Here is a 55,703-nt window from a genome sequence, read left to right as displayed (position 1 = left end):
ATCCGGGCGGCCAGATCGTCCAATGTGGCCAGCAGGGTCCGGCTCTCGGCGAGTGCCTCGGTGATGACGTCGTCCACCGTCGCGTACGCGTCGAACGGCAGCTCCTGGTGCAGCAGTCCCAGGTCGGCCGGGCGGTCGACCTCGCCACCGTCCGGGGTGTCGCCGCCGTTCTCGGGCCCGGCGAGCAGCCGCAGCAGGGTGGACTTGCCGGCACCGTTCTCGCCGACGAGGCCGATGCGCTGGCCCGGCGCGGCGGTGAGGTGTACGCCGTCGAGGACGACCCGGTCCGCGTACAGCTTGATCAGGTCACGGGCGACGAGCGGGGAGAAACTGGACATGCAGACACCACCGAAGAATTTCCGGATCGATGCCCGCCGGGTGTCGTCACCTCGGGCGCGGGCAGGGGCGGTGGTGTCACAGCTTCATAGTGTGATCATCGTAGCGGGGCCGGCCGCGCACGTGCAACAGGGATGAGACGGGCGTCGCACCGGTCCCGGGTGCGACGCCCGTCGGATGTCAGCCCTTGCCGCCGGGGTGCGGCTTGCAGCTGAGGGTGATCGGCGTGTCGGCGGCGACCTTCTTGCCCGCCGCCGGATCCTGCTTCGTCACCACGTACGCCTCCAGCGCGGTGACGACGTTGCCGGACGGGTCCTTGCAGGTGATCGTGGAGAAGCCCGCGTCGGACAGGATCTGCGTGGCCGACGAGCCGGTCCTGCCGACGACGTCCGGCACGGTGATGAGCGGTGCGGCCGGGCTCGCCGCCGGCGTGGGTGACGGGCTCGGCTCGGCGGACGCCGCGGCGCTCGGCGAGGCCGACGCTCCGGTGCCGGGTTCCGACGCGCCGGCGCTCGGCGAGGCGGTGGTCTGCCCCGCTCCGGTCGGACTCGCCGCCGCCGAGGTGGCCGGGGCGGCGGAGGCCGTCGCGGACGCGCCCGGGGTGGCCTGGTCCGAAGTGTCCTTCCGCCACCACACGAAGTACGCCCCGCAGCAGCACAGCAGTAGGAGGAGCAGCAGCAGGAGGAGCCAGAGCAGCCAGCGCCGGCGGCGCTTGTCCTTCGGATCGGCGTGGGCGCCGCCCTGGCCGGGACGGGCGTCGCCGGCTCCGGCGGCCGCGCCACCGGCCGCCGCTCCGCTACCTGTCGCGCCGCCGGTAGTTGCCGGGCTGCCGGATTGCGCGCTGTCGGCTGAGGCTCCGGCCGCCGCGGCACCGGCGGTGGCGGCCGCGCCCGCGGCGACGCCGACGCTCTCGCCGGTCGCGGCTTCGTCGTCAGTGGACGGTTCTGCGCTGTCGGCCTCGGCCGAGGAGGCAGCCACGTCAGCCGAAGAGTCGCCAGCAGCATCGGCGGGGGTTTCGGTCGGCGTTTCCGTCGCGGAAGCATCCGCAGCGGAGCCGTCGGCATCGGCGGTGGCGGCGTCCGCCGGGGAGGTGCCGGCGGCCGCCTCCGGAGCACTGCCGGCCGCGTCAGGTCCGGCTGTTTCACCAGGTGCGTCGGCACCTGCGTCGTTCGCGCCCGGACCGCCGGCCGCGTCGGCGAGGGCCGCACCCGCGACCGCCCCCGCTCCGACCGCTGCCCCACCTCGCCGCTGGGTCGGGATGTAGCGGCCCCGTTCGTCGCGCAGCGGGTCCGCGGCGGGGTCTTCCGGCGGCTGCGGCGGGTCTTCCGGTGATTGAGGAGTATCGTTCGATGACACGGGACGTGCCTCTCAGGTCATCTGTGCCGAGGGGAATGCCATCCGACATGCTGTCGTTTCCCGGTCTTCGAGACACTCACCCGCAAGGTGAATGATTTCCGCCGATCGGACGGGTCATGTCGCCGTCACCCCAGCTCACGCCGCGCGCCTGTTGTCATCCCTGCGTCGCGCCCGCCCGTGATCCCGTGTGGATCAGGGAAACCCACGTAATCTTGGCCCAAGATTCGGGTGATTTCCCTGATCCAAACCGGATCAGGCCACCGGATCAGGCGGTCCAGCCGCGGATCAGGCGGTCCAGGCGGGGAGGGCGGCCAGGACTTCGGCCGGCGTACCGGCGGCGGCGATGTAGCCGTCGGGGCGTACCAGGACGGCCGGTGCGGGTGCCTCGAATCCAGGTGCCCAGGCGGCGCAGGTCACGCCGGGGGCCGTCGCTCCGATGAGGACGAACGCGCCCGTCCGGAGCGCCTCGTACAGCCGCCCGTCGTCGAGCGGGTAGTCCGCCGCCCGCTTGCCCGCCAGCGGATGCGATCCGGCCGGAGCCGCGTACGCGATGCCGACGCCGGAGACCGCGCCGGAGAATTTGCCCCGCAGCGGTGCGATCCGGCCGATGACGGTGGCGAGGACGGCTCGGGCCGCCCGGCGGGGCGCGCTGCTGGCCATGGCGAGCCGGACGAGGTTCCCGCTCGACTTGAGCACCTGCTCCCCCACCGGATGCCGTTCCGCCTGGTACGAGTCGAGCAGTTCCTCGGTACGCGCAGCGGGCAGCCGGCCGTGGACGGCGGTGGCGAGTTTCCAGCCGAGGTTGGCCGCGTCCTGCAGGCCGGTGTTCATGCCCTGGCCGCCCGCCGGCGAGTGCACGTGCGCGGCGTCGCCCGCGAGGAACACGCGGCCCACCCGGTACTGCGGCACCTGCCGTTCGTCCGAGTGGAACCGCGACAGCCAGCGGGGATCGTGCAGGCCGAAGTCGGTGCCGTGCACGGCGCGTACGGTGGCGCGCAGTTCGTCGAGGTCGACGGGGACGTCGTCGGCCCGCTGCCCGTCGCGGCTCCAGCACATGACGCGGAACCAGCCGTCGCCGAACGACACCACCATCGCGAAGCCCGCGTCGGTCGCGTTGACCGCGAGCACGCCGTCGGGCAGCGGTTCGGCGAGGCGTACGTCGGCGAGCATGATGGACGCCACCACCGATTCGCCCGGGAACGGCAGGCCGAGGGCTTCACGTACGGCGCTGTGCACGCCGTCGGTTCCCACGAGGTAGCGGGCCCGGAACTCGCGCCCGTCGGCGCAGCGCGCGGTGACACCGTCGGCGTCCTGCGTCAGCGCCGTCACCGCCGCGTCGTGTTCAAACTGCACACCATTCTTCTCCGCGTACGCCTGGAGCAGTTTCTCGGTCTGGTACTGCGGGGTCATCAGGACGTACGGGAAGCGGGTGGGCAGGTGTTCGAGGCTGACCTGCGCGTGGCCGAACAGCCGCAGGGCGCCGATCGGTGAGCCGGTGGCGACGAGGGCATCGGCCATCCCGCGGGCGTCCAGCTCTTCCAGCGTCCGCGCGTGTACGCCGAACGCCCGCGTCAGGTTGGAGATGCCGGGTGCGCGGCGTTCGAGAACCGTCACGTCGATCCCGGCGCGGGCGAGGTCGCCGGCGAGCAGCAGCCCGGTGGGGCCGGCCCCGACGACGAGGACATCGGTGGACATGGCTTCTCTCCTGCTCCTAGAATGCCGACAGCCGTTGGTCAACAACTGTTGGTCAACACTTGATGACAACACTATGGACAGCCGTACGCCCCGTCAACCGCGAGGAGAGTCACGTGACCGACAGGATCCGGGCCGCGCTCGGCAGCCTCCTCTTCCTCCTCGTCGCCCCCGGTGTCGTCGTGGGTCTGCTGCCGTGGTGGCTGACCGGCGGCTGGACCGCCGGGCACACGTGGTGGCCGCTGCGGGTCCTCGGCGGCCTGCTGCTCGCGGCGGGGCTGGCCGCGCTGCTCTGGGCGTTCGGCCAGTTCGTCGTCGAGGGCCTCGGTACGCCGGCCCCGGTCGCCCCGACGAGACACCTGGTGATCGGCGGCCTCTACCGGTACGTCCGCAACCCGATGTACGTGGCGATCGTCGTGGCGCTGCTCGGCCAGGCGCTGCTGCTCGGCCGGCCGGTGCTCCTCGCGTACGCGCTGTGCGCCTGGGCCCTGCCCGCCGCGTTCGTCCGGTTCTACGAGGAACCCACGCTGCTGCGTACCTATGGCGACGAGTACCGGGAGTATCAGCGCAACGTCCGGGCCTGGATCCCCCGCCGGACGCCCTGGGACAGGTCGGTAAGGTCAGGTGATGACCGATCCTGACGGATATGGCAGTCATGTCGACGCCGAGACCGCCGCGGCGACCGGCTGGTTCGAGCCCCTGTACGCCGACGCCGGGCACGGCCGCGCCGTGGTCCCCTGGGATGCCGGGGGCCCGTCGCCCTATCTGACCGAGTGGGCGCGGGCCGCCGGGCTCGACGGCAAGGGCGCCCCCGCGCTCGTGGTCGGCTGCGGGCTCGGCGACGACGCCGCGTACGTGGCCGGGCTCGGCTTCTCGGTGACCGCGTTCGACATCTCGCCGACCGCCGTCGAGCAGGCCCGCGAACGGTTTCCCGACAGCGCCGTGCGGTTCGAGGTGGCCGACCTGTTCGACCTGCCGGCCGCGTGGCGGCAGGCGTACGACCTGGTGATCGAGATCTTCACGGTGCAGGCGCTGCCGATCGCGCTGCGGCCCCGGGTCACGGGCGCGATCGCGTCGACCGTCGCACCCGGCGGCACCCTGCTGGTCGTGCAGCGTACGCGACCCGAAGGCGCCACTGTGGACGGTGGACCGCCGTACCCGGTGAGCCGGTCCGAGCTGGACCTGTTCCTCGCCGACGGGCTGCGTCTGGAGCAGCTCGAACAGCTCCCCGACGATCGCGGCGGCCGCTGGCGCGCGGAGTTCCGCCGATGATCGACATCGTCCCGATGACCGCCGAGCACGCCGACGGGGTCCTGCGCATCTACCAGCAGGGCCTCGACGGCGGCCACGCCAGCTTCGAGACCGCCGCCCCGACCTGGGCCGCCTTCGACGAGAGCCGCCTGCCCGCGCACCGCTTCGTCGCGCTCGACCCGGACGGCACGCTGCTCGGCTGGGTCGCCGTCACCCGCGTGTCGCCGCGCCCGGCCTATGCCGGCGTCGTCGAGCACAGCGTCTACGTCGACCCGGCCGCACAGGGTCGCGGCGCCGGCCGGGCGCTCCTGCGGGCCCTGATCGCCTCGACCGAGGCCGCCGGCATCTGGACCATCCAGTCCGGCGTCTTCCCCGAGAACGAGGCGAGCCTCGCGCTGCACGCCGCCGCCGGGTTCCGCACGATCGGCGTACGGGAACGGGTCGGGCGGCATCACGGCGCGTGGCGCGACGTGTTGCTGCTGGAAAGGCGCAGCCCGGTCGTCGTCTGACCGTAGGCTGCGAAGATGCAGCTCAGCCGCAGGGACGCCCTCACCGCCGCGCTCGCCGCGGGCGGCGTCCTGCTCGCCGGGTGCGGCCCCGAGGCCCCGGTCTCCGCACCCGCGCCGTCCGGCTCGCCCGCGCCGAGCCCGTCGCCGCCGGCCGCACCGTCCGCGCCGCCGCTGCCCGCCGAGGTCGTCCACGGCCCGCGCGACCGTCGCCAGGTCGCCCTCACCTTCCACGGCCAAGGCGAAGATTCCCTGGTACGCGCGGCGCTGAGCACGCTCGCCGATCTGCACGCGCCGGTGACGGTGTTCGCGGTCGGGGCGTGGCTCGACGGCAGTCCACAGTGGGCGAAGAAGATCCTCGACGGCGGCCACGAGCTCGGCAACCACACGTACAGCCATCTCGACCTGGCGAGCATGGCCGGCACCGGGCAGTACGCGGAGATCCACCGCTGCGCCGAGACGCTGCGCCGCCTCACCGGTACGCGGGGCCGCTGGTTCCGCCCGTCGCAGACACCCCGGTCGACGGCGTCGATCGAGGCGCAGGCCAGGAAGGCCGGCTACCCGACGTGCCTCGCGTACGACGTGGACACCCTCGACTACACCGACCCCGGTGCGGCCGCGATCGTGGCGAACGCGCTGGCCGGCGTACAGCCGGGGTCGATCCTGAGCCTGCATTTCGGGCACGCCGGGACGGTGGAGGCACTGCCGGAGCTGGTGCGCGGCCTGCGCGACCGCGGCCTGGAGCCGGTCACGGCGTCGGCGTTGCTCGCGTGAACGTCCGGCGCAGCAGCAGGTACGCCTCGCAGCCCAGGCACAGCCCGAAGGCGGCGTTGAGGAACGCGGCGATCAGCGCGCACGCGGTGGCGACGAGGCCGACGGCGGTGGAGCCGGCGAGGAAGCCGATCGCGGCGACGGCGGCGAACACGAAGCCGACGCCCTGCGCGAAGCGGACCGGTTCGGCGGGCTCGAACTCGGCGGCCGGCCGCAGGCGCGGCGCGACGAGTGTGCGGAACAGCGCGCCGTAGGGCGCGTGCTTGGCCGACAGGGCGCCGATCGCGAAGACGACCGCCTGCGCGGCGGCCAGCCAGCCGCTGCGCGTGAGCGCGATGACGATCAGCACGACCGTGGTGATCGCGGCGGCGAAACGCGGGCCGCGCACATCGAGTTGCATGGCTCTACGCTACGGCGCGGTTGTGAACTGATTGTTGACTAGGCTGATCGCTCCCACCAGCTGGGCTTTCGTCGGCTGGCCGGAGGCGCGGCGGACGATCGAGCCGCGCGCATCGACGAGCAGCACGGTCGGCGTACGCATGATGTCGAGGCTCCGCACGGCGTCCAGGTGCGACTCCGCGTCGACCTCGACGTGGCGGACCCCGTCGATCGTGCTCGACGCCTGCTCGCACAGCACCCGGGTCGCCCGGCACGGTGCGCAGAACGCCGAGGAGAACTGGAGCAGGGTGACCGGCGTCCCGGGGGTCCAGCCGAGCCGCCGCAGGGTCTCCGTCTCGGTGCCGGTCACGGCCGCCTCCCGGAAGTCGCCGTTGCGCCGCTTCCAGGCCAGGCCGAGCCCGGTCGCGGCACTGAGCGCGACCGCGACGGTGAGCAGACTGACGAGCGGCACGCGTCCACGGTAACGTCCGTTTGTGAACACCGCCGAGGCCGATCTCGCCCCGTGGACGTTCCCCTCCTCACACCCGCCCACCCCCCAGATTTCGACGATCTTGCGCGAATGTTCGGGCCTTCGCGACAAATGCGACGGATTTTGAGGCATTCGCGCAAGATCGTCGGGGGTCTTGGGGGCGGCGGGCGCGTCAGGAGAGGCGGGTGGCGGCGCGGACGTCGCCGCCGGCGGCGCGCAGGGCCTGGCGGGCCTCGTCCGCTCCGGTGCCGGTCAGCAGGCTCACCAGCGCGACCGACGGGTCGTCGCCGGACTGGGCGAGCGCGTCGGCGGCCTGTCCCGGTTCGACCCGGGCGGCGGTCGACAGCGTCCACACCGCGCGGCGGCGCAGCTTGATGTTGCTGGGCACCGCGCACACCATCAGGTTGCCGAAGGTACGCCCGTAGCGGACCATCAGCGCGGTGGAGAAGGTGTTCAGCGCCAGCTTCGCCGCCGTGGCCGCCTTCATCCGGGTCGAACCCGTGATGATCTCCGGTCCGGTGTTCATCCCGATCATGATGTCGGCGTGCCCGGCGAGCACGGCCCGCGGATTCGAGGTGATCAGTCCGGTGGTCGCGCCGGCCGACCGGGCCTGCTGGAGCGCGCCGCCGACATAGGGGGTGCCGCCGCTGGCCGCGACGCCGATGACGAGATCACCGGCGGCCACGTCGGCGGCGTCCCGGCGCCCGGCCGCCTCGTCGTCCTCGGCCGACTCCGCCGCCCGCCACAGCGCGTCCACCCCGCCGGCCACGTGGGCGACGACCTGGTCGGCCGTCAGCGCGAAGGTCGGGCGCAGCTCGGCGGCGTCGGCGAACGCCACCCGCCCGGACGTTCCGGCGCCGAAGTAGTGGACCCGCCCGCCGTCGCGCAGCGTACGCACTCCGGCCTCGACGGCCTGGCCGATCTGCGGCAGTACCGCGGCCACCGCCGCCGGCACCCCCGCGTCCGCCTCGTTGATCAGGCGTAGCACCTCGTCGAGGGGCAGCTCGTCGATCCGCTCGGAGGCGGGGTTGCGTCGTTCGGTCGGCGCGTCAGGTTCGACTTCCACGTACACGGTTGCTGTTCCTGCCTGCAGAGTGTCGGGACGAGACCGCGTCGTGCACGCGGTCGAACGCCTCCCACGTCTGGTCCCCGCGGCGCTGGGCGAGCGCGACGAACAGACAGTCGGCGACGTAGAGCTGGGCGATGCGGCTGACCGTCGCGCCGGTGCGGAAGAAGATGCTCTCCCGTCCGGCGCTGCTCAGCACGATGTCGACCAGATCGGCCAGGGGCGACCGGGGGTAGTTGGTGATCGCCAGGGTGGTCGCGCCGCGTCCCCGCGCGACGCGTACCGGATCGAGGACCTCGGCGGTACGCCCGGAGTGCGATACCGCGATGACCACGTCCGACGGGGTGAGGTGGGCGGCCGACGCCATGGAGCGGTGCACGTCGGCGTACGTGACGCAGGTCAGCCCGAGGTGGGAGAGCTTGTGGTCGAGGTCGGCGACGACGACGTCGGAGGAGCCGACGCCGTAGATGTAGACCCGGCCGGCGCCGTTGAGGGCCTCGACCGCGGCGGCCAGCGCCTCGAGGTCGAACGTGTCGAGGGTGTCCTGGATGGCGCGCTGCGCGGCGTGTGCCATCTTCTGCGCGATGGCCGGCAGGGCGTCGTCGGGGGCGATGTCGGTGTCGGCGCCGATCGGCACGTGCCGGCCGGCGGACTGCTGCCGGTCGACGGCGACGGCGAGCAGCAGCCGCAGCTCGTGGTAGCCGGTCAGGCCGACGTCGCGGCAGAACCGGGTGACGGTGGTGGCCGACGTGCCCGCCCGGCGGGCCAGTTCCGAGATGCTCGCCCGGGCGATCTCCGACGGTTTGTCGATCACGAGGCGGCCGACCGCCTGCTCGGACTCGGGCAGCGAGGGCAGCAGCCCGCGCAGCCGGGCGAGCAGGGAGTCCGCGTCGATCGGCGGTGTGTCGCGGTGCGCCGCCGTGTTGTCGCTGTGGGCCGTCAGACCAGTCATGCGAACATCATCCGTCACTTCATCTGCCCGGCGGTGAGACCGGCCTGCACTTGGCGCTGGAATACCGCGTAGACGACCAGGACCGGCAACATGGCCAGGGTCAGTCCGGCGAACAGCCGGGAGTAGTCACCCCGATAGCCCTCGCTGACCGCCAGAGCGGCCAGCCCCTGCGCCAGGACGTACTTGTCGTCGTTCTTGAGCAGCACGACCGGCAGCAGGTACTGGTTCCAGTGGCCGAGGAAGTTGAAGATGCCGACGCTGATCAGGCCGGGTTTGGCCATCGGCAGCATGACCCGGAAGAACAGCCGGAACGGTCCGCATCCGTCGATCAGGGCGGCCTCGCTGACGGCCGTCGGCAGCGTCCGGAAGAACGCCGTCAGGAAGAACACCGTGAACGGCAGCGAGTACGCCGTGTACACCAGCATCAGGCCGGGCAGGCTGTCGAGCAGCCCGGCGTTGCGTACCACGAAGAACAGCGGCACGAAGGCGAGCACGACGGGGAACATCATGCCGCCGACGAACGCGAAGTAGATCAACCGGTTGCCCCGGAACTCGTAGCGGGCCAGGGCGTACGCGGCCGTCGCGCCGAGCAGCATCGTCAGCGTCAGCGACCCCAGCAGCACGATGCCGGTGTTGAGGAAGTACAGCCCGATGTGCCCGTGCGTCCAGGCCCGGCTGAAGTTCGACCAGCGCAGCTCGCTCGGCAGGCCCCACGGGTCGGACAGGATCTCGTCGTCGCTCTTGAACGCGCTGAGCGCCGCCCACAGCAGCGGCAGCGCCGTCATCAGCGCCCACAGCACGAGGAACCCGTGCGAGAAGACGTTCAGGGTTCCGTCGACGAGGGCGCCCCGGCCGACGCGCGTACGCGCCCGGGTCGCGGGTCTGGTCGAAGCGGTCGACACGGCCTCGCTCACGACAGCTCGATCCTCTCGCGCCGGGTCACCCGCAGGGCGAGGACGGTGATGCTCAGGGTCAGGAAGAACATGACGACGCCGATGGCCGAGCCGTAGCCGAACTTCGACTCCCCGAACGAGGTGTCGTACAGCCGCTCGCCGACGACGTCGGTGGAGAAGTCGGGGCCGCCGCGGGTCATGATCTGCACGATCGCGAACCCGTCCATGGCGATGATCGCCAGGTACACCCACGCCACCTGGATCGTGTCCCACAGCAGCGGGACCGTGATGCGCAGCAGCGTACGCGTGCGGCCGGCCCCGTCCAGGGCGGCGGCCTCGTAGATGTCGCGCGGGACGGCCTGCATCGCGGCGCCGAACAGCACGACGTAGAAGCCGACGTTGGACCAGACCATGACGGCCAGCAGCGCCCAGAACGCGAAGTTCGGGTCGCCGAGCCACACCTGCGCCAGCCCGTCGAGGCCGACCGCGCGCAGCAGCCCGTTGAGCAGGCCGCCGCGCGGGTCGTAGATCTGCGTCCAGAGCACTCCGATGATCGACACCGACAGCATCTGGGGGGCGAAGTAGACCACCTTGTAGATGCCGGAACCGCGGACTCCGCGTACCGTGCCGCGTCCGCCGCGTCCGCCGACGTTGAGCATCGTCGCCAGGAACAGCGACAGCGCGATCGTCAGCACGGGCAGCAGCAGCAACAGCCACACGTTGTGCAGCAGCGCGTTCCAGACGTACTCGTCGTGCCACAGGCGTTTGAAGTTGTCCAGGCCGACGAAGTTGTAGTCGGGCGACAGACCCTGCCAGTCCGTCGCCGCGACCAGGAACGTCTGCGCGTACGGGGAGACGACGAAGTACCCGTAGATCGCCAGTGGCGGTAGCAGGAACGCCAGCAGCAGCGGGTACTTGCCGTGCCTCATCTCAACTCCGCTTGTACTTCTTGATCGTGGTGTCGGACGCGATGGAGTCGGCGCCCTTCTGGCAGGCGGCGAGGAACTCGGCCGGGGTCGACCGGCCGCCGAAGAACTCGCCGCACGCCGCGTCGACCAGGTTGCGCTCGAGCTTGCGGTAGTAGATGTTGTAGATCCAGTTGAATCCGTTGCTCCCGGACGCCTTCAGCACGTCGACGCAGGAGGTCAGGCCGGGCGGCAGCTGTACGCCGTCGGCCGAGCCGCTCACGATGGTGAGGCTGGAGACCTTGCCGGTGAAGTCCTTCGCGCCCTTCATCGACAGCATCGTGCGCAGGTATTCCAGGCCGCCGAGCTCGTTCTTGGCCTTGGCAGGCACGATGAACGGCTCCCCGGCGGTGCCGCGGATCGCCTCGAACGGCAGCTTGTCGCCGCTGCCGAGGCTCGGGGTGGGCGTCACGGCCATGTTGAAGCCGGCGGGGGTGACCGCCTTGATCTCGTTCTCCAGCCACGATCCGCAGCTGACGAAGGCGACCTTGCCCTTGGCCCACTCGGTCTCGGACTGGATGTGGTCCAGGCCCGCCGAGCCGTCCAGGATGTACTTGTCCTTGACGATCTGGTACCAGGCGTCGGCGGCGGTCTTCATCGCGTCCGACGTCCAGGCGTTGGGCTCCAGGTTGTCGATCGCCATGGCGACCTCCGGCCCGGCGAGCTTGATCGCGGTCGAGATGACCGGCCAGCTCATGTAGCGCGGGTGCTTGCCCGGGTAGGTCCACGGCGCGATGCCCGCGGCCTTGATGTTCTTGCACAGGGCGATGTGGTCGTCCCAGGTCTTGGGGACGCTCCAGCCCTTGTCCGTGAACAGCTTCGTGGAGTGCCAGAGCCCGTACACCGTGTACGCGTAGTTCAGGATGTACGTCTTGCCGTCGAAGGTGCCGGTCTCGATCGCGCCCGGCAGCAGGGTCTCGCGGACCTTCTTGCCGGTGATGTCCAGGCTCGGCGCGTCGAGCAGCGGCGACAGCTCGGCCAGCGCGTTCTGCGAGACCAGGCCGCCGTTGTCGATCTGGCCGGCGCCGGAGTTGTCGATGACGTCGGGCGGCGTACCGTCGACGAAACGCGGCTGCAGCGTCTTGGAGATCTCGACGACGGCCTCGTGCTTGATCTCGGCCTTCGGGAAGTTCTCCTTGTACATCGCCTCGTGGGCCTTGGCGTAGTCCTCGCCGAAGCCGCCGTTGAAGACGACGACCTCCAGCGCCGCGTCCTCCTTGACGCCCAGCGGGTTCTTCTCGCTGACCGTGCCCTTGTTGCCGCTGTTGTCGGACGACTTGTCGTCGCCGAGCGCGCAGCCGGCGAGAAGGCCGGCCGAACCGGCGACCGCCGCCGTGCTCACACCCGCTCGCAGCAGCGAGCGGCGGGAAAGATCCTGTACAGACATCGTCTTCGCTGTCCCTCTTCGTTGATGGACTTCATCCAGGGTGGGATGGATCGGCAATGTGGGTACGGGCCGGGTGGCTCGCTGCGGTGGTGAAAGCAGGCTGCCCGGCGACCGTTGCCGCTGTCAAGGTTTAACCGTCACGTTTTTACGATTGTTAAGAAATCACCGCTCGGTTCGCGGCCGGTGTACAGTGCCGCCGTGATGTGTATCGGCCTCGATGTCGGCGGCACCGGCGCGCGTGGCGTACTCGCCGTTGACGGGCGCGTACGCGCCTGCAGCCGGGTCGACATGGCCAGCCGCGTCGGCACCGGCGGGATCGACGCCGACAACGCGGTCGCCACCCTCGTACCCCTCGTGACGGAGCTCCTTCACGAGACCGGCGTGTCCACTGTCGACTCCGTGGCCGCCGGGCTGACCGGGTTCGCGATGCTCGGCGCCGACCTGCGCGTACGCCTCCCGGCAGCCCTCGGCGAGGCCGGCGGCGCGCGTACCGTCGGATTGTGTTCCGACATGCTGACCTCCTGGGCGGGGGCGCTCGGCCTGGCCGGCGGCGCGGTGGTCGCGGCGGGGACCGGCGCCGTGGCGCTGGGCACGGACCTGGCCGGTACGTGGCGGCGGGTGGACGGCTGGGGTTACCTGATCGGCGACGTCGGCGGCGGATCGTGGCTGGGCCGCGCCGCGCTGCAGGCGGCGCTGCGCGCCGACGACGGCCGGCCGGGCGGCTCACCGGCGTTGCTGGCGGCACTGCGCGAACGCTTCGGCACCCCCGCCGACCTGGTACGCGAGCTCGCGACGCGGGCCGACCGGGCGGGTGTGATGGCGGGTTTCGTGCCCGCGGTCGCGGCGGCCGCCGCCGACGGTGACCCGGTCGCCACCGCCCTGCTCGCCGAAGCCGGTACGCAGCTCGCGCAGACCGCGCTCGCCGCGCTGCCCGACGGCGCGCCGCGGACGGTCGCGCCGACCGGCAACCTGTTCCAGGCCGGCGACGCGCTGTGGACCGCCTTCACCGCGACGGTCGACGCGGACGCGACCCGGATCTCGCCGCGAGGGACCGCGGTCGACGGGGCGGCCCTGCTCGCGGCCGCGGCCCTCGACGGCACCGTGCCGGCGGCCGCACCCCTGGAGCTCTACCCCGCCGCATGACCGCGTGCGCGTCCCCACGCAGCATGATCGCGTGCCCGTCCCGCGGCCGCATGATCGCGTGTGGATCAGGGATCGCCACGTAATCTTGGGCCAAGATTCGGGTGATTTCCGTGATCCAAGCGGGATCTTGGGATGGCCGGCGGCCCGGGGGCGGCGCCTGGGGGCGGCGAGCGGGCCGCACCGCAGCGAGCCCGCCCCGCCCCCACATCGCAAGCCGCCCGCGGTGCACCAAACCGCGGGCGGAGGCGGCGCCGGGTCGTGCGGGACCCGGCACCAGCCCATGGATCGGCAGCGTAGGCGGCCCCGGTACACAAACCCTCCAGAACCGCTACAGCCCCCATAGGCCGCGGGTCGCGAGATCGTCGGAGGCGGGGGCGGCGCAACGGTGGAGGTGGCCGTCCCGGGTAAGGAGTAGCCTGCGCCCGAACACCACATGGCATGTCGGCGTCAAGATTGTCGGCGCCCTCTGGTAGAAGTTCTAGTCAAACATGTGTTCGTAGAGAGGCGGCTCCCCTCCGGGCCGCCGTGGTGGCGAAAGCGAAGTGACGAGGATGGCCGGATTGTCCAAGACGGATCTCGATCAGATCCGCTCCGTGCTCGAGGGCGGCAAACGTCCGCGGGTGGTGTTCACCGAGTCCGCCGGGCAGATCGCCGGACAGGTCGGCCAGGTCGTCGAGCTGGGGAATCCGAAGGACGACGACGAGTGGATCGTCGTCAAGTTCGGCGGCGACGCGCTGCCGTTCTCCCCCGCCGACCTGGAGATGCCGCCGCGTGGCGGGGTGCCGAAGAAGTCGGCGGTCGTCAAGCCGGCCGAGCCGCCGGTCGAGGAGACGCTGCCCGGTGGCCGCCGTCCGCTGGCCGTCGGCGAGGATCTCATCGAACCTGCCCAACCATCCAAGCCCGCCCGTCAGGAGCCGACCGTGTCCGAGCCCGCCGCTTCCGCCGAACCCGTCGCCCCCGCCCCGCGTAAGGCGGCGGCGGCCCGTGCCCCGAAGGTCAAGCCGCCGGCGGCGCTGACCGTCACCCTCGCCTACACCGAGGGCGAGTGGACCGTCGGCGCGACGCAGGGCACGAAGGCGCTGGCCAAGCCCTACGTCATCAAGCCGGCCGAGGCGCTGCAGTTCGTCGGTCTGCTCGACGTGCCGGGCGTGCACGAGGCCGTCGAGGCGATCCTCGCCGCCGAGCGCGACGCGGCCAAGTCCCAGGCCGAGAAGCTGCGCGCGGAACTGGCCGAGGTCGAGGCGAAGCTGGCCGAGCTCGGTATGTAGGCGAGTTGTTCCCCGGCGGCCTGGCCGTGCCGCCGGGGAACGTCCGGCGGGGGAAGACGCCGGTTTCAGCGGGCCGGGCTCAGTGCGGTCCGACGAGGACGGCCAGCGGGATCGCCAGGAATTCGAAGTAGAACAGCTTCCACACGAGCATGTAGTAGCGGTGGACCGCCTTCGGGTTCGCCGCGTCGAGGCCGCGCGCCCCGAGCAGCATCACCGTGAGCGCTCCGGCGTGGGTGACGACGAGGATCCAGCCGCGCGTACCGGGGACGCCGATCAGTCCGGCGACGATCACCCCGAGGTAGCAGGCGGCGAGGATGCCCTGGCAGAGCCGGATCGTGGCGGCCGGTCCGATGCGCAGCACGAGGGTGGCGATCTGGTTGCGGCGGTCGCCGTCGGCGTCGGGGACGTCCTTCATCAGGGCGATGACGATCGCGAATCCGAACAGGAATCCCACCAGCAGCAGCACGTACGCGGGCAGCGCCGCCCGGCCCGTCAGCGACGCCGAGTACGCCAGGTACACCCCGATGTTGGCCACGACCGCCCGGGCCAGCACGATCGAGGCGGCCGCGAAGAACGGGAACCGCTTGAGGCGTACCGGGGGCAGGGAGTAGCCGGTGCCGATGAGCAGGATGACCGCGATCGCCGCGAACAGGTAGCCGCTCTGCCAGCCGGCCAGGGCGAGCGCCGCGACGCCGGCGGCGACGACGATGACGACCGCGCTCGGCCGGCGTAGGCTGCCCGCCGCGAGCGGCAGGTAGGGTTTGTTGATCCGGTCGATCTCGACGTCGGTGAGCTGGTTGAGGCCGACGACGTAGACGTTGACGGCGATGCTGGCGATGAGGACCACGAGCCACATGCCCGTGTCCTGCCGGTGGGCGGAGTGGCTGGCGAGAACGTACAGCGCGCAGACCGCGAGGATCGTGCCGATGATGGTGTGCGGGCGGGCGAACTGCCAGACGGTCCGCAGGCCTGCCGCGGTGGTTCTCATGGCACCGACTATGCCGTGATCTTGCCTCCGGCGCTACCGCTACGCTGCTCAATCAGGTCATTCACCCGCCTAAAGAGGTACCTGGCGGGTACCCAACCTCTTACTCATGTTCATCAATGAGTAGGCGACGCAGTCCCCTGCGCCGCCTACGGGAGTGAATCGGGCCGGTGGTTCAGTGACCGGAGCCCGCCGGGATGTGCTGCACTCCGATGCGCTTGCGGAACACCCAGTAGGTCCAGCCCTGGTAGAGCAGCACCAGCGGGGTGAACACCAGCGCCACCCAGGTCATGATCTTCAGCGTGTACGGTGTCGACGATGCGTTGTGGATGGTCAGGCTCCACTCGTCGCGCAGCGTCGACGGCATCACGTCCGGGTAGAGGGCCAGGAACAGCGACACCACGGTGAGCCCGATCGCCACGGCGGTGCCGAGGAACGCCCAGCCCTCGCGGGGCCGGCGGCCGCGCAGCACCAGCAGGCCGGCGACGAACGACGCCGCGGCCAGCACCCCCGTCGCGATCGACCAGGCGGTCGAGCGCTGGCTGAAGGTGAACAGCAGGAACGCCACCGCGACGACCGCCGCGGCCAGGCCCGTGCCGGTGGCGACGTTGCGGGCGCGGTCGCGTACGTCACCGGTCGTCTTGAGGGCCAGGAAGATCGCCCCGTGGGTCAGGAACAGCAGCAGCGTCGTCAGGCCGCCGAGCAGCGCGTACGGGTTGAGCAGGTCCCAGAAGCCGCCGATGTACTCCAGCGGTCCCCCGTTGAGCGGCCGGGGTGCGATCTTCAGGCCGCGCACGATGTTGGCGAACGCGACGCCCCACAGGAACGCCGGGATCGCGGAGCCGGCGACGATGCACCAGTCCCACCGCTGCCGCCAGCGGGCGCTGTCGCGGGTGCCCCGGTACTCGAACGCCACCCCGCGGACGATCAGCGCCACCAGGATCAGCAGCAGCGCCAGGTAGAACGCGCTGAACATGGTCGCGTACCACTCCGGGAACGCGGCGAAGGTGGCACCGCCGGCGGTGATCACCCACACCTCGTTGCCGTCCCAGACCGGTCCGATGGTGTTGATGAGCACGCGCCGGCGCCGCTCGCCGAGGTCGCGGTCGGCGGCCCGGCCGATGACCGGCAGCAGCATGCCGACGCCGAAGTCGAATCCTTCGAGGACGAAGTAGCCCGTCCACAGGACCGCGATGAGGATGAACCAGAGGGTGGTCAGTTCCACGGCAGGTCTCCTTTCCGGGCGCTCAGTACGCGAACGCGAGCGGGGCGTCGGAATCGGCGGGCGTCTCCGGCGGCGGGGTCACGTCGGGTACGCCGGCCTTGGCGTACTTGAGCAGCAGCCCGACCTCGACCACCGCGAGTACGCCGTACAGCAGCGTGAACACGGTCAGCGACGTCATCACCTCGCCGGTGCCGACGGTGGGCGAGACGCCCTGGGCGGTCTTCATCTGGCCGAACACGATCCACGGCTGGCGGCCCATCTCGGTGAAGATCCAGCCGACGCTGTTGGCGGCCAGCGGCAGCAGCGGCAGGGCCAGGCCGGCCCAGCGCAGCCAGCGTGTCCTCGGCGTACGCCCGCGGCGGGTGGCCCACAGCGCCCACAGCGCCACCAGCGCGGCCAGCGCCCCGAACAGGATCATGAACCGGAACGTCCAGTACGTGACGGGGATGATCGGCTTGTAGTCGCCCGGCCCGTACTTCTGCTCGTACTCGGCCTGCAGGTCGTTGATGCCCTGCACCTTGCCGTCGAAGCTGCCGGTGGCCAGGAACGACAGCAGGTGGGGGACCTCGATCGAGAACACCGGCTCGCTGCCGTCGAGCGTACCGATGGTGAGCAGGGAGAACGGGGCCGGTTGCGAGGTGTTGTAGAGGGCCTCGGCGGCGGCCATCTTCATCGGCTGCACCTCGGTCATGATCTTGCCCTGGATGTCGCCGCTGATGAACATGCCGACCATCGCCACGAGCGTGGTCCACACGCCGACCTTCAGCGCGCTGCGGTACGCCCGCCGGTCCATGTCGGCGGTCTTGGCGTTCTTGCCTTCGCGCATGATGTGCCAGAGCGCGACGCCGGCGACGAGGGCGCCCGCGGTGAGGAAGCAGCCGATGATCGTGTGCGGGAACGTGATGAGGGTGACCTTGTTGGTCAGCACCGCCCCGAAGTCCGTCAGCTCCGCGCGGTTGGTCTTCGGGTTGAAGGTGAACCCGACCGGGTGCTGCATGAACGAGTTCGCCGCCAGGATGAAGTACGCCGACAGCGCCGTACCGGCCGCCGCGATCCAGATGCAGGCCAGGTGGATGCCGCGCTTGAGCTTGTCCCAGCCGAAGATCCACAGCCCGAGGAAGGTCGACTCCAGGAAGAAGGCGAGCAGCGCCTCGATGGCCAGCGGGGCGCCGAAGATGTCCCCGACGAACCGTGAGTACGCCGACCAGTTCATGCCGAACTGGAACTCCTGCACGATGCCGGTGACGACGCCCATGGCGAAGTTGATCAGGAACAGCTTGCCGTAGAACTTCGTCAGCTTCAGCCAGCGCAGCGCGTGCGGGTCCCCGCGCCGCTCGGCCCGCACCCACGCGGTCTGGAATCCGGCGACGAGGAACGACAATCCGATGGTGATCGGGACGAAGAGGAAGTGGTAGACGGTCACGATGCCGAACTGCCACCGTGCCCAGGCCAGCGCGTCCACGGGGAACCTCCCATAGAGATCTTCTGCGCCGACCATACGGCTCCGGTGTCCGTTTCGTACGTGAAATGTGATCGGGGTCGGGAATCCCGGGGCCGGTCGCAGGGCCTGGCACGGATGTGTTTAGCATTCGCTCAAGGGTGCGTCTTCACTCTGTGACCGCGGCGCCCTGCGGGGCCCGCCCCGTGCGGCCGGCCCGTCCGCTCGGGGTCCTTGCGGGCGGACTCCTCGTGCCAGCCGGTAGCGGTCGCCGCAGCTGTGGCACTATGCCGCAGTGAGTTCCGTGCAGCCGTGGCGTACCCCGCTCACCTGGCATGTCCTGCAAACCCTGGCCCGCGGCGTCGTCGGCGCACTGGCCCGGCTGGAGGTCACCGGCGACATCCCCGCGCCGCTGCGCGACGGGCCGCTGATCCTCGCGGTCAACCACATCGGCCCGTTCGATCCGATCGCCCTGTCGGCGGCGACCGCCGCGATCGGCGTACACCCGAGGATCATGGCGACCGGCGGGCTGTTCCGGGCGCCGATCGTCGGTGCGGCGATGCGCGCCAGCGGGCACATCCGGGTCAACCGCACGCGGGTGTCGGCCGACGAGGCGCACGCGGCCGCGGCGGTCGACGACGCGACCGCGGCCCTGGCCGCCGGCAGCATCGTCGCCGGCTACCCCGAGGGCCGCATCACCCTCGACCCGGGCCTGTGGCCCGAACGCGGCCGCAGCGGCATGGCCCGCCTGGCCCTCGCGACCGGCGCGCCGGTCCTGCCGGTGACCCAGTGGGGTTCCCACGAGGTCCTGCCGTACGCGGCGCCGACCGGCATGTGGCCGGCGATCCTGCGCGACCTGCGCCACCGGCCGACGGTGCGGTTCCACTTCGGCGACCCGGTCGACCTGACCGGCCTGGACCCGGCCGTCCGCGGCGACGTCCAGCGGGCCACCGACCGCATCATCACGGCCCTGCGCACCGACCTCGCCCGGCTGCGCCCGGACGAACCAGACCGTCCACGCTGGACGGACCCCACCCGCCCGGCCGAGACCCGGCGGACCTTCCAGGCCCCCGAACCCCGCTGACGCGCCTACCGGTGCCGGGCGCGCACGTACGCGGCGACCACCTCGCGGGTGCTCGTCAGCCCGAGCAGGACCCGCAGTTCGGCGACGCGCCGGTTCGCGGTCCGCAGCGACATCCACTCGGCGGCCGCCGCGGCGGCGATGGTCTGCCCATCGGCCAGCCGCTCCAGCAGGGCAACTTGATCGGGCGACAGACGCGTCACCCAGTCAGCACCGCCGGCGCCATCGGGAGCCAACGCGAACACCTCCACCCCTCGGCATGCCGCGCACTCTCCTACCCCCGTCTGGGTTCCATCGACGATCGTCGGGTCATACGTCTGGTCATTGTCACCGAAGCTTTACCGATTGACTAGAGGTGTTCGGGATTCCGCCCTATCTCCCTGTCACCATTCCCCTACGGGGTGGATACGGATTCGGTGACGCACCCGGGCCAAGGTCCATCGGTTCGGACGACCCACACATCCCCCGTGGAGCTGGCAGAATCGGCGGCCATGACGACCGACGCAGCCGAGCCCGTGCTGCTGCCCCCGCCGGCCGCCGGCGACCCCGCTACGCGCCGCGAGCGGACCGGCTGGTACTTCTACGACTGGGCGAACTCCGCCTTCTCGACCACCGTGGTCACGGCCTTCCTCGGCCCCTACCTGACCCATGTGGCCGAACAGGCCCAGGACGCCGACCAGAACGTGAGCCTGCTCGGCCTGCACTTCGCCGCCGGGTCGCTGTTCCCCTACACGACGAGCCTGTCGGTCGTGCTGCAGGTGTTCCTGCTGCCGGTCGTCGGCGCCCTCGCCGACCGGTCCCACCGCAAGAAGCAGCTGCTGGCCCTGTTCGCGTACCTCGGGGCGGCGGCGACGATCGGACTGGTGTTCCTCACCGGCGACCGGTACGCCCTCGGCGCCGCCCTGTTCCTCATCGCCAACCTCGCGTTCGGCGGCAGCGTCGTGGTCTACAACTCGTTCCTGCCGCAGATCTCCGACGAGAACGAACGCGACGCCGTCTCCAGCCGCGGCTGGGCGTTCGGCTACCTCGGCGGCGGCCTGCTGTTCCTGCTGAACGTGGTCGCCGTCGTCGTCCTCGGCAGCAGCGACGACAAGCTGCTCGACATCGCCCGCTGGTCACTGGTGTCGGCCGGCGTGTGGTGGGCGGTGTTCACCACCTTCCCGCTGCTGTGGCTGCGCAACCGGCCGGCCACCGGCGGCGAGCACCGCGGCAACCCGCTCCTCGACGGCTTCGTCCAGCTCGGACGGACCCTGCGCAGCTTGAAGGCGTACCCGCTGACGCTGTTCTTCCTCATCGCGTTCCTCATCTACAACGACGGCATCCAGACCGTCATCGCGATGGCCGGCACCTACGCCAGCGGCGAACTCGGCTTCGACAGCAAGGTCACCATGCCGGTGATCCTCATGGTGCAGTTCATGGCCTTCGGCGGCGCGATGCTCATGGGCGCCATCGCCAAGCGGGTCGGCGCGTGGAAGACCGTCCTCGGCAGCCTCGCCATCTGGGCCGTCATCGTCATCGCCGCGTACTTCCTGCCGGCCAACAAGGTCCTGCCGTTCGTCATCCTCGGCGCGGCCATCGGCATCGTGCTCGGCGGCAGCCAGGCCCTGTCCCGGTCGCTGTTCAGCCAGCTCATCCCGAAGGGCAAGGAAGGCGAGTACTTCGGCCTCTACGAGATCTCCGACAAGGGCACCAGCTGGCTCGGGCCGCTGCTGTTCGGGTTCGTCTACGACCAGACCCACAGCTACCGGCCGGCGATCGTCTCACTGATCGTCTTCTTCGTCTTCGGCTTCGTCGCCCTGCTCGCCGTCCCGATGCGCCGGGCCATCACCGCCGCCGGCAACACCCCGCCCCGCCTGCTCTAGCCCCCCGTCGATTTAGCGCCACGGGCCGCCGCCCATTAGGCTGCGGCCCGTGGATCATTCGGGGAACCCCGCCGAGCTGGAATGCCGCGCCGCCGGCGACGGCCGGCTGCGGGGCGGTGCGACGCTCAAGTTCTTCTGGGGCCCCATGGACTGCGGCAAGTCCACATTGGCCCTGCAGATGGGCTACAACCACGCCCGCCAGGGCCGCCGCGGCATCGTGCTGACCCGCAACGACCGCTCGATGGGCCCCAAGGTCACCACCCGCATCGGGCTCAGCCACGACGCCGTCGAGGTCGACGACGCCCTCGACCTGGTCCTGCTCGTCCGTGAACGCTGGGCCGCCGGCGCCGCCGTCGACTACCTCATCTGCGACGAAGCCTGCTTCTACAGCGTCGCCCAGATCGAGCAGCTCGCCGACCTCGTCGACACCTACGACATCGACGTGTACGCCTTCGGCCTGGCCACCGACTTCCGCTCGCAGTTCTTCCCGGCCGCCCAGCGGCTGTTCGAACTCGCCGACAGCGTCCACCGCCTCCAGGTCGAGGTGCTGTGCTGGTGCGGCCGCGAAGGCCTGCTCAACGCCCGCGTCGTCGGCGGATCCGTGGCCCGCGAAGGCGAGCAGGTCGTCATCGGCGACACCGCCGCGGCGTCCACCGAAGAGGTCCGCTACCAGGTCCTCTGCCGCCGCCACTACCGGACCGGCGAACTGGGAACGCCACCCGCCGTAGCGCCCGCCGGACCGGCTGAGTAGCGTCACCCTATGGGACGAGTCGACAGCGGTACCTTCGACGAAGCGATATCGGCCTGGCGGCAGTGGCAGGACGCGCCCTGGGGACGCCTGCGCTACGCCATCGCGGCAGCCAACCTCGGCCGGCACCTCGACCACGCGCTGCCCGGCGGTGAACCCGGCCGCATCCTCGACGTCGCCGGCGGCAACGGGGTCGAGGCGATCCGCTTCGCCACCGACGGCCACCGCGTCACCCTCGTCGACTACTCCGCCCGCATGCTCGCCGCCGCCCGGGAACTCGCTTACAAGGCCGGCGTCGCCGACCGGGTCACCATCCACGAGTCCGACGTCGCCCAACTCGCCGAACTCCTCGGCGAAGGACTCGTCGACGACGGCAACGACCTCGTGCTCTGCCACAACCTGCTGCCCTACGTGACCGATGTGGAAGCCACCCTCGCCGTCTGCCTGTCGGCCCTGCGGCCCGGCGGCGTGCTGTCCATCATCTGCTCCAACGCGCACTCCGAACCGCTGCGCATCGCCGTCCGCGAGCAGGACCCCTCCGGCGCCCTCGAAGCCCTCGACGCCCCGACCCGGGTCGCGAAGACCTTCGGCACCCCGGTCGTCCCGCGTACCGCCGAGGAAGTCGGCAAGCACCTCGACAAGCTCGGCGCCCGCATCGTCGGCCACTACGGCATCCGCAACGTCTGCGACTACATGACCGACGACGAGCGCAAGTACGACGCGAGCTTCTACGCCGAACTCGAACGCCTCGAACTCGCCCTCGCCGACCGGATGCCCTACAAACTCACCGCCCGGCTCTTCCACCTGGTCGTCGTAAAATCCGCGGAATGATCCCCGGACCCGGCGAAGTCCTGCATTTCTCCGAAGACCCCACGATCACCGTCTTCCACCCGCACGTCGCGGCGACCGCCCGGCAGGCCGAAGCGTACGTGTGGGCGGTCGACGCGCACGACGCGCCCAGCTACTGGTTCCCCCGCCAGTGCCCGCGCGCCATGGCCTGGGCCGACCCCGCCACCACCGCCGAGGACGCCCTGCGCCTGCTCGGCCCCGGCACCCCCCGCGTACACACCATCGAGTACGCGTGGCTGCCCGCGCTGCAGAACACCACCCTGTACGCCTACCGGCTGCCCCAGGACCGCTTCGAGCCCCTTGAAGGAGGCGCCGCGTGGGTCGCGACGCGGACGGTGACCCCGCTCGGCCCGGCGGAGAAGGTCGGCGACCTGCTCGAAGCGCACCGCGCGGCCGGCATCCAGCTGCGCCTCGTCGACCGGCTGTGGCCCTGGTGGGACGCGGTGATCGACAGCACACTCGGCTTCAGCGGCATCCGCCTCGCCAACGCCCAGGAGTTCCCCTACTGACGGGTCATCCCTGAGACTTCCCTGAAAACTACGTTTCGTAGGGGTAGATCTTGACCCCGCGCGCCATCATGGGTCCCATGGTCTTCAAGAAACTGCTGGGCAGTCTCGGCATCGGCGGTCCCACCGTGGACACGGTGCTGTCCCAGCCCACCGTCACCCCGGGCGCACCCCTCGCGGGCCAGATCCTGCTCGCCGGCGGCGGCTCCGACACCGAGATCGAGAGCATCACCCTGATCGTCACCGCCGAAGCGGCCGGCGCCGCGTACGACGTCGCCCGCATCCCGGCGGCCGGCCGGTTCGTCCTGCCCGCCGGCGCCCACCACAGCATCCCGCTGTCGGCGCAGCTGCCCTGGGAGACCCCCGTCAGCATCATCTACGGCCAGCCCCTGCCCGGCATCGCGCTCGGCATCCGCACCCAGGTCGACGTGCGCGGCGGATCCGGCAAGACCGACCGCGACCCGATCGCCGTCCAGCCGCTGCCGGTGCACAACCACCTCCTGGACGCCCTCGGCCTCATCGGCTGCCGGTTCGTCCGCGCCGACCTGCGCCCCGGCCAGCAGGCCGGCCTCGGCGTACCGGTCGCGCAGCGGATCACCTTCTACGCGCCCGCCGACGGCCGCACCCCCGGCGCCCACCTGCCGCAGCTGAGCATCAGCTACGCCGCCAACGCCCACGCGCTCGACGTCGCCGTCGAAGCCGGCTGGGGCAGCCAGCCCGCCCGCTACACCCTCGCGCACTCCGAGGCCACCGGCGACATCAGCGCCACCGTCGCCACCTGGGTACGCGACGCGCTGGCCCGCGTACCGCAGCAGGGACAGGGGGCGGGCGCGTTCATGCAGCCGCCGCCGGTCGCGTACAACCAGCGCGGCGGGCAGCCCGGCTACGGCGGCCAGGGCTACGGCCAGCCCGGCTACGGCGCGCAGCCCGGTTACGGCCAGGGCTACGGGCAGCCCGCGTACGGCGGCGGCGGATACGGCTACGGCCGCAGCGGCCCCGGCATGGGCAGCATGATCGCGGCCGGCGCCGGCGGAGCCGCCCTCGGCTTCCTCGGCGGCATGGTCATCGGCGACATGCTCGACGGCCCCGACCACAACAACACCGAGAACGTGACGGAGAACGTCACCAACAACTACTACGAGAACGACCCCGGCGCGGGCGACCCCGGCAACACCGACGCCTCCTACGACAACAGCTCCTACGACGGCGGCGGCTACGACAACGCCTCCTACGACGGCGGCGGCGACTTCGGCGGGGGCGGCTACGACGACTTCGGCGGAGGTGACTTCGGCGGCGGGGATTTCTGATCCCGCCCGGCACCCGCTTCTGCAACACCAGGGCGCGGAGCTACGCTGGCCGCCATGTTCAAGGCCTTCGTGTGCTTCGCGCTCTTCTTCATCGCCGTCGGCGCCGCGGGCATGTACTTCAGCGAACAGCGTCGCCGAAACGGCGGGCCCCGGCGCTGACCGCGTACGCCGTCATCAGCTCCGCGTACAGGCGGCGATGCTCGTCCGGCGTGCCGATCGCCGCCCGGAACTCCGGCCGCCACCGGTAATACGCGATCGCATAGGCCAGGAAGCGGCTGTCCACCCCCGCGTACGCCAGCCGCAGCGGCCGCCGGCCCGCAACGGTGAACATCACCATCTCCCGCCGCGCGCCGCCGCGTACCACCGTCACGGGTAAATCAGGCAGATCATCCCACGCGTACACCAAAGTGCGGAAAAGGCCACGGACCGTCACACCGCGCGCGGACAGCGACACGACGGTGGCCGCCGCGAACAGCCGGGCGGCGGTGAGCGCGAAGGCGCCTTCGAGGGCCAGCCAGGCCGGCGCGAGGCCGGCCAGCCGCTCTCCCGGATGCAGCGCGTACAGGCACACGACCGCTCCCCACAGGGCGGGCATGGCCGCGAGCAGCGGGCGGACGGGCGCCCGGAACTCGCCGACCGCCGGGACGGCGGCGAACGCGGCCGGTGGCTCCGCCGCAACGACCGCCGCCAGAATGAGGGCACCCTGACCGAGCCAGGCAAACAAGTAGGCCGGCCACAGCGCCTGCGGCGGATCGGGGAACGACCACAGCAGCACCGCCGAGGTCACGACCGGGACCGCGGTCAACGCGGCGAACACGCGCACCAGCACGGTCCGGTCGGGCCGCGGCTCCCCCACCGGGTACGTCATGCGGGAATGCGGGCGGCGACGAGCGCGGCGTAGAGGCGGCGGTGCTCGGCGGGGGTGCCGATCTCGGAACGGAACTCCGGATGCGTCCGGTAGTACAAGATCGCATCCGCCAGGAACGTTGGATGCACATCCGGCCAGCGCACCAACCCCGCCGGACGGACGACCGCCGCATCCCACGGCGTGACCCGCGCGGCAAGACCGGTTCGGACGCCTTCGGGAGTCAGCACCACTCTGAACGGGCGCAGCAACGCCGCCAACGCTGGAAGCACCGCCGCACCCGCCAACACGACATAGGCCGCCCGCATCAGCACGTCCACGAGATCCGCACCATCCCAGTAGCCCGGGTGCATCAGCTGGAGGCAGGTGTACACCCCAAACGGCACCAGCATCCAGGCGGCGATCGGCCGGACCCGGACCCGGAACTGTCTGGCCTTCTCCACCGCGATGAACGCCGCGGGACCGTTCCGCCGACCCGCCAGCTGCACGAACGCCGCGAGCTGAACGAAGATCATCAGCACCGACAGGAAGGCCAGACCAGCCCAGACGGGCCGGGACACCTCGACCTCCGCCCCGACGAGGAACACGGCACCGACGATCGGAACGAGCGCCAGCAAGGCCGGCAGGCGTACCTGCCAGGTGCGGTCGGGTACGGGATCACCAGGTGCCATCAGTCGTTCTCCATGAGATGCGCGACGCTCGTCTGCCGAGTGCGGTCGGATGTCGGGTAATCGGCCGGCCCCGTCATGCGGACACCCGGGCAGATACGAGGACGGCGTAGAGGCGGCGGTGCTCGGCGGGGGTGCCGATCTCGGAACGGAACTCCGGATGCGCCCGGTAATACAAGATCGCATCCGCCAGGAACATGCGGTTCACGTCTGCCCAGCGCAGCAGGCCCATCGGCGGCACGACCGGCGCGTCCCACGGCATCACCCGCCCCCGGAACAGCCGTACACCCTCGGGCGACAGCGCCACCGCGACCGGAGCCACCAACGCCAGCAGAGCCGACACCGTACACACGCCCACGAGCGACACGACCGCCCCGCGGGTCAGGGCGTCACCCCAGTCCGGATGGAACAGCTCCAGGCAGTTCCCGACCGCCCAGGGCAGGAACGCGCAGGCGACGACCGGCCGGACCCGCAGCCGGAACTCACCCGCCGCCGACACCGCGAAAGCCGCCGGTCCACGCCCACGGCTCGTCAGGACGAGAACCGCCAGGAACTGGACCACCATCGCCACCAGCGGCAACGGCACCAGCAGCCGCCACGTCTCGACGGACACCACCTTGACATCCGCGACGACCAGCGTCATCGCGACTACGGCCGGCACGAACGCCAGCAGCGCCAGAAGGCGTACCTGCCAGGTGCGGTCCGGAACAGGATCACCAGGTGCCATCAGTCGTCCCCCATGAGATGTGCGACATCCGCCTGCCGGCCCCGCGCGTACGCGGACACGACCTCGGCGTACAGCCGGCGATGCTCCGCCGGGTCGCCGATGCGGTCCCGGAACTCCGGGAAGGTGCGGTAGTAGTCGACGGCCGCGCGGACGAAGTCCGGATACACGTCGCCGGTGCACAGCAGGCGCGTCGGCGCCGTGAGGTCCTCATCCCAGCCGTAGGTCCGTACGCGGCCGAGGCCGGGCGAAACCTTCAGCCCCGCCGGGGTCAGCGCCCCCACCGACGGACTCGATCCGAAGCCGACGACGAGCCAGACCGGGACGGCCAGGAACAGAAGCCACAGCAGACGCCAGCCGCCCGTCGGCCATGTCATCCCCGCCACGCCCGCGCCCAGGAGCAGCACGAGGATCAGCGGGAACGCGGCCCCCACGGGCCTCATCCCCACCCGGAACTCCGCCGCATCCGGTAGCACGCGAAAAGCGGACACGGTCCATGCCGACGTCCGCTGAGCCACGAAGACGAACAGAGCCAGCACGAGGATGCCGACGATCGTCGCCCCGCGCCACGCGTCCACCGCCGTACGCGGCGGCAGCAACGTCAGAACCACGACGCCGACGGCCGCGACCACGGTGGACACGGACAGGACACGAACCACCCACACTCGGTCCGGCCGCGGATCACCGGGCACCGTCGACGCCCCCATGGCTCGGCACGGTAGCCGGTACGGGCCACTCCGCGAGGGCCGCGCACAGCCGCTCGTAGCCGTCGAGAGTGCCGATCCCGGCCCTGGCCTCAGGATGCAGCCGGTAGTACTCGATGACCGTTGCGAGGAACCGGGGATCCACGCGGACCCCGCTCAACGGAAGGTCCACCTCGATCCCGTTCCACGGAAGCCGCCGACGCTGCGACGGAAGCCTCAGCCGGACGGTGACGGCCCGCCGCTGCCACCAGCGGCGGGGCGGCATCACCTCGGCGGTCACGTCCGCCAGTTCCTCCCACGTCCACCAGCGGGGGCGCCTCGGCCCCCAGCGCAACCACAGGCCCCGCGGCGACAGACCCAGCGAGTCCGGGGTCCCGGCCATCAACGCGCCGACGAACACCACCACGACCATCGGCAACGCACTCACGACCAGCGGTCCCCCCGAGGGATACCCGGTGGAGACGACACACAACGCGAGGCCGAAGCCGAGCAGCAGAAGGCCGACCGTCGTGACGGGCCGGTCCGGCACCCGGAACTCACCCCGGTCGGCGCGTACCACCAGGGACGGCGGCAGCCGCGCCCACCAGTCCGAAGCGATCGGCAGAACCACGGCGACCGCTATCGGAACCAGACACCACAGGAGGAGATGCCGGACCGGCCTCGGCGTCCAGAGGTCCGACCAGTCCACCAGCCACAGCATCAACGCGGGCGGGAAGACGATGATGGACAGGCCGAGGACGCGTACCAGCCAGGCTCGGTCACGGCGCGGAACTCCCACGGCGGGGACGGTAGCCGAACCCCGGCGCTCACGATCACCGCCGGACGGATGGTTGTTCCTGGTACCACTCGGCGAGCGCGGCGGTCATCCGGCGATAACCGTCCAGGGTGCCGATCTCCGTCCGCGCCTCCGGACGCAGCCGGTAGTACTCGATCACATCGGCGAGGAACCAGGCATCCACACCCTCCGGCAGGACCGGCGTCTTCCGACGCCAGGCGTCCGGCGTCAGTCGCAGTTCCACGTAGCGCATCGAGAGAAACGCCCGCGACGTACGAGGCGGGCCCATCGCCTGCGCCCGCTCGATCTGCTCCCACGGGATCAGCCGCGCCGATCCCAGTAGGCGGCGATAGCCCAGACCCCGCATGGAGATCACCAGCGCGGTCGGGACCATCACCAGCCGGACCGCCATCAGCCCCAAGAACACCCCGGCCGCCAGCCACACCGCCGTGAAGAAGTTCGGCGTCGACAGCGCCGTCGCGACCACGACCCACCAGGCCACCGGCTGGACCGCCGTCGGCAAGGCGACGCCCACCCGCAACTCCCCCGGCCCGAGGACCAGGCTCGCCTGAGCCCGCGGCCACCGCCGGCCGAGCAACTGCAGGGCCACGGCCGTCAGCACAGCCACCGAAAACCACGGAAACCTCAGGGTCGAGGTGCCTAGCCACGTCGAGGTGCCCAGCCACAAAGACGACCAATCCGTCAGCCACAGCGACAGGCCGATCGGCACGACGACCAGCGCCGCGAGTACGCGTACGAGCCAGGCCTGATCCGGCCGCGGTTCCCCCATGGACGGCACGATAGCCCGCCGGCCGTGAACGTGATCACAGCCGGACGGACAGCACCTCCGGGACCGGCGTACCGCAGGGAGAATCCCCGCCCGTGGACCTCCCCGGGCTCGCCCTCCTCATGACCGCCGCGACCACCGGCGGCGCCGTCGACGCCATCGTGGGCGGTGGCGGACTCGTCATCCTGCCCGCCATGCTGCTCGCCTCCGGGCTGCCCCTGCCGACGATCCTCGGCACCAACAAGCTCACCGCCATCGCCGGGACCGCCTCGGCCGCCGTCACGTACGCGCGGCGTACCGGGATCGACTGGAAGGTCGCCCGGCCGGCCGCGGCACTGGCCGTCGTCACCGCCGGACTCGGCGCGCTGTTCGCCGGCTCGGTGCCCGCCGGGGCGTACCGGCCGGTGATCCTGGCCGTACTCGTCGGCGTGGCGGTCTTCGTCACCTTCCGCCCGCAGCTCGGGCTGGCCCCCGACCCCGCGAAGCGGACCCGCGTACGCGTCGCCGCCATGATCCTGCTCGCCGGCGGGGTCATCGCGTTCTACGACGGCGCGATCGGACCCGGCACCGGGACGTTCCTCGTGCTCGCGTTCACCGGCGTCATCGGCGCCGACTTCGTGCACGGCTCGGCCATGGCCAAGATGATCAACGTCGGCACCAACCTCGGCGCCCTCATCGTGTTCGGCGTCTTCGGGCACGTCGACTGGACGCTGGGCGTACTGCTCGCGGCGTGCAACATCGTCGGGGCGCAGCTCGGCGCGCGGGTCGCCCTCAAGCGCGGCGCGAAGTTCATCCGGATCGTGCTGCTGGTGGTCGTCCTGTCGCTCGTCGCCAAGCTGGGCTACGACCAGTTCGGCTGAGCTCCGGCCGGGAACTCGGATCCGCGGCGGAAAATCAAGATCAAAAACCGGGCTTCTATCAGTCGGTGCGCCGAAGGCGCTCCTTCTAGGTTCTCCCCAGGTGCGCGCACCGCGTAAGGCGTCCTAGGAGGCTATCTCACAGGAGTGGGCCGACTGGCGCGCTTCGCGTACGGCATCCTAGGAAGGGTCGTGATGAACAATGGTGATCGTGCACCTCGCCGACGCACCTGACGCCACCGCGACCCGCGCCGTGCTCACCACGCACCGGCCCGAACTGGTCGACGCCTTCGACGAAGCATTGCCCGGCGCCCGCGCCGCGATCATGAACCGGCTCTGGACGGCCCTGCGCCGCGAACCCGTCCCCGGCGTACGCGACCACCGCCGCATCGGCAACGACGTGCTGACCGAGCTGACGGACGGCCGCCGCGCGATCGGGCCCGCCACCGAGCCGTTCGCCGACCGGCGGGAGCTGCGGGTGCACGTCCAGTCCACGCCGGACGGGCCGAGCACCGCGTACGCCGACCCGGCCGAACTGCTCGACGCGCTGCGGCTGCCCGGCGAGTACGCCGCCCGGCTGCGTACCGAGGTGGCCAACAGCGTCGCCAACCTGGCCCTGGCCCGGGCAGCCGCGCCCGCTCCGCGACCGTTGAGCGCGCTGCAGGGCGATCCGCAGGCGCTGGCGTACCTGGAGCAGTCGGTGGTGGACGGGCATCCGCTGCATCCCGGCTGCCGGGCCCGGGTCGGGATGTCCACTCTGGACGTCCTCGCGTACGCCCCGGAGTACGCGCCCACCGTCGACCTGCCGATCTGGGAGGTGCCCCGAGGCCGGTGGCTGACGACCGGGGCGGGCCTGCCGCCGCGGCTGCCCCTGCACCCGTGGCAGGCCGAGCACCTGGCCGAGCAGCTGCGCGCGGCCGGCGTACGCCCGACGAAGGACTTCGTCACGACGCGGCCGCTGATGTCGCTGCGCACGATGGCGAGCGTGGGCGATCCGTCGCGGCACTACAAGACGGCGCTGGCGGTGCAGATGACCAGCGCCGTACGCCAGGTCTCCCCCGCCGCCGTGCACAACGGGCCGCGCGTGACCGAGCTGCTGGCCCTGGCCGCCGGCGGGCTCGCGCTGCGCGCGCTGCCGGAGGTGGCCGCCGGGGCGGTCCTCGTCGACAACACGCCGCATCCCATGCTGGCCGTCGCGTTGCGCCGCGCGCCGCTGCCCGGTCCCGGCGAGGTGTGGGCACCGGTAGCCGCGCTCACCGAACCCGGTCTGCTGGCCGAGATCCTGTCGGCCGGCTACGGCGGGCATCCGGTGGCGTTCTGGCGGGATCTCGTCGACGTCCTGGTGCCGCCCGTGCTGGCGCTGCTCGGCCGGGGCATCGGGCTGGAGGCGCACGGCCAGAACCTGCTCGTCCGGCTCGCGTACGGGCGGCCGGCCGAGGCGGGCTACCGCGACGTGGGCGGGGTGCGGCTGCATCCGGGAAGGCTGCGCGCCGCCGGGCTCGGCCTGCCCGTCATCCAGGGCGACCTGCTCACCGACGACGAGGACGAGCTGCGGGCCAAGCCGTTCGCGTCGCTGTTCGCGGTCGTCCTGGCCCGGCTGGCGTACCTGCTGGAGACGCTGCACGGCGCGGATCCGGCCGCGCTGTGGCGGCTCGTGGCCGAGCACCTCGAACACGTCGCCGAGTCCGACAAGCGGGCGCTGCTCGGCAGGCCGCTGCCGCTCAAGGCCACCACCGCGATGCGGCTGGCCGAGCGCAGCGTCGACGACATCTGGACCGCCGTACCCAACCCACTCGCGGGAGCGTGATGAACGACGACCGGCTGCGAGCCCACCAGACCGTCCAGGACAAGCTCGCCGCGGCACTGCGCCGCGAGGGTCTCGCCCGGGCCGAGGTCGAGGCCTCCCCCGGCTTCCTCGCCGAGATCGCCGACGCCGAGGAGAAGCTGGCGCTCGCGTACCGCCGCCGGGCCGTGGCCGATGCCGAGGCCCGCGGGTCGGGCGCCGCGGACGTCCTCGTTCTCGCCCACGATTCCGTCGTACGCCTGGAGCAGCTGGCCACGGAGGGCCACAACCTGCATCCGTGCGGCCGGACACGGCTCGGCTGGACGATCGCCGACGCCGAGGCGCACGACCTGGAGAGCGATGGGACGACGGTCGGCTTCGTCGGCGTACCCGAAGAAGGTTCCGTCGGCGACGATCTGGGCGAGCGGTTCGGGGTGAGCGCCCCGCGCGGGCTGGTGGCCCGGCCGGTGCACGCCTGGCAGCTGGCGGTGGTACGCGACCGCTACGGCTTGCCCGTGCTGGAGCGGGAGATGCCGGCGAAGGTGACCGCGGCGGTGCGGACGCTGTGGGTGCCGGAGCTCGACGCCTACCTGAAGCTGTCGCTGGACGTGCAGATCACCTCGACCCGGCGGACCATCTCCATCGCCAGTACGCGCAACGGCCCGATGCTGTCCGCGCAGCTGCCCCGGCTGCTGGCGGAGTGCGGCGGCGACCGGGTACGCCTGCTGGGCGAGCCGGCCGGGGCCGCGTCGAACCTGGGCAACGGCCGGGACCTGTCGGCGATCCTGCGCGAGCCGATGCCCGCGATGGCCCCCGGCGAGCAGGCGGTGCCGGCGATCGCTCTCGCGCAGACCTGCCCCATCACCGGACTGACCGTCGCGGAGCTGCTGCGGCGCCGCTCGGGCCGCACGCCGCACGAGTTCCTGGCCGCGTACGCGCGTCTGGTGCTGCCGCCGGTGCTCGGGATGGTCACGCGGTTCGGAGTGGGACTCGAAGCGCACCTGCAGAACTGCATCGTGACCTTCCTCGGCGGAGTTCCGCACCGGCTGATCCTGCGCGACCTCGCCGGGCTGCGGCTGCACGCCGGGCGGCTCGCCGACGCGGGCGTACGCCTCGACCTGTGGCCCGGCTCGGTCGTCGGCACCGAGGACGAGAACGTGCTGCTGGCGAAGGTCGCGTACACCGCGTTCCAGGCGCACCTCGGCGACGTGGTGCACGCCCTCGGCCTCGGACCCGACGCCTGGGCGCCGGTACGCGGCATCGTCGACGAGACCTACGAAGGGCTGGCCGCGTACGCGCCGGTCGCGGCCAAGGCCGATCACGCGTTCTTCACCGCGCCGACGGTCCCGCACAAGGCCCTGGTCCGGATGCGGCTGGCCGCCGCCGGGGAGCGCTTGCGCGAGCCGCCAGGAGTGCGGTCAGGTGACGTCTACGTGCCGATGGAGAATCCGCTGCATGCGTGAGGTTGTGGAAGCATTGGCCGGGGCCGGGCGGCCGGTGTGCGCGTACGTCTACTCGCTGGACGCGTTGCGGGCGAGGGCGGCGGCCACCCGCGACGCCCTGCCGCCCGGCGCCACCCTCCTGTACGCGATGAAGGCCAACGGCCATCCCGACGTCGTGTCGACGCTGGCGCGGGCGGCCGACGGGATCGAGGTGGCGTCCGGGGGCGAGCTGGCGGTCGCGCTGGCCGCCGGGGCGCGCCGGATCGCGTTCGGCGGGCCGGCGAAGACCGACGCCGAGCTCGTCGACGCGCTCGCCGCACCCGTACCGCTGACCCTGCACGTGGAGAGCGCCCAGGAACTGCGGCGGCTGGCCCGGCTGGGCGTCCACGACCGCGTCCGCGTCGCGCTGCGGGTCAACCGGGCGACGGCCGGCCCGGTCGGGACGCATGCGATGACCGGGGCGCCGACGCCGTTCGGGATCGAGGAGGCGCAGCTGCCGGCCGCCGTGGAACTCGCCCGGCAGCTCGGTGTCCGGGTGGCCGGCTTCCATCTGCACGCGGTCAGCAACTCCCTCGACGCGCGCGAGTACGCCCGGTTCACCGCGAACGCGATGGCGTGGTCGATCGCGGCCGCGCTGGCGCTGGACGTCGACCTGGAGTACGTGAACGTCGGCGGCGGGCTCGGGATCTCCTACCTGTCACCGGACGCGGGGCTGCCGCTCGACGAGCTGGACTGGTCGGCGCTGCGCCGTCCCGCCGGGGTGGAGCTCGCGTTCGAGCCGGGCCGGTTCCTCGCCGCCGACGCCGGCTGGTACGCCGCCGAGGTCCTCGACCTCAAACGGGCGCACGGGACGTGGTTCGCCGTCGTTCGCGGCGGGACCCATCATTTCCGGCTGCCGGCCGCGTGGGGCTACGACCACCCGTTCACGGTCGTGCCGGTCGAGGAGTGGCCCTACCCGTGGCCGCGACCGGTGCTCGAAGACGCCCGCGTGACCGCCGCCGGTGAGCTGTGCACCCCGCGTGACGTGCTGTGCCGCGACCAACCCATCGACCGCGTACGCGTCGGCGACATTCTGGTGTTCGGCCGGGCCGGCGCCTACGGCTGGGACATCTCCCACCACGAGTACCTCCGCCATCCGCACCCGCAGGTAATCGTCGTCTGACGGGCAGTAATGACTGATCACAAAGTGGTCTCCTCCGCCTTCGCACCGCCGGTCGTACCCCCTAGACTGTCCCGGTCTCACCGCCTTGCTCCACCCCCGCAGTACCGGCAAGCGCGCTGAGCAGCTCCGAGCAGCACCGTCATCAGCCACTACGCAGCCCCCATAGACTGCCGCCAGCCCCCACGGAGGCAACCCATGCCGAACGGTCGCTCCGCCGCCGTCCGGTCGCATCGCCGCAGCGGCTCCCGCCGCGGTGGGCGTACCGCCCTGTTCGTCATCGTGCCCGTGCTCGTGGCGGCTGCCGCCGGTGGCGGTGTCTACGCCTTCTCGCGGTACCAGAAGACCCAATGCACCGGGCAGGCGACGGCGTCGATCGCCGCCGCTCCCACGATCGCGCCGCTGCTGGAGCAGCTGGCGCAGAAGTGGACGACGACCAGCCCCTCGGTCGACGGCGCCTGCCCGTCGATCCTGGTCCGCGCCGTCGAGTCGAACAAGGTCGCCATCGCGCTGCAGAGCTCGTGGCCGCAGACCCTCGGCCCGCAGCCCGACGTCTGGGTGCCCGAGTCGAGCGCCTGGTTCCGCAGCGCGCAGACCGGTGACGCCGAGCAGATCCTGCCCGACCTGCAGCCCTCGGTCGCCCGGTCGCCCGTGGTGCTGGCGATGCCCAAGGCGATGGCCGAGGCACTCGGCTGGCCGGGCAAGCAGCCCGACTGGTCGGAGGTCCTCGACAAGACCGCCACCGACGCGCGGGGCTGGGCCGCGTACGGCAAGACGTGGGGCGCGTTCAAGCTCGGCATGACCGACCCCGGCCTGTCGACCCCGGGCCTGCTCGCCCTGTCGGCGATCATCGACCGCAACGACGACCAGGACATCGACCAGACCGAGCGCAACGGGCTGCTCAAGCTGCGTACGGTGCTGGACGTCAAGGCCGACGACACCGAGCAGATCATGGACCAGTTCGACCAGCAGGGCGGCTCCGGCGGCGACGCGGGGCTGAGCTACATCTCGGCCTTCCCCGCGCTCGAGCAGGAGGTCATCGAGCACAACAAGGCCCACCCGAACACGCCGCTGGTCGCGATCTACCCGAAGAGCAACATCGAGGCCGACAACCCGTACCTGGTGCTCACCGGGGCCGGCTGGGCGGACGCGAAGCGGGAGGCGGTCGCGCGCGCGTTCCTCACCTACGTGCGCAGCGCCGGCAAGGACGTCTTCACCGGCGCCGGCTACCGCGACACCAACCGCAAGCCGGGCCCGGACTTCACCGCGGCCAACGGCGTCGTCTCCGAACTCACGGCGCTGCCGCGCGGCGTACTGCTCACCGACGCGGTGAACGAGACGATCAACACCTGGACCGCGCTGACGCGTACCACCAACGCGCTGCTGGTGCTGGACGTGTCCGGCTCCATGGGCGAGCAGGTCCCCGGCATCGGCAAGTCCAAGCTGGACCTCACCAAGCAGGCGGCCCGCCAGGCGATCGAGGTCTTCCAGGGCAAGGGCAACGCCGGCCTGTGGTCGTTCTCGTCCAACAAGCAGGGCAGCAAGTCCTATGTCGAGAACGTCCCGCTCGGGCCACTGTCCGACGAGATGGACGGCGGTACGCGCCAGGACGCCCTCAACACGGCCGTCGACGGGCTGAAGGCGGGCGGCAACACGGGCATGTACGAGACCGTGCTGGCCGCGTACAAGCAGGTGCAGACGAAGTACGTGCCGGACGCGACGAACATGGTCGTGCTGCTCACCGACGGCGCGAACGACGACCAGGAGAAGAACCTGAAGCTGGACCAGCTGATCGAACAGCTGAAGAAGGGCGACCCGAAGCGTCCGGTCACGATCGTCACGATCGCGCTCGGCCAGGACGCGAACGGCGACGTCCTCCAGCAGATCTCGGCCGCCACGAACGGGCCGGCGCCGCTGGTCAGCAAGGGCGCGTACGACATCACGGACGTCATGCAGCGGGCGATCTTCGGCGCCCGGTAGCGCGGCAGGTCAGCTCCTCAAGATCCCGTTTGGATCAGGGATCGCCACGTAATCTTGGACCAAGATTCGGGCGATTTCCCTGATCCAAACGGGATCTTGCGTTGCAGGGGCGCGGCAGGTCGGGAGCGGCGAGGCGTCAGCTGGCGAGGAGGGCCCGGATCGGGGCGGCTTTGGCGGCGGCCTCGGCCACCTCGGCGGCCGGGTCGCTGCCCCAGGTGATCCCGCCGCCGGCCCACAGGTGCAGCTCCGTACGCGTCGCCGCGACCGTCCTGATCGTCAGCCCGAGGTCGACGTGGTCGTGGCCGACCCAGCCGAACGCGCCCATCGAGGCGCCCCGGCCGACGGGTTCCAGCCGGGCGATCTCGGCCAGCGCGGCGAGCTTCGGCGCGCCGGTCACCGAGCCGCCGGGGCACAGCGCCCGCAGCAGGGCGGCCAGGCCGGTCCCCGGCCGCAGCCGGGCCGCCACGGTCGACTCCGCCTGCCACAGGTCACCCCAGTGGCGCAGGGCGAACAGCTCGTCGACCGAGACCGAGCCGATCTCGGCGATCCGGGCCAGGTCGTTGCGTTCGAGGTCCACGATCATCACGTGCTCGGCGCGTTCCTTCTCCGACGCGAGCAGTTCCCGCCGGCCTTCCTCGGTCGCCCGGGCGGTCCCCTTGATCGGGCGGGTGACGGCCACCCCGTCGCGTACGGACACGAGGGTCTCGGGGGACGCGCAGGCGATCGCCCAGCCGTCGCCCTCGATCAGACCGGCGTAGTGCGCCCCGCGCAGGGTGGCCAGCCGCCGCAGGGCCGGCCGGGGATCGCCCGTGTACGCCGCCGCCGCGTGGCCGACGACGTTCACCTGGTACACGTCGCCCCGGGCGATCGCCTCGCGGACGGCCTGGACGGCCCCGGCGTGCTCGGCCGGCGTCCAGCTCGGCCGCCAGGCGCCCAGCCGCCAGGGTTCGCCGCTCATACCACCGATGCCGCCCGTACGCGAATCGCCGCCGGTCCATGTCTCGCGCCCGGCGGGCGAAATGAACTCGGAGCATGCGCGATAAGTCCCGTTGGGAGCGCTCCCGTTTTCAAGATCGAGATCGGCTGAGCCAGGTCCAGAGCCAAGATCGCTACTCTGCGTCACTGTTGATCGCGAATTCGCGTACACGATCGCGGTCAGATCAGGGACATCGGGGGCCGGAGTCGGCCGTCCCGGCAGTGCTCCGGCCATGGCCGCGGAGGCCGCCGCGGAGAGGAAGACGGCGGCCCCGCACACGGTGTGCGACGAGGGTCCGGCAGGGTCCGTTCCGGCCCGCGAAGAGAGATCACCCACGGCGAGGCCGTGCCGCGTGAGAAAGTGTTCCAGCAGCTCAGCTGGTTCATTCACGCCTGGTGGGAGCGATTGTCCGAGCCACCATTCGAGGCGCGCCGCCGGCACCGCGTGAGCCCGGCACCGGGCGGGCATCACGGGCGCCCCGGGAAGGGGTGCCAGCCTCCGCATGGATACCGAATCTACGACGATCGGGCGCACTTGTATCGTCCAAAGGGTTGATTACCGGGTGTGATGGCCGTTACCTGCTCGAAAACGCATCGTTCGGCAGGGTAGCGTGCGTGACTGTTCATGTGACCAACTCCACAACCGGCGAGCCGCAGCGCCACCACCGTGACGCGAGGACCCGCCGCCAACCCAGCGGAGACCACCCCATGTGCCAGCACCAACCGCCCTGCCCCACCGCCGACGCCGTGGACCGTGACGCGGCCCGCGTCGTCGCCTCCTTCCCGGAGCAGGGCTGGAGCCTCCTCTGCAACGGTGTCATCTCCTTCGAGGACACCGGCGAGCTGCTTCCCGACGGAAGCATGATCGCACCGCACCGGGGCCCGGCCGTACACGCCATGGCGTGATACGGCCCACACGCTGCGACAGCGTAGCCGCAGGACCGGCTGACCCGGAGGTAGCCGGAACGCACCACGGCACCGAAGACGAGCTCCAAAGACTTGCAGGCCCGGCCGCGCACCACGGCCGGGCCTTGTGTTTGCGATCAGCCTTGTGTTCGTGATCAGCCTTGTGATCAGGCGAACGCTTCCGGCGGCGGGCACGAGCAGACCAGGTTCCGGTCGCCGTACGCGCCGTCGATCCGCCGGACCGGCGCCCAGTACTTGCTCATCCGGTCGACCCCCGCCGGGTACGCCGCCACCGACCGCGGGTACGCGTGCCCCCACTCGTCGGCGCTGACCATGGCCGCGGTGTGCGGGGCGTTGGCGAGCGGGTTGTCCCCCGCCGGCCAGACGCCCTCGGCGACCGCGGTGATCTCGCGCCGGATGGCGATCATCGCGTCCACGAACCGGTCCAGCTCCCCCAGGTCCTCGCTCTCGGTCGGCTCGACCATGAGCGTGCCGGCCACCGGGAACGACATCGTCGGCGCGTGGAACCCGTAGTCGATGAGGCGCTTGGCCACGTCGTCGACGGTCACGCCGGTCGCCTTGGTGATCGGGCGCAGGTCCAGGATGCACTCGTGGGCGACCAGGCCCTTGTTGCCGGAGTACAGCACCGGGAAGTGGTCGCGCAGCCGGGCGGCCACGTAGTTCGCGGCGAGCACCGCGTGCGCGGTCGCCGACGCGAGCCCGTCCGGCCCCATCATCCGCAGGTACGCCCACGGAATCGGCAGGATCCCCGCCGAACCGTGCGGCGCGGACGAGATGACCGGCGCACCGTCGGCGCCGACGGCCGCCCCGCCCCGGGCGGGAAGGAACTCCGCCAGGTGGGCGCGTACCGCGACCGGGCCGACGCCGGGACCGCCGCCGCCGTGCGGGATGCAGAACGTCTTGTGCAGGTTCAGGTGCGACACGTCGGCGCCGAACTTGCCGGGCTTGGCGTACCCGACGAGGGCGTTGAGGTTCGCACCGTCCACGTAGACCTGGCCGCCGGCCTCGTGCACCTTGGCGCACAGCTGCGCGATGCCGGTCTCGTAGACGCCGTGCGTCGACGGGTAGGTCACCATGATCCCGGCCAGCCGGTCGGCGTTCTGGGTGATCTTCCGGTCGAGGTCGACGAGGTCCACGTTGCCGTCCTCGTCACAGGCCACGACGACGACCCGCAGGCCCGCCATGACCGCGCTGGCGGCGTTGGTGCCGTGCGCGCTGGACGGGATCAGGCAGACGTCGCGCTCCTCGTCGCCGCGCGACCGGTGGTACGCGCGGATCGCCAGCAGCCCGGCCAGTTCGCCCTGCGAGCCGGCGTTGGGCTGGACGCTGACGGCGTCGTACCCGGTCACCTCGGCGAGCCAGCCCTCCAGGGTGGACACCAGCTCCTCGTAGCCCGCGGTCTGCGAGGCCGGCGCGAACGGGTGGATGTGCGCGAACTCCGGCCAGGTGATCGACTGCATCTCGGTGGTGGCGTTGAGCTTCATCGTGCACGAGCCCAGCGGGATCATGCCCCGGTCGAGCGCGTAGTCCAGATCGGACAGCTTGCGCAGGTAGCGCAGCATCGCCGTCTCGGAGTGGTGGGTCCGGAACACCGGGTGCGTCAGGAACTCGGTGGTCCTGCTCTCCGGCTGCGGTTCGGCAGCTTCCACACCCTCGACGCCGAACGCCTCCCACACCGCGGCCACGTGCGCCGCGGTCGTGGTCTCGTCGCACGCGACGCCCACCCGGTCGGCGTCGAACGCCCACAGGTTCACACCCAGCGCCTCGGCCGCCGCCACGACCTGCGCCGCGCGTCCCGGCACGACCGCCGTCACCGTGTCGAAGAACTTCTCCGAAGCCAGGCGTACGCCGCCCGCGGTCAGACCGGCCGCCAGCAGGGCCGCGCTGTCGTGCGCGTGCCGGGCGATCCGCTTGAGGCCCTCCGGGCCGTGGTAGACCGCGTACATGCTCGCCATGACGGCCAGCAGGACCTGCGCGGTGCAGATGTTGCTCGTCGCCTTCTCCCGGCGGATGTGCTGCTCGCGGGTCTGCAGCGCCAGCCGGTACGCGCGGTTGCCGTCCACGTCCTTCGAGACGCCGACCAGCCGGCCGGGCAGCGAGCGCTCCAGGCCCGCCCGGACGGCCAGGTAGCCGGCGTGCGGCCCGCCGAACCCCATCGGTACGCCGAACCGCTGCGCGCTGCCGCAGGCGATGTCGGCGCCGATCGCGCCCGGTTCGCGCAGCAGCGTCAGGGCCAGCAGGTCGGCCGCGACGGTGACGAGCGCGCCCTTCGCGTGGGCGGCCTCGATGACGGCCGCGTGGTCGCGTACCGCGCCGGAGGCGCCCGGGTATTGCAGGTGCAGGCCGAAGTAGTCGAAGTCGATCTCCTGCTCGACGTCCACGATCCGGATCTCGATGCCGAGCGGCTCGGCCCGGGTCCGGATGACGTCGATGCTCTGCGGGAGGGTGTCGGCGTCCACCGCGTACACGGAGGACTTGCTCTTGGCGGAGCGGCGCGCGAGCGTCATGGCCTCGGCCGCGGCGGTGCCCTCGTCGAGCATGGAGGCGTTCGCGGTGGCGAGCCCGGTCAGGTCGGTGACCAGGGTCTGGAAGTTGAGCAGCGCTTCGAGCCGGCCCTGGCTGATCTCGGGCTGATACGGCGTGTACGCGGTGTACCAGGCCGGGCTCTCCAGGACGTTGCGCTGGATGACGCCGGGGACGTGGGTGCCGTAGTAGCCGAGGCCGATCATGGAGGTGGCGACGGTGTTGCGGTCCGCGAGGGCGCGCAGTTCGGCGAGCGCCTCGGCCTCGGAGGCGGCGGGCGGCAGGTCGAGCGGCGCGTGGTGGCGGATCACCTCGGGGATCGCGGCGTCCATGAGCTCGTCGAGGCTGGTGTAGCCGATCGCGTCGAGCATGCGCCGGACGTCGTCGCCGTCCGGCCCGATGTGCCGCTCAGGGAAGGTGAATGGGCTGGTCATCGGTATGTGTTCTCCCGGCTGTGGAAGGACAAAGGGCGTCCCTCCCCCGCTGTCACCGGGCACCGCGTCGGGCCCTGCTCCAGCGTTGCCGACCCGCACGGTCCGGGTGCCTGAGAGGTTCCGGGGAGGAATTGCCCCTTCGGCGCCGTGATGCGTGCACGGACTCTCCCGCGCGGGCGTACCAGCTGAGGCTCAGATTACCAGCGCGATCATGTCGGTGCTGTTACCTGCCCCACGCGTCTGACCACGGCGTACCCGTCGGGTTCCCGGAAAACGCTCTCTGAAACCCGTCTAGGGTGTTGCCTGTGACTTACACCGCCGCCTCCGACCGCTACGACACCATGACCTACCGCCGCACCGGGCGCAGTGGCCTGAAGCTGCCGGCCATCTCGCTCGGCCTGTGGCACAACTTCGGGCACGAGCGCTCGTACGCGACCCAGCGCGACATCGTGCTGCGCGCGTTCGACCTCGGCGTGACCCACTTCGACCTGGCGAACAACTACGGGCCGCCGCCCGGCTCGGCCGAGCAGACCTTCGGCCGCCTGCTGACGGAGGACCTCGGCGCGTACCGGGACGAGATGGTGATCTCCACGAAGGCCGGCTACCTGATGTGGCCCGGCCCGTACGGCGAGTGGGGGTCGCGCAAGTACCTGACGGCGTCGCTGGACCAGTCCCTCAAGCGGATGGGCCTGGACTACGTCGACATCTTCTACAGCCACCGGTTCGACCCGGAGACGCCGCTGGAGGAGACCATGATGGCCCTCGACGCGGCCGTCCGGTCGGGCAAGGCGCTGTACGCCGGCATCTCGTCCTACAGCTCCGAGCAGACCGCCGAGGCCGCGGCGATCCTGAAGGAGCTGGGTACGCCGCTGCTCATCCACCAGCCCTCGTACGCGATCACGAACCGGTGGATCGAGGACGACAACCTGCTCGACGCCCTGGAAGCCGTCGGCGCGGGCTGCATCGCGTTCTCGCCGCTGGCCCAGGGCCTGCTGACCGACCGGTACCTGAACGGCGTACCGGCCGATTCGCGGGTGGCCACGAGCGTCTTCCTCAACGAGTCGGACCTGAGCGACGCCCGCATGGCCCAGGTACGCGCGCTCAACGAGATCGCGGCCGGCCGCGGCCAGACCCTGGCGCAGATGGCGTTGGCCTGGGCGCTGCGCGACCCGCGGATGACCAGCCTCATCATCGGCGCCTCCAGCGTGAAGCAGTTGGAGGACAACATCGCGGCGCTGGACAACCTCGCGTTCACCGAGGACGAGCTGGCCGCGATCGCCAAGCACTACTGAGGTCCACTGCCCGGCCCGGGCGCGGCCCGGCCCGGCCCGGGGGCAAGATCGGGTTTGGATCAGGGAAATCCACGTAATCATGACCCATGATTACGTGCGAAAACCTGATCCAAACCCGATCTTGGCCGGGCGCCCGGGCGCCCGTGCGCGGCCGTAGGGCGCCTGGGCGGGTCAGTAGGCGATCCAGACCTCGTGGCCGAAGGTCAGCGGATCCGGGACCGCCCGCAGGATCTCGGTCGCGACGTCCGCCCGGGCGATCGAGAAGCCGAACGGCACGTTGCGGTCGACGCCCCGCCGGTAGCGGCCCCGGCCCGGCTTGTCGACCAGCCGCGGCGGGCGTACGAGCGTCCAGTCCAGGCCGCTGCCGCGGATCACCGTCTCCATCGCGGCCAGGTCGGCGAAGCCGTCCCGGAACACCCGCTGCACGATCGGCTTCGCGACGTAGCGCGTCAGCGGGTCGTCGCCCGGCGCGGTCTTCTGGCCGGCGGCCGAGACGAGCACGATCCGGCGTACGCCCGTCTCGCGCATCGCCCAGCGGACCGCGGCCGCCCCGTCGCGCACGACCGTCGCCGGACCGCCTTCGCGGGGCCCCAGCGCGCTCACCACGGCGTCGGCGCCCTTGACGTAGGCCGCGATCTCCTCGGCGTCGAACACGTCCGCCACGACCTTCTCCAAGGCCCCGTCCTCGACCGGCAGCCGTGCCGGGTCGCGGACGACCGCGGTCACGGAATGCCCCGAGCGCAGCGCCTGGCGGACGACCTCCGTGCCGATCCCGCCGGTGGCGCCGAAGACTGTGAGCTTCATGGACCCTCCCCCACGTGCGTACCCCGGACACGCCCGCCCAGGGGTGAGTAAGTGCTTACTCACCCCTATGATGGTTAGTGTTCACTCACCATGTCAAGGCTGGAGGTCACCGTGGCCCAGACCCGCGAGATCATCCTCGATGCCGCCCTGCGCGTCATCCAGGAGCAGGGCCTCGCCCGGGCCACCACCAAGGAGATCGCCAAGGCGGCCGGCTTCTCGGAAGCCGCGCTCTACAAGCACTTCACCGACAAGTCGGAGATCTTCCTCGGCGTCCTGCACGAGCGCTCGCCGCGCTTCCCCGACATGCAGCGGGCCCTGACGACCAAGCCCGGCACGGCCACCGTCGAGGCGAACCTCGCCGAACTCGCCTCGGCCGCGATCGCCTTCTACCACCACAACTTCCCGATGTTCGCGTCGATCTTCTCCGACCCGGTCATCCTCGACACCCACCGGACCCGCCTGCGCCAGCTCGGCATGGGCCCGCACCTGGCCAACCAGGCCCTCGCCCGCTACCTCGCGGCCGAGCAGCAACTGGGCCGCGTACGCGCGGACGCCGACGTCGAGGCCGCCGCGGACCTGTTCCTCGGCGGATGCTTCCAGGCGGCGTTCCTCGCGCACTTCACGGGCCGCGACCGCCCGGACGCGCCCGAACGCTACGCCGCCCTCCTGCGCTCCCTCCTCGCGTAACGCGGCCGTGCTCAGGGCCCGGGATCACGAAGCGAGCGGTCAGGGTTCGGACCACTCACAGGCGATGCCGTCGCCGTCACGGTCCAGGTGAGGGGCGTATCCCGGCTCTCCGGCGAGCATCGGCGCCGCCCCCGCCGCGATCGCCTGCGCGCAGTTGGCGAACCCCGTGCCGCCGGTACGCGGAGCGGACGAGTCGTAGGCGCCACCCGCGCACGGCCCCACATCCACCGGAGTGACCAGGAACGAGTGGACCCAGCCGCCGAGCGAGGTGAACAGCCACATGGACCCGTACGCGTCGTCGCCGTACGTCGCCTCGCCGTAACCCCAGCAGAGCACGTCGATGGGCGTGCCGGCGGGCAGGCCGGTGATGATCTGCGAACTGGTGTTGGGCTGAGCGCGGAGATTGGCGTCGACCTTGACGGTGGCCGCCTCGACGGCACTCGTCGCCGCGTGCGGCGCCACAGCCCGGGCCGCAGCGGGAACGGCGGCCGCGGTCGCCGCGGTCGCAGGTACCGCGAGCAGAAGGACCGCGCTCGCCCCGATGATGAGCAGTTTCTTGACCATTGTGCTCCCCCGTCGGTCGCCCGGAGGTGATCAACTCACCATACGCCCAGGTCAGCGGGGGGCGGCTAGGGCGTGGGCCACGCCGAGTTCGTGGGGGCCCAGGTACACCGGGTCCCGGCCGGTGACCGTGTCGAAGACCGCCTTCAGGTACGCCCCCTGCTCGCGGACGCTCGCGTTGCGCCACTGGTCCTTGAAGGCCCGGGCGGTGTCGTCGCCGACCCCGACCGCGTCCATGCCGGCCTCGCGGCACAACGTGACCGCCCGGTCGATGTGGTAGCTCTGGGTCAGCACGATCGCGCCGGTGACGCCGAAGATGCGTACCGCGCGCTGGCAGGAGTCGTAGGTGTCGAACCCGGCGTAGTCGTCGACCACCTTCACGTCCGGTACGCCGTGCGCCACCAGCCAGGCGTGCATGTGGCCGGGCTCGTCGTACTTCCATTCGCCGTGGTCGCCGGAGACGAGGATCGCCTGCACCTTGCCGGCCTGGTAGAGGCGCATCGCCGCGGACACCCGCGCCTCCAGGAAGGGCGACAGGGTCCCGTCCGGGTTCACCTGCGCCCCCAGGACGAGGGCCACCGGCCGGGACGGGACGCCGGCTTCGGCGTACACGTGGCCGGAAGCGCCGGCCCGGATCCAGATCTGGCTGCCCGCGACCAGGACCACCGCGGCGCCCAGGGCCGCGAGGACGACCCGGACGACCCAGCGGCGTACGCGCGGCGAGGGCATCTTCATGCGACGAAGTTGTTCTGCATGAAGGTGATGATCATGACACCTTGGAGACCCACGGCGCCCAGGGTATAGAAGCGGTCGAAGAAGCCGTTGCGGCCCATGCGCGCGAGGACCATGAACATCGGGATGCACTCGAGGGCGAACCGCCACATGGAGCTGAGCGGGTAGAACGAGTGGATCGGGTTGGACAGCGGCAGCAGGATCGGCAGCGCGGCGAACACGACCAGGTAGTGGTTCTCCCGGCCGAGCTTCCACGGCCCGACGAAGGCCAGCACGAACAGGGCCAGGGCGAGTAGCGCCGTGCCGAGGTTGAAGATGTTGCGGGCGGTGTCCGGGCTCAGCCACCGGTCGGTCGTCCAGATCAGCTGGAAGGTGTCGTGGACGACCTTCCACGGGAACTGGAAGCCGTCGTGGAACCAGGCCTTCTGCGCCTCCAGGAAGTACAGCGGGTCCCCGAACGAGCGCCAGAGATAGAACATGTAGGCCAGCAGCCCCGACGGCACCAGCAGGACGCTCAGCGCGTCCCAGCGGATCTTCCGGATCGACCAGCCGTGCTGGCGCAGGTACTCGTACACGAACGCGACGCCGATCAGCACGCCGGCCATGCGGGTCCCGCTCGCCAGGCCCGCCGACAGGCCCGCGAGCCACCACAGCCGGCGCCGCATCAGGTACAGGCTCGCGGCGGTCAGGGCGATGAACAGCGATTCGTTGTACGCGGCCACGAGGTAGAACCCCGTCGGGAACGCCATCAGGTAGAACACGGTCCGCCGGGCGTGCTTCTCGTCGAGGGCCTCGGCCGCCAGCCGGTGGATGACGATCAGGGCGGCCAGGCAGGCCAGCGCCGCGACGACCAGGCCGGCCTGGAAGGAGCCGCCGGGCAGGACCGCGTTGGTCCAGCGGACGAGGAGGGGGTAGCCGGGGTAGAAGGCCGTCGCCCGGGTGTCCCAGTGGTAGCCCGAATCCGCGACGATCAGGTACCAGGTGGTGTCCCACCGGTTCCACGCGTCGACGGCGTCCAGCAGCTTGACCGGCGGATCACCGGCCTTCGCCGCCAGGTCCTGCATCGGCATCCAGCCGGCCAGGGTGACGACGGCGTACATGCCGAGGGCGGCGAGCCAGGTCCACAGGCCGGCCAGCACGGACGGGCGCCAGCGCGACCAGCCGGTCGGCGTGGCGGCCTCGTGCTGCGGCGGGCCGCCGTCCGGCGTCGTCGCCGTGCCGGGGACCGCCGGGCGTACGAGCCTGCCGTCGGGCGTCGCCAGAGTCGTCTCGGACATGCCGCGACAGTAATGCACGACGCTCGGAGCCGGGGGCAGGCCGCCGTCGAGCCGTACCCCGGCGCGGTGCGGTGCGGTGCGGCTCAGCTGGCGCGGCGGCGGGCGCGGCGGGCGGCGAGCTCGTCCGGTACGCCGAACGGCGCCTCGATGAGCTGTCCGCCGTCGGCCGCCGCGGGCTCGCCGGCGTCGGCCGGTTCGTCCGGGGCCGCCCGTTCGCCCGGCAGCATCGACAGCGAGCCCTGGATCTCCTTGAAGGCGCCGCCGATCGCTATGCCGAACACCCCCTGACCGCCCTGCAGCAGGTCGACGACCTCCTCGGCGGACCGGCACTCGTACACCGTGGTGCCGTCGGAGATGAGGGTGATCGCGGCGAGGTCGTCGACACCGTGCGTCCGCAGGGTCTCGATCGCCTTGCGGATGTTCTGGAGCGACACCCCGGCGTCCAACAATCGTTTGACTACCTTGAGGACCACAAGATCCCGGAAGGAGTACAGGCGTTGCGTGCCCGACCCCGTCGCATCGCGGACGCTCGGCACCACCAACCCCGTACGCGCCCAGTAGTCGATCTGCCGGTAGCTGATCCCGACCGCGTGGCACGCGGTGACACCGCGGTACCCGACCGTCTCCCGGGCGTCCCCGGGCGTGCCCGGGTCGTCCGCCAGAACCGGCTGGCTGGGGCTGTAGGGCTCGTACATGCGAATACCTCCACCTCCGCGGCGCCGGAGCACACGACTCGTCGACCGCATGGTGGAACGCCCGCGGTGGAGAGCGCCGGTGCCAGATCCGACAACGATCACCCTATAGCCGAGGCGCCTTGCCTCCGTGCACGCAACACCGGGACACGCCGCGAAGGGAGTAGTGGATTGAGTAGGTCACTACGGATCCCGCCGGGATCCGGGCCCGCTCAGCTCGCGAAGTCCTCCGGCGTGACCTGCTCGAGGAACTCGCGGAACTTCTCGACCTCGTCCTCCTGCTCGTCCGGGATGATGATCCCGGCCTCGTCGAGGACCGCCTCGGTGCACCGGATCGGCGCGCCGACCCGCAGCGCCAGCGCGATCGCGTCGCTGGGCCGCCCGGACACCCGGATCGCGCCGTCGGAGAACAGCAGATCGGCGAAGAAGATGCTGTCGCGCAGGTCGGTGATCTCGACCGCGCTCAGCGGCGCCGACAGCGCCTTCAGCACGTCCCGCATCAGGTCGTGGGTCAATGGCCGCGTCGGCTTCACACCCTGCTGCTCGTACGCGATCGCGGTGGCCTCCACCGCCCCGATCCAGATCGGGAGATAGCGGTCGCCGTCGACTTCGCGTAGAAGCACGATCGGCTGGTTGGTGGGGAGTTCTACCCTGACCCCGACCACGCTCAGCTCACGCACCGTCGCCTCCCTGCCGTGCATCCGACCGTCTCAACTCTCACCGTACACGCAGTCATTGACCGAGCGTGTCGCGCAGCCCCATGCGTACCAGGGCGGCGTGCAGGCGCTGCGACAGCGCGGTCAGCTCGCGGACGGTCTCCGCCGCGCGGGCCTGCGCGGTCGGGTCCGGATGGCGCTGGAGCGGGGCGATCAGCGCGGCGAACAGGCCCACCTCGCGGTCGGCCGCGGCCCGCCAGGCACGCAGATGCCGGGGCTGTACGCCGTGCTCCGCGAACGCGGCCGCCACCTGGGCCACGGCCAGGGCGTCGGCGTCGTAGCGGCCGATCGAGTCGGCGACCACGAGGCCGTGCTGGACGAGATCGCGCAGCTGCGCGCTGTCCAGCCCGGCCTCGGCGCACAGCTCGTCGGCGGACAGCCGCACGTTCTCCGGCGGCATCCGCTCGGCGAGCGCCGTCGGCGGCGGCAGCGCGTCGTTCGGGCCGAGCGCCACCAGCGCGGGACGCGCCTGCGGCGGCTCGATCACGATCTCGCCCTGCGCCAGCTGCTCGCGGATGACCCGCAGCGGCAGGTAATGGTCGCGCTGGGCGATCAGGACATAGCGCAGCCGCAGCACGTCCGAGCGGGAGTACTTGCGGTATCCCGACTGCGTACGCTGCGGCTCGACCAGGCCCTCGCTCTCCAGGAAGCGCAGCTTGGAGATCGTCGTGTCGGGGAACTCGACCCGCAGCTCGGCCAGCACCTCACCGATGCTGAACAGCGGCTCGTTGCCGGCGTGCTCCCGGCCGCGGGCAGCCCCGCCCGACGCCGCGGCACCTCGGTCACCTGGTGCCGCGGCCCGTTCGGACTGCGTCACGACTCCTCGGGGCGCGGCCCCGCGATGTAGACCAGCCGGAACTTGCCGATCTGAACCTCGTCGCCGTTGTTCAGCGTCGCGGACTCGACCCGCTCCCGGTTGACGTAGGTGCCGTTGAGGCTGCCGACGTCGCGCACCGTGAAGGTGGAGCCCTCGCGGTGGAACTCGGCGTGCCGGCGCGACACCGTCACGTCGTCGAGGAAGATGTCGCTGTCAGGGTGCCGGCCGCTCGTGGTCACGTCGTGGTCGAGCAGGAACCGTGCTCCCGCATTGGGTCCGCGCCGCACCACCAGCAAGGCCATCCCAGGGGGGAGCTGGCCGGAGACCCGTCCGGGCACGACGTCGGAGTCGGATCCCTCCAGCACCTCGTCCAGGGAGCCCAGGTGGAGGGTCGACGTGACATCGAGCGGGGGGAACTCGTCGCCGGGGCGGGTCATCGGACCACCTCACGATTTCGTCGTCGGATCTGCCCCTCGGCAACTCTGCCGGGGGGCGAATCGGTTGTGCGAGCGTAGCCAGCTCACAAAGAAAGGGTCAACCGGACGCGCGGGCAGTTCAGCTCTCGGTGAGCTTGCCGTAGCCGTCCGCGTCCAGCAGCGCGTCGATCGCGGCCGGGTCGGCGGGCTGCATCTCCACGAGCCAGCCTTCGCCGTACGGGTCGGTGTTGATCAGGTCCGGCGAGTCCACCAGGGCCTCGTTGCGGGCCAGAACGGTACCGCTGACGGGGGCGTAGATCTCCGAGACGCTCTTGGTCGACTCCACCTCGCCGAACGAGTCGCCCGCGGCCACCTCGGTGCCGGGCTCGGGCAGCTGGACGTAGACGATGTCGCCGAGCGCGTCCTGCGCGAAGTCGGTGATGCCGACGCGGACGGGAGTGCCGCTCGTGGCGACCCACTCGTGCTCCGCGGTGTAGCGCAGGTTCTCAGGAATCACGTTCGCTCCTCGTTCACGCCCTCTCCGGTCAGGAGACGGGCTGCGCGTACTGCAATGCAGGGGTGGCGGCCATGGCGTCGACCGTGACCGTGCCGGGCTCTTCGACGATCACGTTACCGCCGTCGCCACCGACGGTAGCGACCACCCCACCCGGAATGTTCAGCGCCGTCTTCATCGTGCCCGCGTCGCCGATGACCGTGATGGTGTACGGGCCGGTCAGCCGCGCTCCGTCGACGCGTACGCCGTTGCCGTCGTCCACGAAGTACGTGGAGACGATGATGCGTACCTTGTGACCGTCCGAACCGGAGATCTGCATGGCCTCGGCCCCGGAGTTGCGCAGCTCCTCGACCGCGTCCAGCAGCTGCGCGCCGCGGATCGTCCCGGAGCCCGGGTTGAAGTGCACCACCAGGCCGGTCCCCTTGGCCGGCAGCGTGCCGGCGAGGATGCCGAGCTCGTCGGCGCGCTTCTCGGCCGCCTGCTTGGCCGCCTCCTGGCTCTCGCTGCCCGCGGTCAGGTCCCGCTTGAGCTTGTCCAGGTCGCTGATCTCCTTGCGCAGCCGGTCCTCGTTCGAGTCCAGATCGGACAGGATGCGCACGAGGTCGTCCTGCCGCGCCGAGGCGAGCGTCGCGTCGGTCGAGGTTCCGCGTACCTGCACGACGAGGGCGAAGCCGAGCAGCCCGACGAGGACCGCGATGACGACGCCGGTGGCCGAGACCTTGCCGGGCCGGGTCTTCCCGCGCGCCGGCGGCGGCTCGGGCGGCCCGACCGTGAGCCGGGTCGTGGCCTCCTCGTCCTCGGCCGTGGGCTCCTCCTCGGCGGCGTCTGCGTCTTCGGCGGCGTCGTCGGCGGCGTCGTCGGCGGCGTCGTCGGGCGCGTCCTCGTCCTCGGGCGCGGCGGGCGGCGCGGCCGCGGGCGGCTGGGCGATGCCGTCGCGCCACGTCGTCTCGTCCTCCGCGCCGGGCGTGCCGTCGTCCCCGCCCCCCTCAGGGGTGGCCGGTACGGGTCGCGTCGGTTCGTCGCCGGGGCGGTGCGGCTCGGTCACGTGCTCTCCTTACGCCCGGAACAGGTGCCGGCGGATGGCCGCCACGTTGCCGAAGATGCGTACGCCGAGGACGACGACCACGCCCGTCGACAGCTGGCCGCCGACGCCGAGCTGGTCGCCCAGCCACACGATGAGCCCGGCGACGAGCACGTTCGAGATGAACGAGACCACGAACTGCTTGTCGTCGAACTTGCCGTCGAGCTTCGCGCGTACGCCGCCGAAGACCGCGTCAAGCGCCGCCACGACCGCGATGGGCAGGTACGGCTGCAGTGCGACGGGGACCGTGGGGTCGAGGATGACGCCGAGGACCACCCCGGCGATGAGCGCGATGACCGGTATCACTTGCCACCTCTCGAAGGGGACGGTGAGCCGCCGGACGGGGAGGGTGACGCGGACGTCAGCGGCGTGGCGTAGTAGAGCTGCGGCGTGGCCGCGGCGGGCAGGGTGAGCCCGTCGGTCTGCTTGACCGAGAAGCCCATGCCCTTCGTCGAGGACAGCTTGCGGTACAGCTCGGCCGTTGCCGAGCCGTTGAAGTCGTCCTCCATCGAGCCGGGCCCGATCGCGGACACCTTGTAGGGCCCGATCAGCGGCTTGAAGTCGACCAGGATCGCCTCACCGGCGGCGCGGATGGTGGACAGCGCGGTCAGCCGCTGGCCGTTGATCGAGACGGCCTCGGCCCCGTCGGCGAACAGCTCGTTGACCACCGTACGCAGATCGAAGTACAGCACCCGCGAGTCGCTGGGCGTCTCCTTCTGGCCGGTCACGGGGTCCACCGTGGGCGGGCCGTCCGACAGCGTCACGACCACCCCGTCGCCGGTCACCTTGCGCAGCCCGGTCGCGGCCTCGTAGGTGCGCAGCTTCTCCAGCGTGCTGTTGGACAGCAGCGCCTCCTGCAGGCTGGAGACCTGGTTGCGGTCCTGCTCGGCCTGCGCGGTGAGCGCGTCGACCCGCTGCTGGCGGGTGTGGATGTCGGAGATCAGCCCGTCGCGGGCCGTCTGCCGCTGCGGCTTCTCCGCGACCACCTTCTCGTACGCGATCGCGAACAGGAAGCCGACGATGAGCGCCGTGACCGCCGTGAGGATCCGCAGGAACACCCGCCGGCCGCGCGAGCGCTCGATCACCGGCAGCGCGTACCCGGAGTCGAGGGACTCCCGGAAGAGCTGGTCGAGCAGGTCGGTGCCGTAGGAGGCGCCGGGCGGGCCGCTCGTCAGGCCGGTCCCGGTGACCGGTCGCTCGTTCGGGCCCGCCCCGGTGGTCATGCCAGGCCGCCCGACGTTCGCGGCGTGCGCAGGACCATCCGCGCCTGCACGATGTAGAGGCCGCCGGCGATCCAGTAGAGCACCAGGCCCCACCAGGCCAGACCCCAGCCGACCGCGTGCGCCACCGCCGCGACGTCCCCGTGCGCGGCCTTGGCCAGCAGCAGGACGGGGAACGCGAACAGCAGCAGGAAGGTCGCGGTCTTGCCGAGATAGTGCACCGGCAGCGGCTCGTGGCCCTGGCGGCGCAGCACCAGGATGACGACGAGCAGGACCGCCTCGCGCAGCAGCAGGGCGATGGTGAACGCCCACGGCACGACCGACTCGACGGTGAACGCCAGCAGCGTCGCCAGGATGTACAGGCGGTCGGCCAGCGGGTCCATCAGCTCGCCGAGCCGGCTGACCTGGCCGAGCCGGCGGGCGAGGTAGCCGTCGATCCAGTCGGTGGTCCCGCCGACGGCGAGCACCACGACCGCCCAGCCCCACGCCTTCGGCCCGAGGAACAGGTAGAGGAACAGCGGTACGCCGAGCAGCCGCAGGAAGCTGATCACATTGGGGATGGTGAGAACCCGCGTCCGGGGATCCGTCTCCGTCATCGCCATCCCCCCTCGTGCGCGCCGGTCGGACACGCCGAGACACTATATCCGGAGCGTTATGGATCTTGTAACTCCGACACCGCGTCGGCGCCCTCAGACCCGGCGTACCGTGACCGCGCAGCGCAGAACGTGGTCACCGGCGGCGATTCCGCCCAGCAGGGCCGGAAGCACCGTACGCCCGAACAGCACGTGCGAACCGGGCATGGGGTGCAGTATCAGGCCTTCCCGGGCGCCGTCCACGTCGACGATCTCCGACCGGATCCCGCCGGCCGTCGCGGCCGCCCCGGCCCCCGCCGCCGAACCCGGCGCGCCCACCTCGTTCCACGGTACGCAGAACCCGCCCTCGGCGACGGTCAACGCGCGGCCCGCCGAGATCGTGTGTACGCGTACGTGGCGCCCGTCGCCGTCGAAGGCCAGCCGGGTCTCGACGGTGACGTCCGGCCACGGCCGCCAGCGCAGCACCACGGCCTCCCCGTCCAACTCGGCCACCCCGTGCGTACGCGTACGCCAGTGCACGCCGTCGTCGGACAGCGCCAGGGTCCCGTCGAGGCCGAAGTCGTCCAGATCGGGGCCGCCCGTCGGAACACCGATCCCGGCCAGGGTCGAGTACGCGAACTTGGCGTACTTGGCGGTGCCGCCACGGGGCCGCCACGCCGGGGTCTCCTGCCCGTTCAGCGCGACCACGTCACCGCGCCCGTCCCGGCTCAGCACCATCGACGCGGCCGGCTGCGCCAGCACGGCCGGGCCCTCGACCGGCGCGGGCTTCTCCGTCCAGAAAGGATGGTCGGATCCGGCGGCCAGCGCGGCGAAGAACTTCACGCCCCAGTACGGCGAACCGCCGGCCATGTACTGCTCGACGACACCGGTGTTCGGGTAGGCGTACCCGACCGTCAGGCCGCCCTCCTCGTCGGCGACCGGCTTCGGCCACCACCACTCCAGGTGGCGCTGCGCGAGACCGCGTACCTCCGCCCAGGGCAGGGCCTCGCAGTCCGCCGCGGCCAGCGCCGACCAGAACGCGCCCTGCGCGAACCGGTAGCCCAGGCTGCGCCCGAACGGCAGACCCGCACCGTCGGCCGCGAACCAGTTGCGGAACTGCCCCGCGAACCGCGTCGCCCGCTCCCGGAACCGCTCCGCGCGCTCCTCCTCCACCGCGCCCAGGCGGGTCAGCAGCAGGCTGTAGAAATGGAAGCCGAACGGCACGTAGTAGTCGCGCGCCGCGCCGGGGCCGTCCGCGTACCAGCCGTCGGCCAGCGCGAACTCCTCCAGCCGGTCCAGGTGCGCCCGCTTCGCGCCCTCATCCACCGGTACGCCGACGGCGGCCAGGCCGGTCGCCGCGTACACCGGGAAGAAATGCCAGTTGTTGTCCACCGGTTCGGCCCGCATCGCGGCACCGAGCCACGCCGCGAGATTGTCCCGCTGTACGCCGGACAGCGGATCCCACATCTCGTGCGGCGCGGCCGCCAGCGCGTACCCGATGGCGGCGGACTCGACGATCCGCTGATCGCGGTCGACCGGCTCGCCGATGTACCACGGACCCCGCGGATCGACGGCGGCCGCGAGGGCGGCGCGGACCTCGTCCCACTGCGGCGCGGTACCGCCCCCCGCGGCCAGCGGCGCCAGCCCCCACAACGGCCGCGCGATCGACTCCAGCCAGGCGGAACCTGGATCGTGATTGGCGGCGTGCACCGGCAGCCGGGCCGGGCCGAGCGCGGCGACCCGGGTGGCCGGGGCGATCAGGCCCAGCAGCGCACGGGACCAGCCCTCCCGATCGGTCGGCGCGACACCGTGCACATCTTGCGGGGAGGGCATGGCAGGCAGGATACCGCCCCGCCCGGGTCGCCTCTCCCCCGCAGCGTCCACCCTCCATTTCCGACGATCTTGCGCGAGCGTCCGCGCCTTGCGACTGCTTGTGCGGGCGGCCCGTATCGGCCTTGATCGTGTAACGCAGATCTGTCGAAATCCGGCCGCCGCAACATATACGCGCGACATGATCAAGGTGCGGTGATCGACTCGGCCGAAACGGCGGTCGCCGCACACCCCGTGCCGCTCAGCGGAAACGGTGGCCGGGGGCACAACCCGTAGAGCGTCCTAGGAAGATAGGGGGCGGCTGGATGCGCGTACCACCAGGGAGGCCGGCATGGTGATGACCTGGCGGGCCGGGCCGAGGTCGGACAGGGCCAGGCCGAGCACCTTCTCCCCCAGGCCGGTGAGGTCGAGGCGGATCGTGGTGAGGCCGGGACCCACGTCGGCCGCGCCGGGGATGTCGTCGAAGCCGACGACCGACACGTCGCCGGGCACCGAGCGGCCGGCGTCCTGGAGGGCGGCCACGGCACCGAACGCCATCAGGTCGTCCAGCGCGAACACCGCCGTCAGCGACGGGTGCCGGGCGAGCAGCCGCCGGGTGGCGGCGTACCCGCCGTCGCGGCTGAAATCGCCTTCCTCCACATGGGACGCGTCGACCGGGAACACCGAGCGGAAGCCCGCGAGCCGGTCGGCCACGACGGCCAGGCGCTTCGGGCCGGCCACCACACCGATCTCGGCGTGGCCGCAGTCGAGTAGGTGCCGGGCGGCCAGTGCGCCGCCGCCCTTGTTGTCCGGCAGGACCGCGTCCACGGCCGGTCCGTGGTTGCCGATCGCGGCGGCCCGGCCACCCTGGTGCGCGTACGCGTCCAGTTGCTCGGCCAGGTCGGCGAGGAAACGCGTACCCGTGAAGGCGCTGGCGGCGAGCACGATGGCGCGGGCGCGTTGGGCGCGCAGGCGGGCGATGTACTCCAGTTCCAGGGCGGGGTCGCGGAACGTGCAGGCGACCATGACCATGAGGTCGTGCTCGCGCGCGGCGCGCATGGCGCCCGCGGCGATGGCGGCGAAGTAGGGGTCGGCGATGTCGTGCACGATCAGGCCGACGATGGAGGTCGTGGCGCGGGCCAGGGCCTGGGCGGGCGCGTGCGAGACGTAGCGCAGCCGGGCGGCCTCGGCCAGGACGCGGCCGCGCAGCTCCTCGCGGACGGTACGCCCGCCGCTGCCGTGCAGGACGCGGGAGGCGGTGGCGAGGGAGACCCCGGCGGCGTCGGCTACCTGCTGCAGGGTGGCGGTTGACGGCTTGTCGCGCATCCCGGTAACGTACCGCCTCGCAGCCAGTTGGAAAGCGCTTTCCGAATAACGAATCGCCGCCGGCGCCGCCCAGCACGGCACCCGGCGGCGGGGACTCCAGACGAAGCGAGGAGCGGCGTGAAGAAGGTC

The 55,703-nt window shown here is 71.4% G+C and carries 57 protein-coding genes and 1 riboswitch (1 of these 58 only partly in view); of the genes, 20 read left to right on the top strand and 37 right to left on the bottom strand.

Translation table 11 applies throughout. The annotated features are described in order from the left end of the window. The 3 genes from G401_RS0109070 to G401_RS44490 all read right to left on the bottom strand — a co-directional run. Positions 1-338, bottom strand: the 5' portion of a protein-coding gene (locus G401_RS0109070) for an ABC-F family ATP-binding cassette domain-containing protein (RefSeq protein WP_027342249.1). It extends 1,270 nt beyond the left edge of the window; the window shows 338 of its 1,608 coding nt (coding positions 1-338); the start codon lies at positions 336-338; its stop codon lies beyond the left edge, outside the window. Positions 339-516: 178 nt separating this feature from the next. Continuing rightward, positions 517-1,692 carry a PASTA domain-containing protein gene (locus G401_RS44495; RefSeq protein WP_034591038.1) on the bottom strand — a complete coding sequence of 392 codons (1,176 nt, stop codon included), beginning with the start codon at positions 1,690-1,692 and terminating at the stop codon, positions 517-519. A 285-nt stretch (positions 1,693-1,977) separates the two neighbouring features. Then, a complete protein-coding gene (locus tag G401_RS44490) occupies positions 1,978-3,387 on the bottom strand; it encodes an FAD-dependent oxidoreductase (protein ID WP_084556972.1) in 1,410 nt (469 codons plus the stop codon). A gap of 113 nt (positions 3,388-3,500) precedes the next feature. On the opposite strand from G401_RS44490, the gene G401_RS0109055 reads away from it, so the two are divergent. The 4 genes from G401_RS0109055 to G401_RS0109040 are packed head-to-tail and all read left to right on the top strand — an operon-like array spanning position 3,501 to position 5,915. Then, positions 3,501-4,025 carry a methyltransferase family protein gene (locus G401_RS0109055; protein WP_245601663.1) on the top strand — a complete coding sequence of 175 codons (525 nt, stop codon included), beginning with the start codon at positions 3,501-3,503 and terminating at the stop codon, positions 4,023-4,025. Beyond that, complete coding sequence (locus tag G401_RS0109050; RefSeq protein ID WP_027342246.1) at positions 4,012-4,656, top strand: class I SAM-dependent methyltransferase; 645 nt, start codon at positions 4,012-4,014, stop codon at positions 4,654-4,656. The genes G401_RS0109055 and G401_RS0109050 overlap by 14 nt, the downstream gene beginning before the upstream one ends. Further along, entirely contained in the window at positions 4,653-5,144 is a 492-nt protein-coding gene (locus G401_RS0109045) for a GNAT family N-acetyltransferase (protein ID WP_027342245.1), read from the top strand. The genes G401_RS0109050 and G401_RS0109045 overlap by 4 nt, the downstream gene beginning before the upstream one ends. 15 nt (positions 5,145-5,159) lie before the next feature. After that, positions 5,160-5,915 carry a polysaccharide deacetylase family protein gene (locus G401_RS0109040; protein ID WP_027342244.1) on the top strand — a complete coding sequence of 252 codons (756 nt, stop codon included), beginning with the start codon at positions 5,160-5,162 and terminating at the stop codon, positions 5,913-5,915. On the opposite strand, the gene G401_RS0109035 is transcribed toward G401_RS0109040, so the two are convergent. From G401_RS0109035 to ngcE, 7 genes are all read right to left on the bottom strand, one after another. Next, the gene (locus tag G401_RS0109035; protein ID WP_027342243.1) at positions 5,890-6,312 is read right to left on the bottom strand and encodes a DUF4395 domain-containing protein; all 423 of its coding nucleotides are present in this window, start codon (positions 6,310-6,312) and stop codon (positions 5,890-5,892) included. The two genes, G401_RS0109040 and G401_RS0109035, sit on opposite strands and share 26 nt — an antisense overlap. Positions 6,313-6,321: 9 nt before the next feature. Next, the gene (locus G401_RS0109030; RefSeq protein ID WP_051366394.1) at positions 6,322-6,762 is read right to left on the bottom strand and encodes a thioredoxin family protein; all 441 of its coding nucleotides are present in this window, start codon (positions 6,760-6,762) and stop codon (positions 6,322-6,324) included. A 190-nt stretch (positions 6,763-6,952) separates the two neighbouring features. Beyond that, positions 6,953-7,846 (bottom strand): N-acetylmuramic acid 6-phosphate etherase, encoded by an 894-nt coding sequence (locus G401_RS0109025; RefSeq protein ID WP_027342241.1) that lies wholly within the window; start codon positions 7,844-7,846, stop codon positions 6,953-6,955. After that, a complete protein-coding gene (locus tag G401_RS44485; protein ID WP_051366393.1) occupies positions 7,830-8,798 on the bottom strand; it encodes a MurR/RpiR family transcriptional regulator in 969 nt (322 codons plus the stop codon). Before G401_RS44485 ends, G401_RS0109025 begins: the two co-directional genes overlap by 17 nt. Positions 8,799-8,812: 14 nt before the next feature. Beyond that, a complete protein-coding gene (locus G401_RS0109015) occupies positions 8,813-9,583 on the bottom strand; it encodes a carbohydrate ABC transporter permease (protein ID WP_064741727.1) in 771 nt (256 codons plus the stop codon). A 125-nt stretch (positions 9,584-9,708) separates the two neighbouring features. Further along, entirely contained in the window at positions 9,709-10,620 is a 912-nt protein-coding gene (locus G401_RS0109010) for a carbohydrate ABC transporter permease (protein ID WP_027342239.1), read from the bottom strand. Position 10,621: 1 nt separating this feature from the next. After that, positions 10,622-12,043, bottom strand: a complete 1,422-nt coding sequence (gene ngcE, locus G401_RS0109005; RefSeq protein WP_027342238.1) for an N-acetylglucosamine/diacetylchitobiose ABC transporter substrate-binding protein — start codon at positions 12,041-12,043, stop codon at positions 10,622-10,624. 201 nt (positions 12,044-12,244) lie between these two features. On the opposite strand from ngcE, the gene G401_RS44480 reads away from it, so the two are divergent. Together G401_RS44480 and G401_RS0108995 are read left to right on the top strand one after the other, a co-directional pair. Beyond that, positions 12,245-13,186: a BadF/BadG/BcrA/BcrD ATPase family protein gene (locus G401_RS44480; RefSeq protein ID WP_064741726.1), complete on the top strand. Its 942-nt coding sequence runs from the start codon at positions 12,245-12,247 to the stop codon at positions 13,184-13,186. 551 nt (positions 13,187-13,737) lie between these two features. After that, positions 13,738-14,454, top strand: coding sequence for a hypothetical protein (locus G401_RS0108995; RefSeq protein WP_027342237.1), 717 nt, complete (start codon positions 13,738-13,740; stop codon positions 14,452-14,454). A 79-nt stretch (positions 14,455-14,533) separates the two neighbouring features. On the opposite strand, the gene G401_RS0108990 is transcribed toward G401_RS0108995, so the two are convergent. The 3 genes from G401_RS0108990 to G401_RS0108980 all read right to left on the bottom strand — a co-directional run bounded on the left by G401_RS0108990 (position 14,534) and on the right by G401_RS0108980 (position 18,126). Then, positions 14,534-15,442: a homogentisate phytyltransferase gene (locus tag G401_RS0108990; RefSeq protein WP_034591036.1), complete on the bottom strand. Its 909-nt coding sequence runs from the start codon at positions 15,440-15,442 to the stop codon at positions 14,534-14,536. 172 nt (positions 15,443-15,614) lie between these two features. Then, positions 15,615-16,664: a cytochrome d ubiquinol oxidase subunit II gene (cydB, locus tag G401_RS0108985; protein ID WP_027342235.1), complete on the bottom strand. Its 1,050-nt coding sequence runs from the start codon at positions 16,662-16,664 to the stop codon at positions 15,615-15,617. 22 nt (positions 16,665-16,686) lie between these two features. Then, on the bottom strand, positions 16,687-18,126 hold the full coding sequence (locus G401_RS0108980; RefSeq protein WP_027342234.1) for a cytochrome ubiquinol oxidase subunit I: 1,440 nt from the start codon (positions 18,124-18,126) through the stop codon (positions 16,687-16,689). Positions 18,127-18,397: 271 nt separating this feature from the next. On the opposite strand from G401_RS0108980, the gene G401_RS0108975 reads away from it, so the two are divergent. Then, the gene (locus G401_RS0108975; RefSeq protein WP_027342233.1) at positions 18,398-19,186 is read left to right on the top strand and encodes a lysophospholipid acyltransferase family protein; all 789 of its coding nucleotides are present in this window, start codon (positions 18,398-18,400) and stop codon (positions 19,184-19,186) included. A 5-nt stretch (positions 19,187-19,191) separates the two neighbouring features. On the opposite strand, the gene G401_RS44475 is transcribed toward G401_RS0108975, so the two are convergent. Next, the gene (locus tag G401_RS44475) at positions 19,192-19,386 is read right to left on the bottom strand and encodes a hypothetical protein (RefSeq protein WP_157545494.1); all 195 of its coding nucleotides are present in this window, start codon (positions 19,384-19,386) and stop codon (positions 19,192-19,194) included. 288 nt (positions 19,387-19,674) lie between these two features. Between G401_RS44475 and G401_RS0108965 the strand changes: the two genes are divergently transcribed. From G401_RS0108965 to G401_RS44470, 5 genes are all read left to right on the top strand, one after another. After that, positions 19,675-21,045 carry an MFS transporter gene (locus G401_RS0108965; protein WP_027342232.1) on the top strand — a complete coding sequence of 457 codons (1,371 nt, stop codon included), beginning with the start codon at positions 19,675-19,677 and terminating at the stop codon, positions 21,043-21,045. 49 nt (positions 21,046-21,094) lie between these two features. Further along, positions 21,095-21,796: a thymidine kinase gene (locus G401_RS0108960; protein WP_407636836.1), complete on the top strand. Its 702-nt coding sequence runs from the start codon at positions 21,095-21,097 to the stop codon at positions 21,794-21,796. Positions 21,797-21,805: 9 nt separating this feature from the next. Further along, positions 21,806-22,624 carry a methyltransferase domain-containing protein gene (locus tag G401_RS0108955; protein ID WP_034591035.1) on the top strand — a complete coding sequence of 273 codons (819 nt, stop codon included), beginning with the start codon at positions 21,806-21,808 and terminating at the stop codon, positions 22,622-22,624. Beyond that, on the top strand, positions 22,621-23,151 hold the full coding sequence (locus G401_RS0108950) for a DUF6886 family protein (protein WP_027342229.1): 531 nt from the start codon (positions 22,621-22,623) through the stop codon (positions 23,149-23,151). Before G401_RS0108955 ends, G401_RS0108950 begins: the two co-directional genes overlap by 4 nt. 77 nt (positions 23,152-23,228) lie before the next feature. Beyond that, positions 23,229-24,455 carry a sporulation protein gene (locus G401_RS44470; RefSeq protein ID WP_051366388.1) on the top strand — a complete coding sequence of 409 codons (1,227 nt, stop codon included), beginning with the start codon at positions 23,229-23,231 and terminating at the stop codon, positions 24,453-24,455. Positions 24,456-24,573: 118 nt separating this feature from the next. On the opposite strand, the gene G401_RS0108940 is transcribed toward G401_RS44470, so the two are convergent. The 6 genes from G401_RS0108940 to G401_RS0108915 all read right to left on the bottom strand — a co-directional run bounded on the left by G401_RS0108940 (position 24,574) and on the right by G401_RS0108915 (position 28,981). Then, positions 24,574-25,323 carry a hypothetical protein gene (locus G401_RS0108940; protein WP_157545490.1) on the bottom strand — a complete coding sequence of 250 codons (750 nt, stop codon included), beginning with the start codon at positions 25,321-25,323 and terminating at the stop codon, positions 24,574-24,576. Continuing rightward, a complete protein-coding gene (locus G401_RS0108935) occupies positions 25,320-25,991 on the bottom strand; it encodes a hypothetical protein (protein ID WP_027342227.1) in 672 nt (223 codons plus the stop codon). Before G401_RS0108935 ends, G401_RS0108940 begins: the two co-directional genes overlap by 4 nt. 73 nt (positions 25,992-26,064) lie before the next feature. Next, positions 26,065-26,715, bottom strand: a complete 651-nt coding sequence (locus G401_RS55680) for a hypothetical protein (protein ID WP_027342226.1) — start codon at positions 26,713-26,715, stop codon at positions 26,065-26,067. Then, entirely contained in the window at positions 26,715-27,353 is a 639-nt protein-coding gene (locus G401_RS0108925; RefSeq protein WP_169734165.1) for a hypothetical protein, read from the bottom strand. Before G401_RS0108925 ends, G401_RS55680 begins: the two co-directional genes overlap by 1 nt. Positions 27,354-27,393: 40 nt before the next feature. Beyond that, entirely contained in the window at positions 27,394-28,194 is an 801-nt protein-coding gene (locus G401_RS0108920) for a hypothetical protein (RefSeq protein ID WP_027342224.1), read from the bottom strand. Between the two features lie 34 nt (positions 28,195-28,228). After that, positions 28,229-28,981 carry a hypothetical protein gene (locus tag G401_RS0108915; RefSeq protein WP_027342223.1) on the bottom strand — a complete coding sequence of 251 codons (753 nt, stop codon included), beginning with the start codon at positions 28,979-28,981 and terminating at the stop codon, positions 28,229-28,231. A 119-nt stretch (positions 28,982-29,100) separates the two neighbouring features. Between G401_RS0108915 and G401_RS0108910 the strand changes: the two genes are divergently transcribed. The 5 genes from G401_RS0108910 to G401_RS0108890 all read left to right on the top strand — a co-directional run bounded on the left by G401_RS0108910 (position 29,101) and on the right by G401_RS0108890 (position 36,199). Next, a complete protein-coding gene (locus G401_RS0108910; RefSeq protein ID WP_084557021.1) occupies positions 29,101-29,838 on the top strand; it encodes a TSUP family transporter in 738 nt (245 codons plus the stop codon). A gap of 199 nt (positions 29,839-30,037) precedes the next feature. Beyond that, entirely contained in the window at positions 30,038-31,642 is a 1,605-nt protein-coding gene (locus G401_RS0108905) for an IucA/IucC family protein (RefSeq protein WP_084556964.1), read from the top strand. Further along, complete coding sequence (locus G401_RS44465; RefSeq protein ID WP_051366387.1) at positions 31,642-33,081, top strand: IucA/IucC family protein; 1,440 nt, start codon at positions 31,642-31,644, stop codon at positions 33,079-33,081. Before G401_RS0108905 ends, G401_RS44465 begins: the two co-directional genes overlap by 1 nt. Further along, entirely contained in the window at positions 33,074-34,222 is a 1,149-nt protein-coding gene (locus G401_RS0108895) for an alanine racemase (protein WP_027342220.1), read from the top strand. The genes G401_RS44465 and G401_RS0108895 overlap by 8 nt, the downstream gene beginning before the upstream one ends. A gap of 195 nt (positions 34,223-34,417) precedes the next feature. After that, on the top strand, positions 34,418-36,199 hold the full coding sequence (locus G401_RS0108890) for a substrate-binding and VWA domain-containing protein (protein ID WP_027342219.1): 1,782 nt from the start codon (positions 34,418-34,420) through the stop codon (positions 36,197-36,199). A gap of 136 nt (positions 36,200-36,335) precedes the next feature. Here G401_RS0108890 and G401_RS54075 read toward each other — a convergent pair whose 3' ends face one another. Then, positions 36,336-37,679: a chorismate-binding protein gene (locus G401_RS54075; protein WP_407636835.1), complete on the bottom strand. Its 1,344-nt coding sequence runs from the start codon at positions 37,677-37,679 to the stop codon at positions 36,336-36,338. A 203-nt stretch (positions 37,680-37,882) separates the two neighbouring features. Between G401_RS54075 and G401_RS0108880 the strand changes: the two genes are divergently transcribed. Further along, entirely contained in the window at positions 37,883-38,080 is a 198-nt protein-coding gene (locus tag G401_RS0108880; RefSeq protein WP_027342217.1) for a DUF5999 family protein, read from the top strand. Positions 38,081-38,247: 167 nt separating this feature from the next. Here the strand turns inward: G401_RS0108880 and gcvP are convergent, their stop codons facing one another. Next, positions 38,248-41,058 carry an aminomethyl-transferring glycine dehydrogenase gene (gene gcvP / locus G401_RS0108875; RefSeq protein WP_027342216.1) on the bottom strand — a complete coding sequence of 937 codons (2,811 nt, stop codon included), beginning with the start codon at positions 41,056-41,058 and terminating at the stop codon, positions 38,248-38,250. 88 nt (positions 41,059-41,146) lie between these two features. Continuing rightward, positions 41,147-41,239, bottom strand: a riboswitch (glycine riboswitch). A gap of 118 nt (positions 41,240-41,357) precedes the next feature. Between gcvP and mgrA the strand changes: the two genes are divergently transcribed. Next, entirely contained in the window at positions 41,358-42,350 is a 993-nt protein-coding gene (gene mgrA, locus G401_RS0108870; RefSeq protein ID WP_027342215.1) for an L-glyceraldehyde 3-phosphate reductase, read from the top strand. A 171-nt stretch (positions 42,351-42,521) separates the two neighbouring features. Here the strand turns inward: mgrA and G401_RS0108865 are convergent, their stop codons facing one another. Further along, entirely contained in the window at positions 42,522-43,154 is a 633-nt protein-coding gene (locus G401_RS0108865; protein WP_027342214.1) for an NAD(P)-dependent oxidoreductase, read from the bottom strand. A 90-nt stretch (positions 43,155-43,244) separates the two neighbouring features. Between G401_RS0108865 and G401_RS0108860 the strand changes: the two genes are divergently transcribed. Next, positions 43,245-43,841: a TetR/AcrR family transcriptional regulator gene (locus tag G401_RS0108860; protein ID WP_027342213.1), complete on the top strand. Its 597-nt coding sequence runs from the start codon at positions 43,245-43,247 to the stop codon at positions 43,839-43,841. Positions 43,842-43,880: 39 nt separating this feature from the next. On the opposite strand, the gene G401_RS57580 is transcribed toward G401_RS0108860, so the two are convergent. From G401_RS57580 to G401_RS0108790, 14 genes are all read right to left on the bottom strand, one after another. Then, entirely contained in the window at positions 43,881-44,405 is a 525-nt protein-coding gene (locus tag G401_RS57580; RefSeq protein WP_064741717.1) for an excalibur calcium-binding domain-containing protein, read from the bottom strand. A gap of 51 nt (positions 44,406-44,456) precedes the next feature. Beyond that, entirely contained in the window at positions 44,457-45,137 is a 681-nt protein-coding gene (locus tag G401_RS0108850; RefSeq protein WP_051366385.1) for a SanA/YdcF family protein, read from the bottom strand. Continuing rightward, positions 45,134-46,411 carry a glycosyltransferase family 39 protein gene (locus G401_RS0108845; RefSeq protein WP_027342211.1) on the bottom strand — a complete coding sequence of 426 codons (1,278 nt, stop codon included), beginning with the start codon at positions 46,409-46,411 and terminating at the stop codon, positions 45,134-45,136. The genes G401_RS0108850 and G401_RS0108845 overlap by 4 nt, the downstream gene beginning before the upstream one ends. 83 nt (positions 46,412-46,494) lie before the next feature. Next, positions 46,495-47,106: a MerR family transcriptional regulator gene (locus G401_RS0108840; protein ID WP_027342210.1), complete on the bottom strand. Its 612-nt coding sequence runs from the start codon at positions 47,104-47,106 to the stop codon at positions 46,495-46,497. A gap of 209 nt (positions 47,107-47,315) precedes the next feature. After that, entirely contained in the window at positions 47,316-47,783 is a 468-nt protein-coding gene (locus G401_RS0108835) for a bifunctional nuclease family protein (protein WP_034591144.1), read from the bottom strand. 52 nt (positions 47,784-47,835) lie between these two features. Continuing rightward, positions 47,836-48,540 carry a transcriptional regulator FtsR gene (gene ftsR / locus G401_RS0108830; RefSeq protein WP_027342208.1) on the bottom strand — a complete coding sequence of 235 codons (705 nt, stop codon included), beginning with the start codon at positions 48,538-48,540 and terminating at the stop codon, positions 47,836-47,838. 92 nt (positions 48,541-48,632) lie between these two features. Continuing rightward, positions 48,633-49,073: an oxoglutarate dehydrogenase inhibitor Odhl gene (gene odhI, locus G401_RS0108825; protein ID WP_027342207.1), complete on the bottom strand. Its 441-nt coding sequence runs from the start codon at positions 49,071-49,073 to the stop codon at positions 48,633-48,635. A 118-nt stretch (positions 49,074-49,191) separates the two neighbouring features. Then, the gene (gene gcvH, locus G401_RS0108820) at positions 49,192-49,569 is read right to left on the bottom strand and encodes a glycine cleavage system protein GcvH (protein ID WP_027342206.1); all 378 of its coding nucleotides are present in this window, start codon (positions 49,567-49,569) and stop codon (positions 49,192-49,194) included. A gap of 28 nt (positions 49,570-49,597) precedes the next feature. Further along, positions 49,598-50,494, bottom strand: coding sequence for a DUF881 domain-containing protein (locus tag G401_RS44450; protein ID WP_211240713.1), 897 nt, complete (start codon positions 50,492-50,494; stop codon positions 49,598-49,600). 126 nt (positions 50,495-50,620) lie between these two features. Further along, positions 50,621-50,953 carry a small basic family protein gene (locus G401_RS0108810; RefSeq protein WP_027342205.1) on the bottom strand — a complete coding sequence of 111 codons (333 nt, stop codon included), beginning with the start codon at positions 50,951-50,953 and terminating at the stop codon, positions 50,621-50,623. Next, on the bottom strand, positions 50,950-51,870 hold the full coding sequence (locus G401_RS0108805) for a DUF881 domain-containing protein (RefSeq protein ID WP_034591033.1): 921 nt from the start codon (positions 51,868-51,870) through the stop codon (positions 50,950-50,952). Before G401_RS0108805 ends, G401_RS0108810 begins: the two co-directional genes overlap by 4 nt. Beyond that, on the bottom strand, positions 51,867-52,496 hold the full coding sequence (locus tag G401_RS0108800; protein WP_407636834.1) for a CDP-alcohol phosphatidyltransferase family protein: 630 nt from the start codon (positions 52,494-52,496) through the stop codon (positions 51,867-51,869). Before G401_RS0108800 ends, G401_RS0108805 begins: the two co-directional genes overlap by 4 nt. A gap of 60 nt (positions 52,497-52,556) precedes the next feature. Beyond that, a complete protein-coding gene (locus G401_RS44445; RefSeq protein ID WP_169734164.1) occupies positions 52,557-54,272 on the bottom strand; it encodes a DUF2264 domain-containing protein in 1,716 nt (571 codons plus the stop codon). Positions 54,273-54,551: 279 nt separating this feature from the next. Then, positions 54,552-55,574 carry a LacI family DNA-binding transcriptional regulator gene (locus tag G401_RS0108790; protein ID WP_027342202.1) on the bottom strand — a complete coding sequence of 341 codons (1,023 nt, stop codon included), beginning with the start codon at positions 55,572-55,574 and terminating at the stop codon, positions 54,552-54,554. Positions 55,575-55,703 lie beyond the last annotated feature (129 nt).

The organism is Hamadaea tsunoensis DSM 44101 (assembly GCF_000428945.1).
Taxonomy (GTDB): domain Bacteria; phylum Actinomycetota; class Actinomycetes; order Mycobacteriales; family Micromonosporaceae; genus Hamadaea; species Hamadaea tsunoensis.
Note: the sequence above shows the minus strand (reverse complement) of the source record. Positions and strands in the feature narration are given on the sequence as shown.

Bases quoted from the DNA above. Each gene is read 5' to 3' on its own strand.
- G401_RS0109015 (WP_064741727.1), bottom strand. From the start codon at position 9,583: ATGACGGCGCTGCCGCTGCTGTGGGCGGCGCTCAGCGCGTTCAAGAGC.
- G401_RS0108805 (WP_034591033.1), bottom strand. From the start codon at position 51,870: ATGACCACCGGGGCGGGCCCGAACGAGCGACCGGTCACCGGGACCGGC.
- G401_RS0108940 (WP_157545490.1), bottom strand. From the start codon at position 25,323: ATGACGTACCCGGTGGGGGAGCCGCGGCCCGACCGGACCGTGCTGGTG.
- G401_RS0108790 (WP_027342202.1), bottom strand. From the start codon at position 55,574: ATGCGCGACAAGCCGTCAACCGCCACCCTGCAGCAGGTAGCCGACGCC.
- G401_RS0108845 (WP_027342211.1), bottom strand. From the start codon at position 46,411: ATGTCCGAGACGACTCTGGCGACGCCCGACGGCAGGCTCGTACGCCCG.
- odhI (WP_027342207.1), bottom strand. From the start codon at position 49,073: ATGACCCGCCCCGGCGACGAGTTCCCCCCGCTCGATGTCACGTCGACC.
- G401_RS0108890 (WP_027342219.1), top strand. From the start codon at position 34,418: ATGCCGAACGGTCGCTCCGCCGCCGTCCGGTCGCATCGCCGCAGCGGC.
- G401_RS54075 (WP_407636835.1), bottom strand. From the start codon at position 37,679: ATGCGGAGGCTGGCACCCCTTCCCGGGGCGCCCGTGATGCCCGCCCGG.
- G401_RS44485 (WP_051366393.1), bottom strand. From the start codon at position 8,798: ATGACTGGTCTGACGGCCCACAGCGACAACACGGCGGCGCACCGCGAC.
- G401_RS0108880 (WP_027342217.1), top strand. From the start codon at position 37,883: ATGTGCCAGCACCAACCGCCCTGCCCCACCGCCGACGCCGTGGACCGT.
- G401_RS0108865 (WP_027342214.1), bottom strand. From the start codon at position 43,154: ATGAAGCTCACAGTCTTCGGCGCCACCGGCGGGATCGGCACGGAGGTC.
- G401_RS0108840 (WP_027342210.1), bottom strand. From the start codon at position 47,106: ATGTACGAGCCCTACAGCCCCAGCCAGCCGGTTCTGGCGGACGACCCG.
- G401_RS0108935 (WP_027342227.1), bottom strand. From the start codon at position 25,991: ATGGCACCTGGTGATCCCGTACCCGACCGCACCTGGCAGGTACGCCTG.
- ngcE (WP_027342238.1), bottom strand. From the start codon at position 12,043: ATGTCTGTACAGGATCTTTCCCGCCGCTCGCTGCTGCGAGCGGGTGTG.
- G401_RS0109045 (WP_027342245.1), top strand. From the start codon at position 4,653: ATGATCGACATCGTCCCGATGACCGCCGAGCACGCCGACGGGGTCCTG.
- G401_RS0108950 (WP_027342229.1), top strand. From the start codon at position 22,621: ATGATCCCCGGACCCGGCGAAGTCCTGCATTTCTCCGAAGACCCCACG.
- G401_RS0109040 (WP_027342244.1), top strand. From the start codon at position 5,160: ATGCAGCTCAGCCGCAGGGACGCCCTCACCGCCGCGCTCGCCGCGGGC.
- gcvP (WP_027342216.1), bottom strand. From the start codon at position 41,058: ATGACCAGCCCATTCACCTTCCCTGAGCGGCACATCGGGCCGGACGGC.
- G401_RS0108860 (WP_027342213.1), top strand. From the start codon at position 43,245: ATGTCAAGGCTGGAGGTCACCGTGGCCCAGACCCGCGAGATCATCCTC.
- G401_RS0108850 (WP_051366385.1), bottom strand. From the start codon at position 45,137: ATGAAGATGCCCTCGCCGCGCGTACGCCGCTGGGTCGTCCGGGTCGTC.
- G401_RS0108910 (WP_084557021.1), top strand. From the start codon at position 29,101: ATGACCGCCGCGACCACCGGCGGCGCCGTCGACGCCATCGTGGGCGGT.
- G401_RS44490 (WP_084556972.1), bottom strand. From the start codon at position 3,387: ATGTCCACCGATGTCCTCGTCGTCGGGGCCGGCCCCACCGGGCTGCTG.
- G401_RS0109010 (WP_027342239.1), bottom strand. From the start codon at position 10,620: ATGAGGCACGGCAAGTACCCGCTGCTGCTGGCGTTCCTGCTACCGCCA.
- G401_RS0109050 (WP_027342246.1), top strand. From the start codon at position 4,012: ATGACCGATCCTGACGGATATGGCAGTCATGTCGACGCCGAGACCGCC.
- G401_RS0108965 (WP_027342232.1), top strand. From the start codon at position 19,675: ATGACGACCGACGCAGCCGAGCCCGTGCTGCTGCCCCCGCCGGCCGCC.
- G401_RS44470 (WP_051366388.1), top strand. From the start codon at position 23,229: ATGGTCTTCAAGAAACTGCTGGGCAGTCTCGGCATCGGCGGTCCCACC.
- G401_RS0108955 (WP_034591035.1), top strand. From the start codon at position 21,806: ATGGGACGAGTCGACAGCGGTACCTTCGACGAAGCGATATCGGCCTGG.
- G401_RS0108905 (WP_084556964.1), top strand. From the start codon at position 30,038: ATGGTGATCGTGCACCTCGCCGACGCACCTGACGCCACCGCGACCCGC.
- G401_RS44480 (WP_064741726.1), top strand. From the start codon at position 12,245: ATGTGTATCGGCCTCGATGTCGGCGGCACCGGCGCGCGTGGCGTACTC.
- G401_RS0108915 (WP_027342223.1), bottom strand. From the start codon at position 28,981: ATGGGGGAACCGCGGCCGGATCAGGCCTGGCTCGTACGCGTACTCGCG.
- G401_RS0108895 (WP_027342220.1), top strand. From the start codon at position 33,074: ATGCGTGAGGTTGTGGAAGCATTGGCCGGGGCCGGGCGGCCGGTGTGC.
- G401_RS44465 (WP_051366387.1), top strand. From the start codon at position 31,642: ATGAACGACGACCGGCTGCGAGCCCACCAGACCGTCCAGGACAAGCTC.
- G401_RS55680 (WP_027342226.1), bottom strand. From the start codon at position 26,715: ATGGCACCTGGTGATCCTGTTCCGGACCGCACCTGGCAGGTACGCCTT.
- G401_RS0109035 (WP_027342243.1), bottom strand. From the start codon at position 6,312: ATGCAACTCGATGTGCGCGGCCCGCGTTTCGCCGCCGCGATCACCACG.
- G401_RS57580 (WP_064741717.1), bottom strand. From the start codon at position 44,405: ATGGTCAAGAAACTGCTCATCATCGGGGCGAGCGCGGTCCTTCTGCTC.
- G401_RS0108995 (WP_027342237.1), top strand. From the start codon at position 13,738: ATGGCCGGATTGTCCAAGACGGATCTCGATCAGATCCGCTCCGTGCTC.
- G401_RS0108990 (WP_034591036.1), bottom strand. From the start codon at position 15,442: ATGAGAACCACCGCGGCAGGCCTGCGGACCGTCTGGCAGTTCGCCCGC.
- G401_RS44445 (WP_169734164.1), bottom strand. From the start codon at position 54,272: ATGCCCTCCCCGCAAGATGTGCACGGTGTCGCGCCGACCGATCGGGAG.